Raw genomic sequence first — 55,978 nt, forward strand, 5'->3', positions numbered from 1 at the left:
CCGAATGGGGGCAGGCCACGCTGCGCTGGCGGTCCGGCCGCGCGCCCGAGGGCGTGCGCCACCGCGACGGCACGGGGCGGCTGCAGAGCGTCGGTGCGTGGTCGGACCCCTTCCTCCTGGCCATCATCCGGTCGTTCTACGCGGCCACGGGCGTGCCGATGGTGCTCAACACGAGCTTCAACGTCATGGGTAGGCCGATGGTGCACGACGTCGAGGACGCCGTCGGTGTGTTCCTGACCTCCGACATCGACGTCCTCGTTGTGGGGGGCGCGCTGTTCCGTAAGGAGGGCGGCGGACCCGGCGGCCCCGGAAAAGTCTTGCCTTGAGCGCGCGCCGGTCCGTCTTGGTCTGCGGGGCTGGAGGATTCGTCGGCACACATCTCGTCTCGCGCCTCGCGCGAGAGGGCTGCGAGGTCCGTGGGGTCGACCTCCGGCGCAGCGCCTTCTCGGAATCGGAGGCGCACGAGTTCGTCCTGGGCGACCTGCGCGACCGGGGCTTTTTTCGCTCCGTCGTGGACCGCCCCTTCGACGAGGTCTATCAACTCGCCGCCGACATGGGCGGGGCCGGCTACATTTTCTCCGACGAGAACGACGCCGACGTGATGCGCAACTCTGCGGCCGTCAACCTGAACGCCCTCGACGCCTGCCTGCGCGCGGGGGCCATGCGGGTGTTCTTTCCGTCCTCCGCGTGCGTCTACCCGCTGCGCAACCAGACGGACCCGTCCGAGTTCCATTGCGCGGAGGCGTCCGCTTACCCGGCGGATCCGGACAGCGAGTACGATTGAGAGAAGCTGTTCTCCGAACGCCTGTACCTCGCCCACAATCGCAACCACGGCATGCGCAACCGCGTCGCGCGCTACCACAACGTCTTCGGCCCGTTCGGGGCCTGGACCGGCGGTCGCGAAAAGGCACCGGCCGCCATCTGCCGGAAGGTCGCGGAGGCCGCCGACGGTGGGGAGGTCGAGATCTGGGGCGACGGCACCCAGACCCGCTCGTTCCTCTACGTGGATGAGTGCCTGGAGAGCACGCTCCGTCTAATGCGGTCCGACGTCGAGGGCCCGGTGAACCTGAGCAGCGACGAGATGGTCACCCTCGACCGTCTCGTGGACCTCGTCGCCGGCAAGCGCGTCCACACGCGCCACGTGCCGGGTCCGGCCGGCGTACCCGGCCGCAACTCGCACAACGAGATGGTGTCCCGCGATTTGGACTGGCGCCCGTCACGCCCCCTGCGTGAGGGCCTGAAGGCAACCTACTGATGGGTCGAGGCGCAGGTCCGGGCCGGCCGCCCGGCCGTGGACGCAGCCTGAAGCGCCGGCCCCCGGCAGCGGCAGGAGGCACGCGAGAAGGCAGCCTAAGGCGATACCCGCCTGCGACGTCGAGTAGGTGGTGCCGGTGGACCGGGAATACCCGTAAAATGGAAGGCACGCCTTCGTGCCCGGACGGCTGCTTTGGAGAAGCGCTGAAAGTGCTCCCAGCGGCTGGGCGGGGTGGTTTGCAGACGTTCAGCGCACTGCCACACTCGACCTGATGGACGACGCAATCACGACCGCCTTCGCACCCCTAATTGGTCTGCCCTGCTGGGGCGTCCAGAGAGGGCAAGGCAGCATGCTCACCTTCGAGTTCGGTCCGCCCTACCTCCGAATCACTGAGCCCCACGTCTCGAACTCGCCTGCGGCCTGGATACGTGAGCGAGCCGCGCAGCGGCGCGTCCGACCTTGCGGAGCATGGCACCTGTTCATCTTCTGCTGCCACTGGCGCATCGCCGTCTCCGGCGAGCTGTTGGCGGAGGATGAGAGCCCGGCTGATCAAATCGAGGCCGCGGTGCGGGCGGTAGATGGACAGAAGCTGACGGCGTTCGCACTCGACGCGGCTACAAGCACGTCAGCCTTCACGTTTGATCTCGGGGCGAGCCTGACGACGTGGCCTTACGCGGACGAGGTCGATGAGCCGTGGTCGCTTTATCTGCCAGGGGGACAGGTCCTGACCTACCGCAGCGACGGCTGCCGCAGCCTCGGTTCGGCCGACAAGGAGCCCGACGGCCACGTTTGGATACCCGTCGACCAAGACGTGCGAGTCCCTTAGCGCTGGTCGTCAACTCAGGGTAGGCAGCGAGCGCTCACGGGTCCATCCGCACGTTCGTGAAGGTCTTACGGACTCGATCCAGGACACCTGCGTCGTCCGTCTCGACTTCGCACCACGAACTGTCGATTGCTCGGATGATCACCCAAGGCGTGTCCCGACCCGCCTCATGAGCTATGAACTCGCCCCAGATGACCTGTGCCACCTGACTGAGGAGATCGGTTAGCAGCGCGCCCGGTATCCGATCCGAGGACCGTGCGAGGCATTCGAGCCGTTCGGCCGCGTCGTCCCCGGCGATCATGAGAGCCTCGTCATAGCGGGCGACGCCAGTGAGTTGCCACGTAGCGCGAACCGCCCGCTCACCAAGCAGCGGGATTACGGTGCAGGGATCGACCACAGCGCGGCTGTGCGGCACGAGGTCGTGGATCTGTAAGGTTGGCATCGTTTAGCCACCGCGTGGGGCCATCCTGGCATGATGGTGCTGAGCGTCTGCAACGGGTGGGGAGTAGACCCTGCCCCCCCGGCCCTGAAGCGGTCATTCCAAGGCAGCCAGCACTGACCGAGAAGGCGTCATGACCTTCTCGAATTGAAATGCATCAGTATCGCCGGGCAAATCATCCTGCCCGCCCGGATGGTTTGGGTCTGAGTAGTATTTGTTAAAAAATTGAATGATCTTGAAACCACACTTGTTCACATAAAAATGGATGTTGCGTTTCTCAAAATATGGGGTGTGCGTCTGCCAGCTAACCGTTTCGGGATGCCGTCTCTCGATCGCCTCCCAAGCCTTGATCCCTAGACCACGACCTTCCTCGCCGACCTTGAGGAAAAACAGGTCCAGTGAGTTGCGGTGCGTCTCAGCGTTGATCGTCAGCACGGCACCTCCCACTTTCCGACCGTCGCAGAGGATGTGCAGGACTTCGGCATTGCGAGCATTGAGTGCGCCATCAAGAACTTCATCGGATGGGATCGGACCATCTGGCAGGTCCCCGAACTCATCAATGACTGCGACAGCGAAGGCAGCCTGAAGCTCTTCCTTGAACGAGGCGTGGTCGCTGGGCCGAGCTTCGGCGAGGGTGATCTGGTTGGTCTGCATGGGGCGCTTTTACATCGTTTGGCCGTGAAGCAAGATCACCAGACGTCAGATAGGGGTCGGGAGCGGGAGAAGCGGCAACGTCCGCTTCATTGCGCGGCTGTCCCGAAGCAGAACGGCCACAATTCACCCGACCTGGGCGTAACTCATCCTCCACCAAACCGCCCCGAAGCAGACCTTCCGAGGGTTTGTGAAAGGGTGGGACCCAACCGTCCACTTCGGGGCGACAACCAACGACGGCTCCCAACCCACATCAGACGTAAGCTCTGTCGAGTTGATCGCGTTCTACCCCGAAACGGCTCAAGACAATTCGCATCTCAGGCCGCCCTCGTCTCGATCTGGACGGCGCGGCGGATGTTCGATGAAACGGCCGCGAATCGTCGGGTTGCCCTCCAGTCTGCCCACCTCCATGAGCCCCATCAGAACCGATAGGTGAGTGAGCCGAGGATCGTGCGCCGCGTGCCCACGAAGCAATCGCCGCGCGCGAGGCAGGTCGACAGATACTTGGTGTCCGCGATGTTGGAGACGTTGAGCTGCGCCCGCCAATGCGCGTCCTCCCAGCCGATCAGCGCATCGGCCAGCGTCACGGCGGGCGTGTTGTAGCTGTTGAGCGAGCCGTCGAACGATTCGCCGATGTAGCGGACGCCGCCGCCGACGAGGAAGGTGCCCGGCACGTCGGCGAGGGTGAAGCGGTGCGTCACCCAGAGCGAGGCGAGGTGGAGCGGCATGGTCTCGACCCGCGCCCCGGCATTGTCGCCGGCGGCGTAGCGGGCATCGGTGTAGGCGTAGCTCGCGATGATGTTGGTGTTGCCGTTGATCGTCGCGATGGCCTCGACGTCGCCGCCCTGGATCTTGACCTTGCCGGTCTGAATCGAAAGCGGCAGACCCGTCGGATCGGGGGCGAGGCGGTTGCGCTCCACCGTGTCGTAGACCGCCGCGTTGAGCGCGAACCACGGTACCGGATTGTACTTGAAGCCGCCCTCGATCTGCTCGCCTTCGATGGGCCGGCAGATGCCCGTGGCGCACACGTTCGCGCCGAAGATCGGGGTGAACGAGGTCGCGTAGGAGACGTAGGGCGTGAGCCAGTTCTGGAACGCGTACATCAGGCCGATCCGGCCCGTGGTGGCCTGGCTCGAGGAGCTGTCCGCGCCGCGCGTCGCGCTGTTCACCCAATCGTGCCGCACGGTGGCGAGCAGGATCCATTGGTCGAAGCGCGCCTGATCCTGGAGGTAGAGGCCGGTCTGGCTCTGCGAGACGGCCGTGGGCGCACCCAATGCCGGCGGCGTCACGGCGGCATAGACCGGGGCGTAGAGGTCGAATGGTCGCGAATCGACACCGAAGCCCGTGCGGGTGCTGTCCCATTGCTGGCGAAAATCGACGCCGCCGAGGACCGTATGCGCGATCGGCCCGGTGTCGAAACGCTCCTGCAGGTTCGTATCGGTGGTGATCCGGTCTTTGATGGAGGCGACGCGGTAGGTGTACCGGTCGACGGTTCGGCGGTTGGCATCGAGGAACGGCGCGTTCGGCAGGTCTGCACTCGGCGTCAGGGTGTACACATTGGGGTAGGCCGACTGATACGTGCCCTCGATGTGGCTGAACCGCAGATTCTGCCGCAGGATGAGGCTGTCGTCGAAGCGGTGCTCGAACAGGCTCGTGATCGAACTCGTCTCGGTCTCGTATCGGTTGAACGTCGGATCGCCCGTGAAGCGGCTGAGCGGGAGGAAGCCGTTCGGGCCGGCGTACAGCGACCCCTCGCGCGGCAGGAAGGCGTCGGAGGCGCCGAACGCGTCCTTCTGGTGCAGGCCGATCAGCGTCCAGGTCGTGTCGGCGGAGGGACGCCACGTCACCGAGGGATTGATGACGTAGCGGTCGTTGGCGACGAAATCGGTCTGCGCGTCGGCGAGGCGGCCGATGCCGACGAAGCGGTAGAGGAACTGGCCGTCCTCCGTGAGGCGCCCGGTGGAATCCGCGAAAGCTTCCTTCCAGCCGTAATTGCCGAACCGGACCCCGGCCTCGTTGTAGGGCACGTCGAGGGGTCGCTTCGAGACGAGGTTGATCAGGCCGCCGACGGGGCTCGACCCGTAGAGGGTCGAGGCCGGTCCGCGCAGGACCTCGAAGCGGGACAGCGTGTAGGGATCGGGCCGGGGTTCGTTGAAGACGTCCGGATCCTTCAGGCGCAGGCCATCGAGGAAGATGGCGGCATCCGATCCCCGAACGCGCGGGTAGTCGCCGCGGGTGCTCGGGCCGTAGGCTTCCGCGGCGACGCCGGCGGTGTAGCGCAGGGCTTCCTGCACGCTCGTCGCCGCCTGCTCGCGGACCTGCTGCTCGCCGACGACGGAGATCGACTGGGGCGTCTCGGCCAGCGGCGTGTCCGTCTTGGTGCCCGTGGCACTCCGCTTGGCGACGTACCCCGGAACGGGACCGTAAGCACTCTCCGCACCGGTCCCCACGCCCGAGCCGTCGCCCGCAACGCTCAGCGTCTCGAGGGTCACGCTGGTGGGCGCGCCCTGGGCGCGGCTTTGACCACAGACGAAGGCACTGGGCAGGGCCAACAGGGTCGCGGGCATGACGGCGGTGGAGAGGAAGCGGACGAGGCGACGCGACACGCAGGATCCTGCGAAGAAGGGGACGGACCCAACCTCTGCTAAAAGCAACATCCTCGTCACTCAACGGAATTTACACGCCCTGATTTGGAGCCACTCCAGATAAGGACGGCATTTCCAACGCTGTTGCTTCAGTGCAACCGCAGGATAAAGTTATAATACTTCCAAATCGGAAGGCCGGATGCTCCAGTGACCGGGATCGCACCCTCGGGACCGGCGGGCTTGTACTCACGCGCGCGTTCGCCACGCGGGCCGCGACGAGGCCGGTCCTCCGGCTCAACAGGCGGCCATTGTTCGGCGCGGCCAACCTGCTAGGGACGCCCATCCCGTGCCGTCCAGAGACGGCCCCCAGGAGCCTCGACGTGTCGTCCGCCATACCGCCCCTCTCTCCCAGCACCGTCATCGCCATTCCGGTTCGCAACGAAGCCGAGCGGATCGAGGCGTGCCTGCGGGCCATCGATGCGCAGACCGGGCTCGCCTCGGGCAGCCTCGGCCTCGTGCTGTTCCTCAACAACTGCACGGACGGCACGCAAGCTCTCGTCGAGGCCCTTCGCCCGAGCCTGTCGGTGCCACTGCGGGTGACCCACGTCGAGTTCGCGGGCGCCCATGCCGGGTGGGCGCGGCGCGAGGCCATGAACGCGGCGGCCGAATGGATCGGCCCGCAAGCCACCGGCGGCACCATCCTGTCCACGGATGCCGACAGCCGGGTGCCGCCGGACTGGGTCGCGCGCAATCTCGCGGCCCTGCGCGCCGGGGCCGACGCCGTGGCCGGACGGATCGAACTCGATGCCGACGAGGCGGCCCTGCTGCCGCCATCCCTGCACACGCGCGGCCGGCTCGAGGATGCCTACAGCGCCCTGCTGACGGAGGCCGAGGCGCGCATCGACCCGGATCCGTACGACCCCTGGCCGTGCCACCGCACCACCATCGGGGCCACCCTGGCGGTGACCCGCGACGCCTACGTGGCGGTGGGCGGCATGCCCGCCATCGCGCTGGGCGAGGACGGCGCCTTCGTGGCCGTCCTCCTCCGGCAGGGCTTCCATGTGCGCCACGCCCCAGACGTGGTGGTGACCGTGTCGGGCCGCCTCGTCGGCCGGGCGCCGGGCGGCGTCGCCGACACCATCCGCGCCCGGTGCGAGAAGCCCGACAGCCTGTGCGACGCCCGCCTGGAATCGGTGCCGCGCGCCGTGTTCCGCTACCTGTGCCGGCGGAGGTTGCGCCGGCTCCACGCCGATGGGCGCCTCGCCGAAACGCGGGCCTGGGCCCGCCTTCTGCGGATTCCCGAGGTGGACGCCGTCCGCATCGCCGCCCTGCCCCTCCCCGGCCTCGCCATCGCGGAGGCCGAGCGGGTGAGCCCGCGCCTCGTCTACCGGCCCCTCGGGCCGTTCGCGCTGCCGCGCCACATCCGCGTCGCCACCCTCGCCCTCGTGCCGATCCGGGCCCTGACCCACCTCGCCAACCGCCGGATCGCCGTACCGCCGCAACGTCCCGTCGCGACGGCGCTCGAAACGCCCTAGCGCGACCTCAGGAACGCCTCGGCGGTGCGCAGGCTCAGGGCCATGATGGTCAGGGCCGGGTTGGCGGAGAGCGAACTCGGGAAGGTCGACCCGTCGCTGATCCAGAGGTTGGGAACCTCGAAGCTGCGCCCGAACGGATCGACCACCGCCGTGTCGCCGTCACGCCCCATGCGGCAGGTGCCGAGGGTGTGGGCGACCCGCTGCGCCACCCAGATGTCGCTCGCGCCCGCCGCCTCCCAGATCGCCGTCATGGTCCGGGTCGCGTGGTCGTTGAGGCGATCCTCGTTCGGGCCGTAGCCGAAATCGATCCGGGCTTTCGGCACCCCGAAGGCATCGACCTCGTCGGACAGGGTCAGCACGTTGGCGTCGCACGGTAGGGTCTCGCCGTTGATGCCGATCCCGGCGAAATGGTTGTAGCGCGCGAGATAGTCGGTCAGCGCCGGTCCCCACAGGCCGCGGCTCCGCGCGACGGTGTTGCCGAAGGTCAGCGGCAACACCCCGAGGCTCTGCATGAGGTAGCCGCCAGCGAAGTCCGCATCCGCCGGCCGCACCATGTCCTCGCTGATGAGGGAGGACGGGTAGCCCCGGTTCATCCGGACCTCGCCCGCGAACGTCCCCCAGACCTGGGTCGCGACATGGCCCATGTAATTTCGGCCGACCTGACCGCTGCCGTTGGCGAGGCCGAGATGCAGCAGGAGACGCGGCGACTCCACCGCGCCGGCGCACAGGAACACGGCGGCGCATCGCTGCCGACGCTCCGTCCCATCCTGCCGGTATGTGACGGCCGTGATCCGTCCCATTCCGTCCCGCTCCGTCCCATGGACGCGGCACATGGGACGGATCTGCGCCCCGTGCGCGACGGCGAGCGGCAGGTAGGTCACATCCATGCTGGTTTTCGCACCATTGCGGCAGCCCTGGTGGCAAAATCCGCAATTGATGCAAGCCTTTCGCGTGCCCCCGCCCTCCTGCGCGAAGTCGCGCGAGACCACGGCCGCCGGGGCGTCGGCGACGCGGATCCCCAGGCCCTCGCAAGCCTGCGCCATGATCCGGGCCGGGGCGTTGCGCGGCACCGGCGAGAGGGGGTAGCGACGCTGCGAATCCCACGGATAGGCGGCGGGTCCGGACACACCGATAAATCCTTCCACCTGCTCATAAAACGGCTTCAGATCATCATAGTCGAGGGGCCAGTCGATCCCCTCCCCGGTCTCCGTGCGGAGCTTCAGATCCCGCTGGTCGGCCCGTGGGGTGAACGCCCCCCAGTGCAGGGTCGAGCCGCCGACCCCGGTACCGCTGTTGTTCGCCCCGAACGCCTCCGGTGTGGTGCCGCCGCTCAGGCGCTCTTCGGTCCAGTAAATCTCGTCGGCCAAGGTCTCGTCAAAGGCGAACCGGACCGGGTCGAAGTTGGGTCCGGCCTCGAGGGCGACCACCTTCAGGCCCGCGGCGGCCAACCGAGCGAGGAGCGGTGCCCCCCCGGCGCCTGTCCCGATTACGACGGCATCGACGACCTCGTCAGTCGCATAGCGGCGCATGGAATCGAGGTTCATCGGCCGGCCTCCGCCTCGGAAATCGGTTCCCAGGGCTCGCGAGAGTTAATCCTGAACTCGGAGAATCCGGGCATATCGGCGACATCGTCGCCCCCCGCGCCGATGCCGCTGAAACCGAGGCGGGCCAGGGCTGCCGGATGAGCGAGGTAGATCCGCACCGCGTCGCTCCGGAGATCCTCGAACCATTTCGTCATTTGCCGCCCATCGAGGTCACCCGCCACCGTCGGGAGTTCGCCCGCCGCGACGGCTGTGATCAGTGCCTCCTTCGTCTCATCGGGCAAAGCGGTGAAGCCAATGCCATGTGTTGCGCGCGCGGCGGCATCCAGGGTGCGCAGGGCCGCCGCATAGGCCTCGCCGTCCGAGGGCAGATCGGCAAATCGCCACCCGTCTCCGAATCCATCGCTCAAACGCGCTTCGATCCGTGCGCCGATGTCGATGCAGGTGTCGCTCGACTGAGGGAGTACCCGATCGATCAAGGCCCGCAGAATTGAAAATTCTACGGCATCGAGGACGCACGGACGATAGGGGGCACTTCCAGCACTGGCTCGCGCAGCGAGGGCGGCACGGAGGCGACTATTCACGCGATGAGACGCGATCAACGACGCGTAAGAATCTAGAACGCACGCTGGATCGGATGCAACGGCGATCGGCAGAGTTCGCATTTCGCAAATCAGATCCGCCACGGCTTTGGGACATTCGATCGGTAGGAGATGGCTGGCCCCCTCGATCACGACATGCCGGGCGTTCGCGAGATGGGGCAGCATCAGACAAATCTGTGCGGCGGGCCCGAGATCGGCATCCTTTGAGCCACTGAGGACGAGGGCAGGCGTTCGCAGAATACCAATACGGCGACGCCAGTCTTCGCGACTCCCTTCCTGCAACCATGCCGTCCAGGCCTTGGGATCGGCCCGTAGGACATCGTCGATAGCCGCTGTCCTTGCGGCTTCATTCAAGGGCGCGCCCGTGTTTTGATCAATGAATGCGCCAGCCCGTAAGGTGCGCGTTTTCTCGTCGGCAGAGATCCAGGCGATCATGTCGCGACGCTTGTCGTCCGACATGGGCTCTGGGCTGGGCGGAGAACCGGCGAGAAGCACAAGGCCGTCGAGCCCTGCGAGTTTGGGGTCACCGTCTTCGGCCCGTCGAGCGATGACGAGGGCGATCTTCGCACCCATACTGTGACCCGCGATCCACCAACGTGACTGGCCACGCTCCGCAATCCGATCGATGACATAATCAGCCATTTCGTCCACAGAGGTTCGCGCGATGTGTGCGGCGTCTCCGAAGCCCGGGAGATCGAGCGGAATGCAGATCAGGTGTGGATCGAGATAGCGTTTAGTGTCCTCCCATTCGCGTGCGGAGCCGCCCAGGAAGTGTAGGCAAAACAAGGTTGGTGGCGGGGAAGCGGATGCATTCGACATAGGGCCCAGATTGCGCGCCCGGACGGAGCTTCAAGGCTCACCGGCCGCGACGCCTCGCAGCACGCAATTTTTCGTGTGGACGATTCGATCGATGCGAAGCGACCATCGACCACGTCGAGATCGTCGGCGGCGAAAGTCTAGACGTGCCCAACGACTCAAATTCGCCTACGCTCTGCCCATGACCGAACCGACCACTTCGCCGACAGATCCGCGCCCGACCGGCGACCTGCCAGACGACGATCCTTATCTCTGGCTCGAGGACATCGATGGTGAAGAGGCGTTGGCCTGGGTCACAACGCAGAATGAGGAAACACTGGCGCGCTTCGCGGACCAGGATTTTGCCAGCGACCGGGATACGGCACGCACCCTCATGGATCGCCCCGACCGGATGGCCATCGTGCGGAGACGGGGCACTCGGTTTTATAATTTCTGGAAGGACGCGGACCATCCACGCGGAATCTGGCGCCGCACCGCGGAAGCCGAGTTTCGTGCCGGCTCACCGCATTGGGATGTTCTCCTCGACCTCGATGCTCTCTCCGCCAGCGAGGACGAGGATTGGGTCTGGGCCGGTGCCGATCTCCTCGCTGGGATCCCGGATCGGGCGCTTTTGAAGCTCAGCCGGGGCGGCGGCGATGCGACGGTCCTGCGTGAATTCGATCTTGTTTCACGGAGCTTCATCGCCGACGGATTCGTCCTGCCGGAGGCAAAGGGGGGAGCGACCTGGCTCGATCGGGACACCTTGCTCGTGTCCAGTGCACTCGGTGACGACATGGCCACGCGGGCCGGCTATCCGCGCACCGTTCGCGTGTGGTCACGTGGCAGCGACCTCGGTACAGCGCAAATCCTGTTCGAGACATCTCCCAACAATATGGGCGTCTGGGCCGGTGTCGAACGCCGGCCGGGAGACGAGCGGATTGTCATCTCCGAGCGGACAGGTTTCTTCGACGGACACGTCCATCTGACCGACCGCTCCGGCGTGCTCACACGTCTGGATATTCCGTCCGATGCCGAAATCCACCTGCATCGTGATGGCCTAGCTGTTCAGCCTCGGACCCCCTGGAGCATAGGAGGCCGCACGCACGCACCCGATACGGTTCTGGCCATTAAGCTATCGGACTTCGTGGCGGGACTTCGGGATTTCGCGACGGTCTGGGAGCCAAGCGCGCGACGCGCCCTCCAAGATGTCTTCTGGTCGAACGGCCGGCTTGTCATCAGTGCTCTTGATGATCTGAAGCCGAGTTTCGGCATTTGCGAGGCAGGTCCGGCGGGTTGGACATTCAGGCCACTCCCCGGCCTGCCCACCATCGGCACTGTATCGGTCTGGCCCCTTGATGCCGATCCTGACGAAGCCGACGGCGAACTCAGCGCCCTTGTGCAGGACCCGGTGACACCCCCGACTCTGCTGTCGATTCCCCCGTCGCTTTCGGCCCCGACGATCCTCCGAACGACACCGGCAACCTTCGACACCGCGGGGCTACGGGTGACGCGGCAAGAAGCGATCTCCGCCGACGGCACACGCATCCCTTATGTCCAGACCGGTCCGGCCATCCAAACCGGCGATGCGCCCGTACACCTGACGGCCTACGGCGGTTTCAAGGTGTCAATTCTCCCGACCTATCAGGCGGTAATGGGCAAGCTCTGGCTCGAGCCCGGCGGGACCAGCGTCATCGCCAATATTCGCGGCGGCGGCGAGTTCGGCACCGCTTGGCACGAAGCTGGACGACGCGAAGGCAAGGCGTCGGCCCATGACGATTTCGCGGCCGTGGCGGCCGACCTCGTGGCGCGCGGCGTGACCCGACCCGGCCGTATCGCCGCCGAGGGCGGATCGAATGGCGGCCTCCTGATCGCCAACATGCTCACGCGCTACCCGGAGCGCTTCGGTGCCCTGTTCTGCACGATCCCGCTTATCGACATGCGTCGCTACACCAAGCTCCTGGCCGGCGCGAGCTGGATCGCCGAGTACGGTGATCCGGACGACGCGGAGGATTGGGCATTCCTGTCCAAGATTTCGGCCTATCACGCCGTGAAGGCAGGCGAAGCCTATCCGCCGATCCTCATCGCCACGAGCCGCCGGGACGACCGTGTCCATCCGGGCCATGCCCGCAAGATGGCGGCTAAGCTCCAGGCCCTCGGCTACGGGGCGGCGTTCTATGAACCCGCGGCCGGCGGACACGGCTACGGCAACGACAGCACGCAGGCCGCCACGTTCATGGCGCTCGGCATCAGCTTCCTTCGCCGATCGATCGGGTGGACTCCCACCACGGCCTGACGATATCCCCCGGACTCCGTCGTCCCGGAGCCCGGGGGAGACGATTACTGGCTGTCGATGCGGCTCCCGAGCAGCGCAATTGCCTTCTGATAAACGCCGGCCGCGTTCCAGCCCTGAATGGCGGCAAAGTTTGGCTCGCCCGGCTGGTATCCGGCACCACGGACCCAGCCGTGGGCTTTTAGGAAGTTGGCGGTGGCATTGAGAGCATTGGGGATACTATCGAGGCTTCCGCCGGTGCCGTAATTCAGCACACTTTTAGGTAGGAACTGGGTGTGGCCAACCTCGCCATGAGCGGCGCCCCGCGTGGCGGAGGTCAGGATACCGCGATCGACCAACGTCAACGCGGCATTGAGCTGATCGGTGAAGAAGGCCGAGCGCCGGCAATCGTAAGCGAGGGTCGCCACGGCTGACAAAGTATTGACGTTGCCGCGCACGGCACCGAATCCAGTCTCCATGCCCCAAATTGCGAGGAGCGGCCCCGCCGGAACACCGTAGCGCTGTTCGATGGAGGCGAACAGAGCGGCGTTCTGTTGCTTGAGGGCGCGACCGCGCGAGACGATGGTGTTGCCCCCTCGCTTGGCGAGGAATTGATCGAGGTTGAGCTTGAAGCTCTTTTGGCCACGGTCAGCCGAGATGGTGGCGGTGGAGTAGGAGGTCGCCATCAGAGCCGCGAGGCTCTCGGCGCTCGCCCGACCGCGCGCTTCGTCAGCGAACTCCCGCTTCCACGTCTCGAAGCCCGATGCGGTGTTGCCGCAGGTCGCGGCCTCGGCGTGGGCTGCGAAGCCGAGCAAGGCCGCCGCAGCACAGGCCGCAACGGAAAACGTGTAGGAACCGCGTCTCGACATTCCGAACTCCTCGACGACCGTGGGCCATCAGGCCCGCAGCGTTCACGGGCCGCCAAGGCCCTGTCGGCAACGCTCGGCCACCGGACGGTGTCAACTCCAAGGCAACTGGACCGAGCGACACCGGCAAGGCGCGCTTTTCCCACGATTGTGGCGGGGAAACCCCCGTCGCACGCGGTGCGGCGTGGGACGGCGCATCCGCCGATGGGACGGAACGGACGGTCCAGCCGTGGACGGCGTGCGCCGGCGCGCGTGACATCGCGCCGGACAGGAAACGAACGCGCGCCGCGCAGCCGCGTTAACGGCCATGCTTGACTCATCCTCCGCCCCGAATCGAAACGGCGAAGTCTCCCGGTTGCCGGGCGAATCCCTCGACATCGCCCTCGGCGTCGGCCTCGCCCGATGCAAGGACACCCGGACCGTCCGGACGATCGGAACCCTCAGCGAGGTCGGCGCCTGGGAGATGTTGTTCGCCGCCTCCGCCGTGACCTTGGCGGTGGGCGTCGCGCGCCGCCAGCCCCGGACGATCGCCGTGGGCCGTCACATGCTCGGAGCCGGCATCCTGGCGAGCCTTGTCAAAACGACGGTGAAGCGCCTCGTCCACCGCTCGCGGCCCAACGTCGTCATGGAGACCGGGCGGTACGATCGCGGCTGGTTCGGCCCCAACGACGGACCACGACAATCCTTTCCCTCAGGGCATGCCGCCGTGAGCGTCGCCGTCGCCCGCGCCGTGGGGCGTGCCTGTCCGGAGGCACGGGGGGCGGCCGAGGTGGGGGCCGGCCTGATCGTGGTGGCGCAGGTGTTGCGAGGCGCGCATTATCCATCAGACGTCGTGGTCGGGTCCCTCATCGGGCTCGCTGCCGAGGCCGCCGTGAACCACCTGTCCGGACCCGGAACGGCCCATCGCGAAAGTGCCGCATGAGAGACTTTTCCAGGCCGGGCCGCTCGGCCGTGCACGCCGGCACCGCCGCCGTGGCGACCTCGCATCCCCTCGCCTCCCTCGTGGCCGTCGAGACCCTGCGGACCGGCGGCAATGCCGTCGACGCCGCCATCGCGGCGGTGGCGGTGCAGTGCGTGGTCGATCCGTTGATGACCGGCATCGGCGGCGACTGCTTCGCCCTCTATGCTCCAAAGGGGGCGACGACGCCCGTCGCCCTCAACGGCTCGGGCCGCAGCCCGGCGGCGGCGTACGACGCCTGGTATCTCGATAACGATATCACCATCACGCCGACGTCACCCCACGCTGTGACGGTGCCGGGCGCCGTCGCCGCCTGGGCGCGGCTTCTCGCCGACCACGGAACCCGCGATCTCGCCGATCTGCTGCGCCCGGCCATCGCCTATGCCGAGGACGGTTATCGCGTGCAGCCCCGCGTCGCCTTCGACTGGGCCCGCCATGCCGCGCGCGTGTCCGACGATCCCGCATCCGCGGCGACGTACCTGCCCGGCGGCACGGCCCCCGTGGCGGGAGCCGCCATGCGGAACCCGAGAGTCGCCGCGACCCTGCGGCGCATCGCGCAGGACGGCCCGCGCGGCTTCTACGAGGGGCCGGTGGCCCGCGACATGGTCGAGACCCTGCGGGCGCGGGGCGGCCTCCACACCCTCGAGGATTTCGCCGGCGCAGCCCCGGAATGGGTGACGCCGATCACGACGCGCTATCGCGGCTACGACGTCTACGAGTGCCCGCCGAGCGGCCAGGGGCTGGCCGTGCTGATGATGCTCAACATGCTGGGGCCGGACGATGTCGGCGCGCTGTCGGAACTCGACCGGGTCCACCTCTTCGCCGAGGCCTGCAAGCAGGCCTATCACCACCGTGACGCCCTGTTCGCCGATCCGGTGCTGCACGCGGTGCCCGTCGAGCACCTGCTCTCGGAAGCGTGGCACGCGCGGGCCCGGGGCGCCATCGACATGGCCCGGGCACAGGCGCCGGTGATCTGGCCCGAGATCGCGCATACCGACACAGTCTATCTCTGCGTGGTCGACCGCAATGGCAATGCCATCTCCCTCATCAACTCCATCTTCCAGCCCTTCGGCAGCGGCATCACCGCGCCCGAGAGCGGCGTCCTCCTGCACAATCGCGGCCTCTCGTTCCGCGTCGAACCGGGTCACCCCAACACCATCGGGCCGAACAAGCGCCCGATGCACACCATCATTCCCGGAATGTTGATGCGCGACGGCGTCGTGGTCGCCCCCTTTGGCGTCATGGGCGGGCACTACCAGGCCATGGGCCACGTCGAACTCCTCACCGGCCTCCTCGACCGGGGCCTCGACGTGCAGGAGGCCTTGGACGCACCGCGCAGTTTCGCCTATGGCGGCGGCGTCGAGTTAGAACCGGGCTTCTCACCGGGGCTCGCGGCGGGCCTCGCCGCGCGCGGACACACCGTCTTTCCCGCACCGGGCCCCATCGGCGGCGGCCAGATGATCTGGATCGACCACGCCACCGGCACCCTCACGGCGGGGTCGGACCCGCGCAAGGATGGATGCGCCCTGGGGTATTGATCGTTGGGCACCGCTCCTCAGGATGAAAATGGCCTCAAAGAAATTCAAAGGCCTCTCTTCTATTGTTTTAAGTCATCAACAAACCCAGCACCCAACCTCAAAACAATGGTTAATGCGATCGGATAAAGGCGCAGACACAGGAGAGATATCAATTGCACAATGCTTGTTCTCGCGTCCTAAATTCAATGGCAGAAAATCTATATAATCGACTTGGGATGGCCGAAATACTCCTTAGTCAATTGCATCGAATGATGATCCCATCGTAAGACATCCAATAGAAACGACATTAAACGTCATCGATCGGTGCCTCGACCTCGGATAGAAGCTCCCCTCTGCTACGGCTAGTGTTGCTCCGGCACCACACCCGGCTGTTCGTCGCCTAAACAGGTGCATTGGATCCATCGTCTCGGACGTCAACACCTGCGGGGGCTGGTTCGGACGCTGCGCAATCCGCGCAGCGGACGGCCCCCGAAAGGCGACGAATGATCGGACGAATCCTGACGACGGGCTGCCGGCTCGGAGCGGCTCTCCTCGTAAGCACCGTCGCCCTCGGCTCGAGTCGAGCCCAGGCTGCCTCGGCGGCGCAACCCGGCCAGACCATCGGCCTGCCCGTGGGGGCGCAGCTTCCCGTCGGCCTCTACTTCGTGAACACATCGAGCTTCGGCGTGCGCGACACCCGGCCCCTCGATTCCGAATCCAACATCAATCTGCCGACCTTCCTGTGGGCCACCCCCTGGACCCTGTTCGGGGCACGCCTGAACCTCGCTACCACCCAGCCCGTCGTGGCATCGAGCGTGCGCGGCGCGCCTTATCAGAGTGGCATCGGCGTGCCCCTCATCGCGGCGCAGCTCGCCTGGAAGCTCGGCGAGAATTTCGGCGTGAGCTACCTATTCGGCGGCTACCATCCCATCGAGACCCGATTCCTGATCCAGAACGCCTCACTCAGCCATCGCTTCGCGGCGACCTATTCGGGCGACGGCCTGAACCTCACGGCCAATCTCCTCTACGGCATCTACATCGACCCGATCTCGCCCCAGGGCACGGTCTATCCCGACTATCTCAACCTCGACCTCACGGCGACGAAGAAGTTCGGCAAGTGGGAGATCGGCCCCGTCGCCTTCGCGTCCACCGACCTCCCGACGCGGTTTCCGGGCTACCGCCAACAGGGGCAGATCGCCGTGGGCGGCCTCGTCGGCTACAATTTCGGGCCGGTGAACCTCCAGGCCTATGTCACCCAGGATGTGGTCGAGCGCAATTACGCGGGCCGCGAAACCCGCGGCTGGCTGCGCGTCATCGTGCCGATCTACAAGGAGAGCACGAACTCGGCCGCCCCCTCGCCGTCCGTTACCGGTCCCGCCCGCCTCGCCACGCGCTGAGCTGCATCGAAGCCGATTCGCCACTCCGATCGGACGAGGAAAGTTCGATCGAGGTCGCGGATCGGACTTCGCACGCCCCACAGCTTGCGCACGCAGCGCCCGCCCTGCCGAGAGAGGGCGCCATGCGACGCTCGTCGACGTTTCGCACCCGGTCCAATCGGGATCACCCGGCGATCCATTCGAGCGCGCCTGTCGCCTTCGCTTCATCGGAACGGCCGGACCGTGATCCGTCTGATCGTTGGCTGGGTCCGATCGCCGAGCCTCCCAGCGCCGCAAACCCGTCGCTGGGCACCGCCGAAGCGATCCGGGATAGACTCTTCCCGGTCTCTCGCCCAATGCTGCACGGCAATAAAGGGACGGAAAGGCCGGGCCGACGATGACGGGGGATGCGGCGGGCGACGCCTATCGGCTGATGCTGACCCAGGTGACCGTCGAGAAACTCGCCGACATGGTCATCTGGCTCGATGAGACGGGCCGTTATGTCTTCGTCAATCCCGCAGCGACGAAACTGCTCGGCTACACGGCCGAAGAACTCTCCCGCATGCACGTGTGGGAGGTCGATCCACTCTTCGACGAGGCACGCTGGCGCGCTCACTGGGACGATGTCGTCGAGCGGAAGTCCTTCATCTTCGAGACGGTGAACACCTCTAAATCTGGCCTCGACATTACCATCGAGGTCACGGTGAACTTCGTCGAGTACGAAGGGCGCCGCTTCAATTGCGCCATCATCCGGGACGTCACCGAACGACGACGCCTCGACCGGGAACTGCGCGATCTGAATGAGACGATTTACCGGATGAGCATCACCGATTCGCTTACGGGCGTAGCGAATCGCCGGCACTTCGATACGGTTCTCGGCCGGGAAATGGAGCGGCACGGGCGCTCGGGGGTACCCCTGTCCCTGATCCTCCTCGATGTCGATGCGTTCAAGGCCCTGAACGACACCTACGGCCACGTCGTCGGCGACGACGCCCTCCGCATCATTGCGACGACCCTGGAACGGTCGATGGGCAAAGCCTGCCTCACGGCCCGCTTCGGCGGTGAGGAGTTCGCCTGCATCCTGCCCGTCACGAACCATGCCGAAGCACTCGCCTCAGCCGAAGGTGCCCGTGTGGCCATCGCTGGCCTCTCGGTTCCGCACACCGGATCGCCGGTCGCCGATCATCTCACGGCGAGCTTCGGTGTCGCCACCACGGGAGCGGGAGGGATGCGGCCCATCGACCTCCTGCGGGCGGTGGACAAGGCCCTCTACCGGGCCAAGCACCTCGGCCGGAACCGAGTCGTCGGCACGACGGTCCTCGCCGACGTCCCGTAAGGCCCCTCAGTCGAGGTAGTCGCCGTACATCTCGACGTGGCGCGCGAGGCCGAGCCCGTGCTCGCGCACGAGACGTTCCGCGAGCTCGGCGTTGCGGGCCTCCAGAGCCTCGATGATCGCCACATGCTCCTTGATGGAATTGGCTGCGCGGTCGCCCTGTCGCATCGCCGCGTTGCGGATGCCGCGCACATGCATGAGCAGATTGCTCGTGATGTCGCGGATCACGTCGCACTGGCCGAGCGAAATGATCTTTTGGTGGAAGCGGATGTTGGCGTCCGAATACTCGTCGAGATGGTCGGAGGGGCGGCCCTCGTAGAATTCCGGGAAATGCTCGCGCAGGCAGGCGAGCTGCTCGTCCGTCGCCCGCGTACAGGCGAGGCGCGCGGCCATGCTCTCCAGGGCCGACCAGGCCTGGATCATGGCGACGATCTCGCTCTTCGTCTTCTTGATCACGAACACGCCACGCCGCGCCTCGAAGCGCACGAAGCCCTCCTGCTCCAACACCGTGAGGGCCTCGCGCACGGGCGTGCGGCTGACACCAAGATTTAAAGACAACTTCCGCTCGTCCAGACGGACCTCGTCCTTCCGGTCGTAGATGTTCATGTTGGTGATGGCCTCCTTCAACGCTTCGTAGGCCAGGGCCCGTAAGCTCGAAGTCGCCGCGATGGGTTTGACGTGGAACATGTCGGACTTGACCACTTGCGCACCGGACTACGTGGACGTGGCACTCACCGGCCAAGCCACCATGGCATGACCATGGCAAATTCGACTTTGTGAGACAAGAACTTGCACGGCTTGGGCGTCCTGTGTCCCGAGCAGGGCACAACGAATGGATCCCCTGCCGTGAAATTCATGTCTCGTCGCGGCGCGGTGACGACGCGTGCCGGGAAGACCACCGTCGCTTGACGACTGGTATTTGGTATGCCAACTTTCTCGAACTGGCAAACGAGAGCGAAGCAGTTCGCGCCAGACGCCGTCCCATTTCGACGCCGACGCCATCGGCGCTGTCATCCCGTCCCCCGCGGCTCACGTCGCGCGGCGTATGGGCCTGCGCAAACGCGACCGAACCGCAAGGGTTCGGCCCCCGAGAAAACAATCCCAGGAGGACACCCATGCACGCCGTGGCCCAGCGCATCGTCGAGGAGCTTCCCACCGCCGAGCCGGAGATGACGGACGGGTTCCACCTCGTCATCGACGCCCTCAAGCTCAACGGCATCGAGACGATCTACGGTGTCCCGGGCATCCCGATCACGGATCTCGGGCGCCTCGCCCAAGCCGCCGGCATGCGGGTGATCTCGTTCCGCCACGAGCAGCACGCCGGCAACGCCGCCGCCATCGCGGGCTTCCTCACCCAGAAGCCCGGCATTTGCCTCACGGTCTCGGCCCCCGGCTTCCTCAACGGCCTCACGGCGCTCGCCAACGCCACCACCAACTGCTTCCCGATGATCCTGATCTCGGGCTCGTCCGAGCGCGAGATCGTCGATCTGCAGCAGGGCGACTACGAGGAGATGGACCAGCTCGCCATCGCCAAGCCCCTGTGCAAGGCGGCGTTCCGGGTGCTCCACGCCGCCGATATCGGCATCGCCGTCGCCCGCGCGATCCGTGCCGCCGTGTCGGGCCGTCCCGGCGGCGTCTATCTCGACCTGCCGGCCAAGCTGTTCTCCCAGGTGATGGAGGCGGAGGCCGGCGCCAAGTCCCTGGTGAAGGTGATCGACGCGGCCCCGGCGCAGCTCCCCGCCCCCGATGCCATCAAGCGGGCCCTCGATGTCCTGAAGAGCGCCAAGCGTCCCCTCATCGTGCTGGGCAAGGGCGCGGCCTATGCCCAGGCCGACGACGCGATTCGCGAGCTCGTCGAGCGCAGCGGCATCCCCTATGTGCCCATGAGCATGGCCAAGGGCCTGCTGCCCGACACCCACCCCCAGTCGGCGGGCGCGGCCCGCTCCCTGGTGCTGAAGGACGCCGACGTCGTGCTGCTGGTGGGCGCGCGCCTGAACTGGCTCCTATCGCACGGCAAGGGCAAGACCTGGGGGGCGCCCGGCTCGAAGAAGTTCATCCAGATCGACATCGAGCCGCGCGAGATGGACTCCAACGTCGAGATCGTGGCGCCCGTGGTGGGCGACATCGCTTCCTGCGTCGGAGCCCTCCTGGAGGGCATGGGCAAGGACTGGGCCGCCCCGCCCGCCGCCTGGACCGACGCAATTCAAGCCAAGCGCGACGAGAACCTCGCCAAGATGGCGAACAAGCTGCGCAAGAACGCCGCCCCCATGGATTTCCACGGGGCACTCGGCGCCCTCAAGACCATCATGGCCGAGCGGCCCGACGCGATCCTGGTCAACGAGGGCGCCAACACCCTCGATCTGGCGCGGGGCATCATCGACATGCACAAGCCGCGCAAGCGCCTCGATGTCGGCACCTGGGGCATCATGGGTATCGGCATGGGATACGCCATCGCGGCCGCCGTCGAGACCGGCCACCCGGTGCTGGCCGTGGAGGGCGACTCGGCCTTCGGCTTCTCCGGCATGGAGGTGGAGACGATCTGCCGGTACGACCTGCCGATCTGCATCGTGGTGTTCAACAACAACGGCATCTATCGCGGCACCGACACCGATCCGACGGGCCGCGACCCGGCCACCACGGTGTTCGTGCGCGACGCGCGCTACGACCGGATGATGGAGGCGTTCGGCGGGGTCGGCGTCAACGTGACGACGCCCGACGAACTCTCGCAGGCCGTGAACGCTGCGATGGATTCCGGCCGCCCGACCCTCATCAACGCGGTCATCGATCCGCAGGCCGGCACGGAAAGCGGCAACATCGGCAGCCTCAACCCGCAGAGCACGGTGCGCAAGAAGCCGGCGTGATCGACTCGGAGCGCATGGACGCTTCCCCCTCTCCCCGCTTGCGGGGAGAGGGGGCCGACCCCCTCGCCGGGTTCGGCGTAAGCCCGAAGGGCGAGGGTGAGGTCCCGGAAGAGCCTCCTCCGTAGTCTCCCCTCACCCTCGGCTGCCGCTTCGCTTAGCCGACGACAGGGTCGGCAAAGCCCTCTCCCCGCAAGCGGTGAGAGGGGCTCTACGCTGACGAGCCTTGAGGTCGAGGCCGTAGCGCCCCGTAGAGCAGCCCGTCTTAACGCCGCGATCTGCCACGCAGGATCGCCCCCACTTTGCGGTGAGACCATGCAAGCGCTCCAAGGCATCAAGATCCTCGATTTCACCCACGTCCAGTCGGGCCCGAGCTGCACGCAGCTTCTCGCTTGGTTCGGGGCGGACGTGATCAAGGTCGAGCGCCCCGGCGCCGGGGACGCGACGCGGGATCAGCTTCAGGACGTTCCGGGCGCCGACAGCCTGTACTTCACCATGCTGAACCACAACAAGCGCTCCATCACCCTCGACACCAAGACGCCCGAGGGCATCAAGGTGCTGTGGCGGCTCATCGCCGAATGCGACGTGCTGGTGGAGAACTTCGCCCCCGGGGCGCTGGCCCGGATGGGACTGACCTGGGAGACGATCCACGCCGCCAACCCGCGCATGATCCTAGCCTCCGTGAAGGGGTTCGGACCGGGGGATTACTCGGAGTGCAAGGTCTACGAGAACGTCGCCCAGTGCGTCGGGGGGGCTGCGTCCACCACCGGGTTCCGCACGGGCACGCCCATGGTGACGGGGGCGCAGATCGGCGATTCCGGCACGGGCCTGCATCTGGCGCTGGGCATCGTCACCGCCCTCTACCAGCGCACCCATTCGGGCCTCGGCCAGCGGGTCGACTGCGCCATGCAGGACGCCGTGCTCAATCTCTGTCGGGTCAAGCTGCGAGACCAGCAGCGCCTGGAGCGCGGGCCGTTGCGGGAATACAGCCAGTTCGGCGAGGGCATTCCGTTCGGGGACGCGGTGCCCCGCGCGGGGAACGATTCCGGCGGCGGCCAGCCGGGGCGCATCCTGAAGTGCAAGGGCTGGGAAACCGACCCCAACGCCTACCTGTACTTCATCACCCAAGGTCCGGTCTGGGAGAAGATCTGCGACATCATCGGTGAGCCGGACTGGAAGACGCATCCGGACTACGCCACCGCCAAGGCCCGCCTGCCGCACCTCAACGAGATCTTCACCCGCATCGAGGCCTGGACCATGGCCCGGACCAAGTTCGAGGCGATGGCGGCCCTCAACGCCCTGCACATCCCGTGCGGGCCAATCCTCTCCATGAAGGAGATCGCCGAGGATCAGGGCCTGCGCGCGGCCGGGACGGTGGTGGAGGTGGATCACCCGACGCGGGGGCCCTACCTCACCGTCGGCAATCCGATCAAGCTCTCGGCGAGCCCGACCGAGGTGACGCGCTCGCCCCTGCTCGGCGAGCACACGGACGAGATTCTTCGCGATGTCCTCGGCTATTCACCGGCCGAATGCGAGGCGCTCGCTCGGTCCGGTGCCATCGGCGCCCCCGTGGGGATCGCCGCCGAGTAGCGTCGATACGGAGTTTTAGGCGATTCCGGCGAAGCGTCCGGCGGTCGTGGCCGAGGCGGCGCGATCGTCGGTGGCGCGAACGCCGGACTGCGGCGAAAGCCGGTCGGCGGCCTTGACGACGAGCAGAACCTGAAGGGCGATCAGGCTGACGGTCGAGACGATGACGGTGGTGAGCATCTTGGGTCCCCTCTGGCGATGTTGCATCGCCTCTTTGCCATGGTGCAGTGCGAATTGAAATACCACATTCCAAACACCAGTCCTGCTTCGTAAGCATGGCTCGCGCCGCGACGTGGCACGGATCGGCGCTCCGACCCGTGAGGCAGGAGGTCGTACGCGTCCGCGGCACGGTCGGGGACCTTGTTCCGAGGGCCGCACATTCGGCCATCCGGGCAGGCGCATCGAGCTTAGCCAGACAGGGCAAAGGCCCTCGACGGCTCGGGATCTCACTGAGAGCCGTCGCGTACCGGAATGATTCAGCGCCGACGCGGGCGGGACAGTCTCCGCATCACAGGACCGCTCATCCCCCGGCGATGCGCGAACTCCGGCCCTTCGCGGAGGCCGACCGGAGACGGCCTCACATCATGCGATGGTGCAGGTTGAACAGGATCACGAGGGTTCCAGACACCATCAGGGCGATGATCAGCGTCGAGAACAGGATGAGCTGAAGGTCGGCGCGTGACGACTTGCCCAGGGTGATGTGCAGGAAGAAGCGGAAGTGCACGACCATTTGCACCAGCCCGAGCCCGAGGACGATCCCGAACGTCGTCGTGGCCGAGGCGACCCGCCAGTACACCGCGCCGAAGGCGAAGCCGGTCAGGAGCAGGGCAAGGAGATAACCGATGGCGTAGCTGCGGACCTCGCGGGCCGCGTCGGCTTTCGAAGAGGTCATCGGATCAGCCCCTGGAGATAAACTACGGAAAACAGGGCGATCCAGATGATGTCGAGGAAATGCCAGAACAGGCCGAGACGCAGGGTGTTGATCCGGACCCGCCCGTCGAGGCCGAACACCACGACCTGCGCCATCATCACCACGAGCCATAGGCAGCCGGCGGCGACATGGAGGCCGTGCAGGGGTACCAGGGCGAAGAACGACGACAGGTAGCCGCTGCGCATCGGTATCGCGCCTTGCGCAAACATCGTCATGAAGTCCCGGACCTCGAGGGCGAGGAAGGCGAGGCCAAGGACGAGGGTCGCACCCATCCAGCCGAGTATCCGGCGGCGGGGGGCGTCATGCTTCATCGCGATCGACGCCAGCCCGAACGTGAAGCTGCTGGTGAGCAGGATCAGGGTCTCCAGGAAGGCCGGCCCGATCTCGTACACGGTCGCGGGCGTCGGCCCGCCGACGGTGGCGGGCAACATCACGCCGTAGGTCGCGAACAGGAGCGCGAAGATCACGGCGTCACTCATGAGGAAGACCCAGAACCCGAACAGGGCCGTTTCGGTCTCTTCCTGCGCCTGCGCGTGCGGATGCGCGATGTTGAGCCCCGGATGAGCTCCTTCCGTGGCGCTCATGCCTCCACCTCGGCGAGACCGCGGTTGGCGCGAGTTCCCTCGACGGCTCGGCCGACGGGCTTGGCCTTTCGGATGTCCCGGCGCCAGTGGCGGTCGATGCGCGCGACCTCCGCCGCCGGGATGGTGCGGTGCAGGTCCCGCACGAAGCTGCGGGCGACGATCGTGGCGATGCCGGCTGCGAGGCCGAAGCCGGCCAGCCACCACATGTGCCAGACGAGGCCGAAGGCCGTGACGGCGCCCAGCCCGCCGAGGGCCGGACCGGTCATGCTGTTGGCCGGCATCGCAATGGCCTCGTAGCGTTTTGGCGGCGCATAGGGATCGCCGTCGGCCTTGTCGCCGTGGAAGGGATCGCGGTCGTTCACGGTGGGGATCACGGCGAAGTTGTACTCGGGCGGCGGGGCGGCGATGGACCATTCCAGGCCGCCGGCATTCCAGGGATCGCCGACGGGCACGCGGTTGGCCTCGCGGTTCCGGATGCTGACCAAGAGCTGAACGAACAGGGACGCGAGGGCGGACAGCAGCACCAGGGCGCCGACACCGGCGACGTACAGCCAGGGCCGGAACGCCGGCTCGAACACCGCCTGCGAGCGGCGCGTCATGCCGCCGGCCCCCAGCACGTAGAGCGGCATGAAGGCGAGGTAGAACCCCACCACCCAGCAGCCGAACGAGATCCGCCCCCATTTCTCGTCGAGGCGGAAGCCGAACGCCTTCGGGAACCAGTAATGATAGCCCGCGAGCATGCCGTAGAGCAGGCCCGGAATCAGCATGTTGTGGAAGTGGGCGACGAGGAACAGGGTATTGTGCACGAGGTAGTCGAGGGGCGGGAACGCCAGAATGATGCCCGTGAGGCCGCCGAGCACGAAGGTCATCATGAAGGCGAGGGAATAGAGCATCGACACCGAGAACCGGACCCGACCGCGGAACATCGTCCAGATCCAGTCGTAGATCTTCACCCCCGTGGGCAGGCCGATGGTCATCGTGGCGATGCCGAACACGGCGTTGATGTTGGCGCTCTGCCCCATGGTGAAGAAGTGGTGCACCCACACCGTGAAGGACAAAACCGCGATGGCCATGGTGGCGATGACGAGCGAGGTGTAGCCGTAGAGCTCCTTCGAGGAGAAGGTTGCGATCACCTCGGAATAGACGCCGAAGGCCGGCAGGATGAGGATGTAGACCTCGGGATGACCGAACAGCCAGATCAGGTTGGCGTAGTTCATCATGTTGCCGCCGAGGTCGTTCGTGAAGAAGTGGAACCCGAGGTAGCGGTCCAGCGCCAGGAGGGCCGTCGCCACGGTGAGCGGCGGCATGGCGAAGATCATGAGGATCGACGTGCAGAGCGAGGTCCAGACGAACATCGGCATCCGCATCAGGGTCATGCCGGGGCAGCGCAGCTTGTAGATCGTCACCGCGAAGTTGAGGCCCGACAGGGTGGTGCCAATGGAGCCGAGCGTCACCGCCCAGATCCAGTAATCGGGCCCGACATCGGGGCTGAAGGCGAGTTCGGTGTAGGGCGGGTATCCGGTCCAGCCGCCGGTTGAGAAGCGGCCGATGACGAGGGACACCATCATCAGGCCGGCGGCGCCGGCCGTCAGCCACAGGCTCACGGCGTTGAGGAGGGGGAACGCCACGTCGCGGGCGCCGATCTGGAGCGGCATGACGTAGTTGATCGCGCCCGTGAGGAACGGCATCGCCATGAAGAAGATCATGATGCTGCCGTGCGTGGTGAACAGCTGCGCGAAATGGTCGGGCGCGATGAAGCCCGGCGCATTGATCGCCGCCGCCTGCTGCATCCGCATGAGGACCGCCTCGACGAGGGCACGCGACAGCATCGTGAACGCGATCACCACGTACAGGATGCCGATCCTCTTGTGGTCGAGGCTCGTGAACCATTCCCGCCACAGGTAGCCCCAGCGACCGAGCCAGGTGATGAGGACCACGACCGCGAGGCCGCCGACGACCACGAGGGCGCCGGCTCCCGCGCCGATGATCTCGCTGAGGCTCGGGTCGGCCCAGGCGCGAACGAAGGGCAGGTCCTGCCAGCCGAAGCGGCCGAGCAGGGCGGGCCACAGGGGCTCGGTCATCGGGACGGTTCCTGCGTGCGGGCGATGAAGGTCTGGAACAGGTCCGGCGGCACGGACGAGTACAGGATCGGCTCCGGCGGCACGGATTTCTGCATGAGCCCGTCGAGGGCGGCCGGGTCGAGGGGCCGGGCCGTGGCGCGCGCGCGCGCGACCCACGCCTCGAACGCATCGGGCGGCATGGCCAGAACCTCGAATTTCTGATTCTGGAACCCAAGGCCGTTGAACTGGGTGTTCTGACCCCGAAAGGTGCCGGGCCGATTCGCCGCGAAGTTGAGCTGGGTCGTCATCCCCGCCATGGCGTAGATCTGCCCGGCGAGTTGGGGGATCAGCAGTGATTGCATCACCGTGCCACTCGTCAGGCTGACATGGACCGGGCGCCCCACGGGAATCGCCATCTGGTTTACGGCCGCCGCCCCCTGGTCGGGGTAGATGAACAGCCACTTCCAATCGAGCGCCACGGCCTGCACCTCGAGGGCGGGCTGCGTCGAGGGAAGCGGACGGTAGGGATCGAGGGCGATGGTGTAGTGCCAGAGCACGAAGCCGAGGCCGACGACGATGCCGGTGGGCGGGATCCAGATCAGACCCTCGAGGGGCCAGGAGAAGGTCCAGGTCGGGCGGTAGACGTTGCCCTTCTTGCCGAGCCGGTAGTGCCAGGCGATGATCGGGGTCAGGATCAGCACCGGCGCCGCGACGAAGAACAGCACGGCGCCGACGATGAGCAGGAGGTGCCACTGGGCCTCCGCCACCGGCCCGGCGGGATTGGCGACCCCGAGCCTCAAGACGTCGCAGCCGCCGACGAATGCGAGCGGTGTCGCGGCGATCGCGGTCGCCAGGCAGCGGCGGGTCGAGGCCAGCGAAGGGCTGCGCTTCCGAAAACTCCGACGGCGGACCCGAGCAGACAGACGGTCGATCAGGCTACATTCGGGCACGCCGACTCCTCGCCATCCGGTTCAATCGGGCAGCGGGGAATCGCAATACACGCGTGGCCGCGCCGGGCAACCGTGGACGGAGTACCAGCGACAACGTCGCGCGCCGTCGGGGGATTAAAACGAAACGTTTCCGTCGAAGACCGCCCCCGGCTCGTCCGGGCGTCTGGGAGCCGGGAGGGGGCGACCGGTTCAGGCGACGCGGGCCTCTTCGATGGCGTCGAGGCGCAGCTGGTAGCTGTCGTCCCACAGGGTGCGAGCCTTCTCGGTCCAGGCCGCATCGAAGAACAACCGGGCGCAGAACTCGCTCTCCCAGATGCTGACGACGATGACCCGCGCATCCACCACCTTCACGTGACGGCTGATGAGGCCGCGCGCGATGCCGACGGAGGGACACATGTCCATGCTCGTCATGCCGTAGGCGTTCTCGCCGCTGAAAATCACGGGACATTCGAGGATCGCGAGATAGCGCATGGTGTTTCCCCTTCGCGAGCCGTGCGCCCGCCTTCGTATCCTGCCCTCGCGCGGGGCAGCGTCGTCCCGGCCGGTCGTCCCGCCCGTTGTGCGATCACCGATCCGTGATCTGCAACTCAGTTGTGAATTCGAATCGCGAACGGGTCAACACGGCATCCTTGGGTAAGTCATTCTGCGACAAGGACCCGAGCGTGAGCGATGAATTACATTCACCCCCGCGCTGAAACCTGAATTCGATCTTCCGGACGCACGATCGCCGCGCGAAACCTCGACCGTCGGAGTGGCCCGACCTCATCGTCAGGGCGCGGCGGCGGCTGTCTGCCCTGGCGGCAGGGCGAGGCAGTCCCAGATACTCTGGACCGAACGCAGGGCGAACCCGTCCATCACCGCGATCTGGTCGGTCCGGTGGGCGCAGAAGGCCGCCAAGCGCTCCGCCGGGCCGGATTCCACGGCGACGGTGGCGAAATCGTCCTTTGCGAGGGTCCAGACCAAGGCGTCGAGCGTGTCGAGGCCCCGCACCGTCAGGGCCCGAAAGACGTCACGCTCGGTCACGAGGCCAATGATGGCCCCCTCCCCCTCGCGTCGCCCGTCGATCACCACCAGGGCGTCGGTGCCGGGCTGTGCCAGGAGCCGCACGGCATCGCGTACGGAGCGGTCCATGCGGATGTATTGCAAAGTTGTCCGGTGCCGGGTCGTATCGTCGACTGCCATGGCCTCGAACCTCCCGCGGAACCGCTTTAATCCCCCTGGTATGCACAATACCTATGGAAAACGCCATGGGTGGCCGGCGATTTTTTCGGCAAGCTGCATCAATCTGCATCATGCTTCCGGTTCACCGGGTTTGGCACGAGCGGGGATGGGGTCTCACGCCGGCGATGCGGTCGAGCCTCAATTCAAGCCTCTACTAACTCCATCGGATCATACAGAGATTTCGCCAGTGGATCCGCCTTCTCAGCAAGACATGGTGCGGCGCAAAATCGAATTGTCTCAGGATTACTCTTGACGACGCCCACGTGCCGAGCAACCCTGGTATGCCAGATACCAGTTGGTACCGGCGACGGTGCCCACCAAGCGCGACGACGGAGATCCGTCGAACGCGCCTCTCTTTCGACACCAGAACAATGGGAGGACGGTCATGACCAGGGTCGAACCAAGTCAAGTCGGGCGCGTCGGCGATGGGTATCGCTGGGGTCAGCTCGTTATCGGCGTCATCTGCATGGTGATGATCGCCAACCTTCAGTACGGCTGGACGTTCTTCGTCCCCGACATCCAGAAGAAGTTCGGCTTCGACCGGGCTGCCATCCAGTGGGCCTTCACCCTGTTCGTCCTGTTCGAGACCTGGCTCGTCCCCGTCGAAGGCTGGTTCGTCGACAAGTACGGCCCGCGCGTCGTGGTGCTGTTCGGCGGCGTGCTCTGCGCCATCGGGTGGGTCATCAACTCCTACGCCACGACGCTCAACATGTTCTACCTCGGGCAGGTCGTCGCCGGCATCGGCGCGGGCGCGGTCTACGGCACCTGCGTCGGCTCGGCCCTCAAGTGGTTCCCGGACAAGCGCGGTCTTGCCGCCGGCATCATCGCCGCCGGCTTCGGCGCCGGCTCGGCCCTCACCGTCGCCCCGATCCAGTGGATGATCGCCGATCAGGGCTTCCAGGCCGCGTTCTTCAACTTCGGCCTCGGCCAGGGCCTCGTCGTCGTCATCCTGGCGTTCTTCTTCACCTCGCCGAAGAAGGGCCAGGTTCCGGACGCCATCGCCAACACCAACGTCATCCAGACCCGGCGCAACTACACCCCGGGTCAGGTCGCCCGTCAGCCGATCTTCTGGCTGATGTACTTCATGTTCGTCATCGTCGGCGCCGGCGGCCTCATGATCACCGCCAACCTCAAGCCCATCGCCTCCGATATCGGTGTCGATAAAGTACCGGTGACGATCATGGGCATCACCATGGTGGCGATCACCTTCGCGGCCACCATCGACCGGGTGCTCAACGGTCTCACCCGTCCGTTCTTCGGCTGGGTCTCGGACAAGATCGGCCGCGAGAACACCATGTTCATCGCCTTCGCCATGGAAGGCTTCGGCATCTACATGCTCTACCTCTGGGGTCACGATCCCCTGTGGTTCGTCCTGCTCTCCGGGTTCGTGTTCTTCGCCTGGGGTGAGATCTACTCCCTGTTCCCCTCGACCTGCACCGACACCTTCGGCACCAAGTTCGCCGCCACCAATGCCGGCCTGCTCTACACCGCCAAGGGCACCGCCGCCCTGCTGGTGCCGGTGGCGAACTACCTCCAGCAGGCCACGGGAAGCTGGGACGGCGTGTTCCTCGTCGCGGCCGGCGCCAACATGCTCGCCTCGATCCTCGCCATCGCGGTGCTCAAGCCCTGGCGCAAGCGGGTCGTGGCCGAGGCGCAGCTCGCCCCCGAGACCGTCCAGGCGCCCCGCATCGTCACCGCCTGACGCCCACACCACGGCATGATCCTCATGGGGCCGGACGCAAGTCCGGCCCCATTCGCGTTTGCGCCCCGCCCCGCCCTGTCGGCAGTTGACACGAGCCCGCGAAGCCGGTTGGCTAGAAATGTTATATCATGACAATTTGTGGGTAGATTACCGATGCAGAGCCCCGATGCCCGCCTTCCGGTGACCGTTCTCACCGGGTTCCTCGGCGCGGGAAAGACCACCCTTCTCAATCACGTCCTGAACAACCGCGAGGGCCGCCGCGTCGCCGTCATCGTCAACGACATGAGCGAGGTGAACATCGACGCCGACCTCGTGCGAACCGGGGGCGCCGACCTGTCGCGCACGGACGAGCGCCTCGTGGAGATGACCAATGGGTGCATCTGCTGCACCCTGCGGGACGACCTCCTGGCGGAAGTGCGCCGCCTCTGCGGCGAGGGCCGGTTCGACTACCTGCTCATCGAGGGCACGGGCATCGCCGAGCCCCTGCCGGTGGCCAGCACCTTCTCGTTCCGCGACGAGGACAGGCAATCGCTCGCGGATGTCGCCCGCCTCGACACCATGGTGACGGTGGTGGATGCCCTGAACCTCCTGCGCGATTACGGCTCCGAGGACTTTTTGCGCGAGCGCGGCGAGACTGCGGGGGAGGAGGACACCCGCACCCTCGTCGATCTCCTCGTGGAGCAGATCGAATTCGCCGATGTCGTGGTGATCAACAAGGCGGCCGACGTCTCGCCCGAGCACCTCGCCCTGGTGCGCTCCGTCGTGCGGGGCCTGAACGCCGATGCCCGCATCGTCGAGGCGACGCAGGGCCGCGTCGCCCCCGACCTGATCCTGAACACCGGCCTGTTCGACGAGGAGAAAGCGCAAGCGCATCCCCTGTGGTTCAAGGAACTCTACGGCGCCCACGAACACGTGCCGGAGACGGAGGAGTACGGCATCGCCTCCTTCGTCTACCGGGCGCGCCGCCCGTTCGACCCCGAACGATTCGACCGCTTCGTTCACGCCACCTGGCCGGGCCTCATCCGCGCTAAAGGCCATTTCTGGCTGGCGACGCGGCCGAACTGGGTCGGCGAGTTCTCCCTGGCCGGGGCCGTCGCCAAGGTCGGCGCAATGGGCTTCTGGTGGGCCGCCGTGCCGCGCGCCCGCTGGCCCGAGGCCGACGTGTTCGCCGAGCGGATGCAAGATGTGTGGAGCGAGGTCTGGGGCGACCGGCGCCAGGAACTCGTGTTCATCGGCTCGGGGCTGGACCGCGACGCCATCACGGCGGCCCTCGACGCCTGCCTCGTCGGCCCGGAGGCGCCCCGGCGGTTCGATCCGGAGGCGTTCCAGCATCTGCCCGATCCGTTCCCCGTCTGGCAGCGCGGCGCGGCCTGATGGGGTTCGTGAGCCGAGCGGACTTGCGAGTCCGGAACGCCGCCCGCTCGGCGCGGATCGCGGCCATCAAGGCCGACCTCGTCGCCCGCCTCGGCCTGACTGAGGCCGATGCCGTCTCGGTCAACGAAATCGCCTGTGCGGAGGCGTGCTGCCCCGACCGCGAGACCCTGGTGCTGGTGATGCGGGAGGGTGAACCGACGCGGGCCTACCGGATCGCCCGGCCCCTCGAGACCGTGATGGCCGACGACCTCGCTGGGGTGCAGGCGGAGGACGCGCGGTCCGGCTTCACCCTTGAGAATAGTTCGGGCTCTGCCCGACACCCGCCGAAGGCATGATTCCGTCGGAATCCCGGTCCAGGGCGAAGGCCACCGCCTGGGCCACCACCTCCGGCCGGTAGGCGTGCGGGCCGTCGTATTCTACGCTTTCGACCGCGTAGCCGGCGGCGCGCAATTGGGTGACGTGAATCCGGGCGCTGCGGTCGATGGGGATCTGCTCGTCGCGGGTCCCGTGGGACACGAAGAGGCGCGGCGCCCCGACTTGGGCATGCACCGACAGGAACCCGGCCGACGACGCGACGATGTGGGTGACCACGTCGCCGTTGGCGAGGCCGAGCGACAGGGCGTAGCTGCCACCGTCCGAATGCCCGGCAAAGACGAGGTGGGCCGGATCGAGGGGAAAGCGCGCCTGTACCGCCGCCAGGGCCAGGGACAGGCGCTCGCGATCGGGGCCGTGGCCACCGATGACTAGATCCCAGGTCGGGAACAGGGATTGCGGCGCCAGGAGCAGGAAGCGTTCGGCCAGGGCGTGCGCCTCCAGCATCGGGAGGATCCGCTCGGCGCTGCCGCCGCCGCCGTGGAACAGCACCACCAGGGGCACGGGGTGGCCGGGCACGAGGCCGTCCGGCACCACCAGCACGGCGTCGCGGGTCTCGAACAGGCCGAGCGCCTGACGCCCCGGCGGCAGGGGAGCGGCCATGGGCAGGCGATGGGCGAAGCCCAGGCGGCCGGTGAGTTCCGGCGGCAGAGGAACCGCCTCCGTCATGACGCCTTCGGGGGTGTCAGGGGTTTGATCTTGAGCTGGTCGATGGCCCACAACCAATGGCCATCGGGCTGGCGCCGCGCCGCCTCCACGGAGACGACTCCGTTCGGCAGACGCGCGAAGGTGAGGGCCAGCGCCCCGGCGCGCAGGGCCGGCAGGGTCTCGGCAGCGGGAAACTCGGACTTGCGGGCCAGGAGATCGGCATAGAACGCCCGGATCTCGGCGTGCCCCGTGGCGACGACGGCGCCGACAGCCAGGACCGCGTCCGGTTCGTAGAGGGCCACCAACCCCTCGACATCGCCCGCATTTGCGCGGGCATTGAACAGGGCTGCCAGATCTTCGGGCGCGTCGGCGGGGCTGCGGTCGGTCTCGGACATCGCGGACATCTCCTTGGGGGAACTCAACGCAGGCGCCGTCCTGTCGCGTCGGCGACGGAAACGGAAACGGGAATGCCGGACTCAACACTCTGCGACACGGTGCAGAAACGCTCGAACTGTTCGAGGACCCGGTCGAGGCGCGGCAGGTTTTCGGCGGGCTGGCCGAGGGCGATGGCGACCTCGATCCCGCCGATGCGCAGGCGCCCGGCCGCGTTGCGCACGATTTGGCAATGGGCGTCCGCCCGCACCCCCTGCGCATCCTGTCGGAATTTGCCGAGGGCGAAGACGAGGCTGGCGCACAGGCAGTTCGACACCGCCGCCACGAGGAGCTGTTCCGGGCATGGTCCGGCCCCCTCCCCCGCCGGCGGTGCCTCGTCGACGGCGAGCCCCGCAACGAGGTCGCCGAAATCCACCGTGAAGCGATAGGCCGCGTCCTGGGTGATGCGGATGCCCGGGCCCCGCCCGACGGCCGTGTCGAGGACGGCGGGGTTCGCCGGGGCGCCATCCCCGTCGTGAAGCGTCGAGGTCTGTTGACAGTCGGAAATGCTTGGCATACCAAATACCAACAACGGGTGGACAGAAAAAGCAAGTCCTCGTCACACCCGACAAGCTCTTCGTCGCGCACTCTAGGGGGTGAACGGCGACCGACTGCACGGAGGAAGCGACCTTGCACGAGGACATCCCCGAGTTCCAAGCCAAACTGTCTTCGCTGCACTTGCGAAGGACTTTACCGCTCTGCAGCAAATTCATCGGCCGAGCGCACTGAGCCATGGCGGACAGCGGTACCGCCACGTCCCCGCCCATCGACTTCGCCGCCCTGGTGGCGGGCCTCGGGGATGCCGTGGTGGTGTCGGATCCGTCCGGCGCCATCGTGGTCTGGAACGCGGCCGCGACGCGGATCTTCGGCCACGCCGCGGGAGAGGCCTTGGGCCAATCCCTCGACATCATCACCCCGGAGCGCCAGCGCCGGCGCCACTGGGACGGCTACTTCGAGACCATGCGGACGGGGGTCACCAAGTACGGTGCCGACGTGCTGCGGGTCCCGGCGGTCCACAAGGACGGCAGCGCGCTCTCCATCGCCTTCACGGTGGCGATGCTGCACGGCCCCGACGGCGCGGTGACGGGCATCGTCGCCGTCATCCGCGACGAGACCCGTCGCTGGACGGAGGAGCGCGACCTGCGCCGCCGCCTCGCCGAACTCGAATCCCGCGCCCCCTGAAGGCGCGGTCGACACGGCCCTCCGGGGCTGGACGCCTCACGGCCAACAGCAGAGCCCGCGCCAAGCGGACCGCACCGAGATTTCGCAACCGATCCAAACGGGAGAACGCCGTCATGACGAAGCCGCTCGAGGGCATCAAGATCATCGATTTCACCCACGTCCAGGCCGGCCCTGCCTGCACGCAGTTGCTTGCCTGGTTCGGCGCCGATGTGATCAAGGTCGAGCGGCCCGGCGCCGGTGACGTTACCCGCACACAGCTTCGCCATGTCGCCGATGCCGACGCGCTCTACTTCACCATGCTGAATTCCAACAAGCGTTCGCTCACCCTCGACACCAAGACCCCCGAGGGCAAGGAAGTGTTGGAGACGCTGATCAAGCAATCCGACGTCATGGTGGAGAATTTCGGCCCCGGGGCGCTGGACCGCATGGGCTTCTCCTGGGCCCGCATCCAAGAGCTCAACCCGGGCATGATCCTCGCCTCGGTGAAGGGCTTCTCCGACGGGCACCACTACGAGGACCTGAAGGTCTACGAGAACGTGGCGCAATGCGCCGGCGGTGCCGCCTCCACCACGGGCTTCTGGGACGGCCCGCCCACCGTCAGCGCCGCCGCGCTGGGTGATTCTAACACCGGTATGCATCTCGCCATCGGCATCCTCACGGCGCTGCACCAGAAGAACAAGACCGGCACCGGCCAGAAGGTCGCGGTTTCGATGCAGGATTCGGTGCTCAACCTCTGCCGGGTGAAGCTGCGTGACCAGCAGCGCCTCGATGCCATCGGCTACCTCGAGGAATATCCGCAGTACCCCCACGGCACGTTCTCCGACGTGGTGCCGCGCGGCGGCAACGCCGGCGGCGGCGGCCAGCCCGGCTGGGTGCTGAAGTGCAAGGGCTGGGAGACGGACCCCAACGCCTACATCTACTTCACCATCCAGGGTCACGCCTGGGCGCCGATCTGCAAGGTGCTCGGCCGCGAGGAGTGGATCGACGATCCCGCCTACAACACCGCGCTCGCCCGCCAGGACAAGATCTTCGACATCTTCGCCATCATCGAGACGTGGCTCTCCGACAAGACCAAGTTCGAGGCCGTCGACATCCTGCGCACCTACGACATCCCGTGCGCACCGGTCCTGTCGATGAAGGAGCTGTCCGTCGATCCGTCCCTGCGGGCGAGCGGCACCGTCGTGGAGGTGCCGCATCCGAAGCTCGGCTCGTACCTGACGGTGGGAAGCCCGATCAAGTTCTCGGACATGAGCGTCGAGATCAAGGCCTCGCCGCTGCTCGGCGAGCACACCGACGAGGTGCTCCTCGACCTCGGCTACACCCAGCAGCAGATCGAGCACCTGCACCAGGCCCGCGCGGTCTGAGGCCGGCCTCGGCCACATGCGAAGCGGCGCGCCCTCGGGGGCGCGCCGTCCCGCGTTGCAGGAATGCCGGCCCAGAGGCATCGAGCCTGTTCAGGCACAGCCCGCCTTCGCATAGAACGCCGCCCGGAGCGGTTCGGGCACCCGCGGCGAACAACCGAGGCCCGTTGCGCCATGCGCCTGTCCCTGCGCCACCTCCTGCCCGATGCCCCGCCACTGAGCGCCCGCGAGCGCCTGCGCTCGGCCGCCGGCGCCCTCGTGGGCATCCTGGCGACGGGGCTCATCGCCCGCCTGGCCCTCGGGCCGGATCCGGCGCTGCCGGCGCTCATCGCGCCTATGGGCGCGTCGGCGGTTCTGCTCTTCGCAGTGCCCGCGAGCCCGCTCGCCCAACCCTGGTCGATCCTCGGCGGCAACCTCGTCTCGGCCCTCGTCGGCATCACGGCGGCCGGCGCCATCGCGGATCCCGTTGTGGCGGCGGCCGTCGCCATCGGGATCGCCATCGGCCTGATGTCGAGTTTACGCTGCCTGCATCCGCCGAGCGGCGCCGTCGCCCTCACGGCGGTGCTGGGCGGCCCGGCGATCCACGGCCTCGGCTACGGCTTCGTCCTGTGGCCCGTGGGAGCGAACTCACTGGTTCTCCTCGGCATCGCGGTCCTGTTCAACAACCTCACGGGGCGGGCCTATCCCCATGTGCGGGCGGATGCCCACGGAACCGCCGATCCGGCCCCCTCCACCCGCGGCGGCGTCACGGCGGCCGACCTCGACACGGTGCTGGCGGCCTACGATCAGGTGCTCGATGTCGGGCGCGACGACCTCGCGGCGATCCTGGCGCAGGCCCAACTCGAAGCCTATCGCCGCCGGGCCGCCGGGCCGGTCACCTGCGCGGCGATCATGTCCCGCCACGTCGTGGCAGTGGCACCGCACGCCCCCCTGCACGAAGCCCTGGCGCAGCTCCGCCGCCACCGGGTCAAGGCCCTGCCGGTGACGGACGAGGGCGCGCGCATCCTCGGCATCGTCACGCAGACCGACCTTCTCGACAAGACCGTGTGGGAGCGGCCCGGCCCGCGCCTCGGCCTCGGCCGGCGCCTCGCCCTCACCCTGGCGCGGGGCCGCGCGCCCCACGGCAGCGTCGAGGACATCATGACGAGCCCTGTCCGCACCGTCCGCGTCGACACACCCATCGCCGATCTCGTGCCCTGGATGCAGGATGCCGGCCTGTCGCACCTGCCCGTGGTCGGCCCCGACGACCGCCTCGTCGGCCTCGTCTCCCAGGCCGACCTCGTGGCCGAACTGCTCACCGAGGCCGTGGGTGGACGGGACGCGGAGCCGCGCGGAGCGGCCGTCGCCGTGGCGTAGGATGGGCGCTTCGTTCGGCAAACGGATCGGACCGTCAACCCCCCGCTGCAGAGACGGCCGCTCTCGCCGGCCTCGATGAATGCACGTCCCGACGCCATTGGCTCGGCGTCACACCCGTCCATTCCAGGAACGCTCGCGTGAAATGCGCAGCGTCGGCATAGCCAAGCTCGAGGGCGATCCGTCCGACAGGCAACGTCTTTCCGGCGAGCAAAGCTTTGGCTCGGCGAGCCATCACGCGTTGCTGGATGTCGGCATAGCGCGTCCCGGCGTCGCCGAGACGACGCTGTAAGGTCCGCCGGGAGAGACCGAGGCGGCAGGCAATTCCATCGATCGTCGGTCGCGCTTCGTCGAGACCGAGTTCGACGAGATGCGCGACGCAAGCCGCCAGATCGTCGCCGATCGGTTCGGTTTCCAGCATGTCCGAGTCGGATGGATTATGCCGGTCCGGGTTCGGCGCACCGAGTCGGTCTGGGGAAAGAACCAAGCCGGCCTCCGAGCCCAAAGCGATCTCCACGCCGAGCAAGCGCTCGATATCTGTGCGACCGGCCAAGGTCGCGCCCGTCACGACGGCGTAGTTCGGCCGCCATGCCGATCCGAGAAAATGGCGCACCGTGCTGAGAAGATAGCCCAGCGCCAGGATCTCGTTCGCCTGACGCCCGGACTCGATCCGTTCGACGATGCCGTACCCGTAAAAGGCTTGAGCGCCTCGCCGACGCAAACCCGTCCACGTCGCCGTCTGCAGCAGGATCGGCGTGACGGCCTCGACGCGGGCCAGCGCTTCGCCGAGCGTTCCGGCGGTGCGGACCTGCACACCAATCGGTCCGAGACCGGCGATTCCGAATCCCGTCGAGAGCCGCGCCGGCAGCGACGGGTCACCGATTTCGCGCATGGCGGCCTCGACCAGCCTCACCTGATCACGCAGCAGGATCAAGCGATCGGGCGTATCGAGGAGTGTGAGCGGTATCCCGGCACGGCCGAACACCCGTGTCAGCGAACCGCCGGCGCCCGAGACCGCCTCGGCGATCGGTCCCATCGTCCGTGCTTTGGTCAGGCCGTATCGCAACATGGACCTCTCCCTCCGTCAGGATGAGGCAATGGCACCAAATGGCAAGAACCGGCGGTTGAACCCCAGTAGCTCTAGCGATGCCGACGGGCATGATGTCTCACGCGCGCGCAAAGCGCGAGGGACGCACGCGTTCGGGATCGGCCGTGATCGCGCGGGAGAGCGCCATGCAGACTTTTGCATTCGACGACCGGAACATCGCCTGGCAAACCGTCGAAGGCTTCGAACACGCCGCCTTTTCCATTCTCCATATCGATGAGACGGCGTGGATCGTCGATCTCCTCTTCAAGTTCGCCGCGAACGAACGGATCGCCCTGCATCGGCACGGCGCGGCTTATTGCACCCTCGTCCTGCAAGGCGAGCTGAGACTCTACCGGCCGGACGGCAGCTTGAAGGAGATCCGCCCCGTCGGCAGCTACGTCGCGGGACAGGCCGGAGGTGAGCCCCATACAGAGGGCGGCGGCGACCAGGATGTGATCGTCTACTTCACCAATCGAGGCATTGACGGACCGGTCTACGAACTCCTGGACGCTAACCATGAGATCGTGGCGACCTTCGGTATTCCCGAGTTCAAAGCGCTGTTCGCAGCGCAAGTCGCATGAGGAGGGGGCTCGATGGAAGTCTCTGACACGCGTCGCGTGAAAAGATCGGCCCGGATGATGGTGTGGATCGCGTCGAGACGCCGCCTCGCCGGGATCGTTACGACGGCGCTTCTCTTCGCCACGCACGGCGCTTTGCCCGCCCACGCGGCGGAGGCCCTCGTCATCCTGCCGATCAAACTCCTCGACACCTCGGGTGAACCGACCGATCAGGCCTCCCAGCATGCCGAGCGCCTCGTTCATCTGGCCGATAGCCTGGCGGCCGACCTGTCCCGGATGGGTCTGTATCGGGCAACGGTCCTTCCGCCCGATTCGCTTCGTCAGGCCTGTCCATCGGAGGACATCGCCTGCCTGCTCGAGGCCGCTCGGGCCCGTGGGGCCGAATTGATCTTCGTCGGCGTCGTGCACAAGAGCAGCACGTTGATCCTGCAGCTTTGGGCTCGTGTCGTGGACGCCCGTACCGGCCGCGACCTCTTCTCTCGTGACCTCAATTTTCGGGGGGACACGGACGAGGCCTGGCAACGCGCCCAAGGATTTCTCATCTCCCAAATCCGCGACGGGACGCTCGATCGTCGCTGAGGACGCGATCGGACGCCGTGCCGTCATCGATCCTCGCGTATGGTTCTTTGGAATTCAGGAGGTCTTTTCAAACCAAGCCTGTTCAAGTCGATGCCCGCCGCCGATTGGCAGCGGTCGGCCCGGCGAACGCTGCCAATCGAAATCACCGTCATCGCGCCGGGTCGATACTCGCCGCTCCAACGAGAATGAACGTTTATTGACATGACAATGAACGTTCATTATGACTGAGGGGCAAGCAGGAGCGTGTGATGGTCCTCCCCCATCGGAACCACTGGCCCGAATTCGATGCCTCCCCGGAGAAGCCTGGGCTGGCGCAGCGCACGGCGGCAAGCGTGCGGGCGATCTGCACGCCGACCAATCTCGCCGCGCTCGGCGTTCTCGCCTTCGGCTGGTTCGCCCTCGTCGGCTGGACCGGGGCCGGGCCGGACAGCTGGCAGGCACGAATCTGCGCCGACCTCGACCTGCAGCCGCGGGCCTGCGCGGTGATCCGGTCGGCCGGAGACGCCTCGTGAGCGCCGCCCTCGGCGCCGTTATCGATGCCCGTTCCGGTCAGGCGGCGCGGCGGGAGCACATCCTCGACGCGGCGGAGGCCTGCTTCGTGCGCAACGGCTTCCACCGCACGACCATGCAGGACCTCGCCCGTGAGGCGGCCATGAGCCCGGGCAATTTCTACCGCTACTTCGAATCGAAGGAGGCGCTCATCCTCGGCTGGGCCGAGCGCGAGCGCGTGCGCGGCGCTTTGCTGGTCGAGAGCCTGGAACGGGCGGGCGACCGGCGCGCGGCGTTCCTCGGCGTCATCACCCAGTACTTCGCCGCCATCACCCGCGACGCGGCGGTGCTGCGCCTCGACATCTGGTCGGAGACAACCCGCAACCCGGCCATCGCCGCCATGACCGAGCGCGCCGAGGCCGAGGCGCGGGGGTGGTTCATCGACACCATCGCGGCGCTCTCGACGGACCCGGATTGTGACCCGGCGGCGGTTTATGCCGTCCTCGATCCCCTGATGAAGGGCCTCGTGGTCGGCCGCGCCCTCGTGCCGGACTTCGACACACCGGCGGCCGTCGCCACCCTGCGCGCCTTCATTGAGGCCGGCCTCGCCGGCCGCCTCCCGAATCCGGAGCGACCCCGATGAATCCGCTCCGCGCCACCCTCCTGCTTCTGGCCCTGTGCGCCGCGACAACGGCCCGTGCCGAAACGCCGGCCGCTACGGCGCCCCGGCTGCCCGCCGTCTCGGTGGTCGAGGCGCAGCGCCGCGAGATCGTCGAGACCGTGACGGTCACCGGCACCCTCGTGCCCCGCGACGAGATTCTGGTGGCGCCCGAGCTCGACGGGCCCCGCATCACCGAGGTTCTGGTCGAGGAAGGCATGAGGGTCGCGCGCGGTCAGGTTCTGGCGCGCCTGTCGCGCGACCTCATCGACCGCCAGATCGCCCAGCAGACGGCCCTCGTCGACAAGGCGGCGGCGGTGGTGCCCCAGGCCGAGAGCAGCATCGAGCAGGCGGCTGCGGCCGAGACGGAGGCGCACCTCGCCTTCGACCGATCGCGCCAGCTGCTCCAGACCGGCAACGCCACGGCGGCGATCCTCGAAAACCGCACCTCCATGCTGCGTCAGGCCGAGGGCAAGCTCGCCTTCGCTCGCAACGGCCTCGTCATCGCGAAAGCCGAACTCGCGCAGGCGCGGGCCGTGCGCGACGAACTCGACCTGCGCCTCGCGCGGACGGAGATCCGCGCGCCCGAAGCCGGCATCGTCAGTCGCCGCATGGCACGCGTGGGCATGATGGCCTCGGGGAGCGCCGAGCCCCTGTTCCGCCTCATCGCGCGGGGCGAGATCGAACTCGAGGGCGAGGTCATCGAGACGAAGCTGCCGCGCCTGCGCGAGGGCAAGCCTGCCTGGATCGTTCTCGGCGACGGAGCGCGGGTGCAAGGCCAGGTCCGCGCCATCTACCCGGAGGTCGACAAAGTGAGCCGCCTCGGCAAGGTGCGGGTGCGCCTTGATCCCGATCCGCGCCTGCGCATCGGCACCTTCGCGCGGGGCGCCGTCGAGCTCGCCCGCACCCGCGACGTCACCGTGCCCCAGGCCTCCGTCCTCTACGGCGCCGATCGGCGCAGCACGGTCCTGGTGGTCTCGGGCGACCGGGTCGAGGCCCGCGTGGTTCGCACGGGGCTCTCAGACGACGACGACATCGAGATCCGTGAAGGACTGAGCGAAGGCGAGCAGGTGGTGGCCAGGGCCGGCTCGTTCCTGCGCGATGGCGACCGGGTTCGTCCCGTGCCGATGGCGCCTCCGGCCGCCATGGCGGGTGCAACGCCCCTCGCCACGGCCGAGGCGAGCGTTCCGTAGCGTCCGACGCAACCGTCGAACCGCCAGAGAGCACCGAACCATGCGCCTGAACGTTTCGGCCTACGCCATCCGCAGGCCCATGGGGCCGCTGGTCCTGTTCCTCGTCCTCGTGGTGCTGGGGCTCGTCAGCTTTCGGGGCCTCGCGGTCACGCGCATGCCCAACATCGACGTGCCCATCGTCTCCGTGGCGATCACCCAGGCCGGCGCCGCCCCCTCCGAATTGCAGACCCAGGTGACGAAGTGGGTGGAGGATTCCATCGCCGGGGTGCGCGGGGTCAAGCATGTCACGTCCGCCATCACCGAGGGCTCGTCCGTCACCACCGTCGAGTTTCGCCTCGAGGTGAATACCGACCGGGCCGTGAACGACGTCAAGGACGCGGTCTCGAAAATCCGCATCAACCTGCCCCGCACCATCGACGAGCCGGTGATCAGCCGCGTCGAGATCGCCGGCCTGCCCATCCTCGTCTACGGCGTGACCAGTCCGGCGATGACGCCGGCCGAACTGTCCTGGCTAGTGGAGGATAAGATCGCCCGCACCCTGCAAGGAGTGAAGGGCGTCGGCGGCGTCGAGCGTGTCGGCGGCGTCGCCCGCGAGCTGATGGTGGTGCTTCAGCCCGACCGGCTCCTGGCGCTCGGTATCACGGCGGCGGATGTGAACCGGCAGTTGCGCGTCACCTCCGCCGACATGGCGGGCGGGCGTGGCGAGGTCGGCGGCCGCGAGCAGTCGATCCGGACGCTGGCCGCCTCGCGCACGGTGCGCGACCTCAAGGCCACCTCCATCGTGCTCCCGGGTGGGCGCAAGGTGCGGCTCGACGACCTCGCGTCGGTCGAGGATTCCATCGAGGAGCCGCGCACCTTCGCGCGGTTCAACGGCAATCCGGTGGTGGCCTTCACGGTCTCGCGCGGCGCGGGCGCCAGCGACGCGGAGGTCGCGGCCGGCGTCGACCGGAAGATCGCGGAGTTCCAAGCGACCTATCCCGACCTCAACTTCGAGAAGATCGACTCGTCGGTCTCGGCCACCCTCGGCTCCTACGATTCGGCCATGCACACCCTCATCGAGGGCGCGGTGCTCGCCGTCATCGTGGTGCTGCTGTTCCTGCGCGACTGGCGGGCGACGGTCATCGCGGCGGTGGCCCTGCCGCTCTCGGTGTTCCCGACCTTCTGGGCCATGGACGCCATGGGGTTCACCCTCAACGGCATCTCGCTGCTGGCCATCACCCTGGTGACCGGCATCCTCGTCGACGACGCCATCGTGGAGATCGAGAACATCGTCCGGCACATGCGGATGGGCAAATCGCCCTACCGCGCGGCACTCGAAGGCGCCGACGAGATCGGCCTCGCGGTCATCGCCATCACCGCCACCCTCATCGCGGTGTTCGCCCCCGTCTCGTTCATGGGCGGCATCGCCGGGCGCTACTTCATGCAGTTCGGCCTCACCATCGCGGTGTCGGTGTTCATGTCGCTGCTGGTGGCCCGCCTCATCACCCCGATGCTCGCCGCCTACTTCCTGCGCGACCATGGCCACGCCGAGGCCCGCGACGGTTGGGTGATGCGCACCTATGGGCGCCTCGTCGGGTGGTCCGTGCGCCACCGGGTCATCACTCTCATGGCGGGTCTCGCCCTGTTCGCTGCGTCCCTCGCCTCGACGGGACTGCTGCCGTCGGGCTTCCTGCCGAAGCAGGACATGGCCCGGACCCTCTTCATGGTCGAACTCGCGCCGGGCGCGCGGCTCGCCGACACCATCGCCACCACCGACCGCGTGGCGGCGCGCATCCGCGCCCTGCCGGAAGTCACCTCGGTCTTCGTCGATGGCGGCCGGCAGGCGGGGGGCAAGAAGGAGACCCGGCTCGCCACCCTCACGGTCAACCTGACGCCGAAGAACCGGCGGGCGAAGAAGCAGGCCGCCCTGGAAACGGAGATCTCGGCCCTGCTCGCCGACGAGCCGGACATCCGCGCCTGGACCTTACGGGATTCAGGCCAGCGCGACCTCGCCCTCGTGGTCGGCGGCCCGGACACGGACGTGGTGACGGAGATCGCCGCCCGCCTCCAGCGCGACATGGCGACGATCCCCCACCTCGTCTCGGTGATGTCGACGGCGCCGCTGAACCGCACGGAGGTGCGCATCCGCCCCAAGGAGGGCGCAGCCGCCGATCTCGGTGTCTCCACCGACGCCATCGCCGAGACCGTGCGGGTCGGCACCATCGGCGACATCGGGCTGAATCTCGCCAAGTTCAATGCCGCCGACCGGCAGGTGCCGATCCGCGTGCAATTGCCGGAAAGCGCCCGCGGCACCGTTGCGCGCCTCGAAACCCTGAAGGTGCCGGCCAAGAACGGCACCGCCGTGCCGCTCGGTGCCGTCGCCGACATCGAACTCGGCCAGGGGCCGGGCGCCATCGACCGCTACGACCGGGTGGTCCGCGTCGCCGTCGAGGCCAATCTGGAGGGCTCGGACGCGCTGGGCACCCTCATCGCCCAGGCCCTCGACACCCCGACGGCGAAGAGCCTGCCGCCCGGCGTCACCATCCGGCAGACCGGCGACGCCGAGATCATGGGCGAGGTGTTTTCCGGCTTCCTCATGGCCATGGGCGCCGGGATCATGATGGTCTACGCCGTGCTGGCGCTGCTGTTCGGCTCGTTCCTGCAGCCGCTGACCATCCTGTTCTCCCTGCCGCTCTCCATCGGCGGGGCGATCCTCGGCCTGCTCATCCTCAACATGCCGATCTCGATGCCGGTGGTGATCGGCATCCTCATGCTCATGGGGCTGGTGACGAAGAACGCCATCATGCTCGTCGATTTCGCCGTGGAGGAGATGGCCAAGGGCGTCGACCGGGTCACCGCCATCGTCGAGGCCGGGCGAAAGCGCGCGCGGCCCATCGTGATGACGACGCTCGCCATGGCGGCCGGCATGGTGCCGTCGGCCCTGGCCCTCGGCGTCGGCGGCGAGTTCCGCGCCCCCATGGCGGTGGCGGTGATCGCGGGCCTCATCGTCTCGACCCTGCTGTCCCTCGTGTTCGTCCCGGCGGTGTTCCTCCTCGTCGACAGTCTGGAGCGCGTCCTCGGGCGACTCCTCGGCCGTCTCGTCGGCGCCCGCGACGAGGCACCGGACGCAGCCGTGTCCCATGGGGCCTGAGTGTCTCTCACGAAACTTCCGCTGCGCTGTCGTGCTCTGATCGAGAACCTGTGTCGATCGGGAGTTTCGTGAAGCAGTCTGAAACGGCGTCCCGTCGGTTCGGATCGCAGGGACGAAAGAAAATCACCGATCGCCGCGGGGCGTCCGGCTCGGGTCGTCGGCGGGGTCGATGTAGTTGAGCCCGAACGGGCCGGTGCCGTTGACCTGCAATTCCACCGGCTCGCCCGTGGTCCAGAGGGCGTGCGGCATGTCCGCCGGCAGATAGACGAAACCGCCGGCCCGCAGGGTCTGGCCGGCGGACCGGTCGAGGGTCTTGCCATGCTGATGGACGATCGCGCCGGACAGGATGGTGAGCGTCTCGGCCTGCGCGTGGGTGTGGGGGGCGATCACCGTATCGGCGGGGACCTTGATGCGCAGGACGAAGGGGCCGGGCTTCGACGGGTCGCCCGCCACCATGCTGAGCTGCGTCCCCTTCGGCAGGTTCGCCGGGCCCGGGCCGTAGACAACGCTGGCGCCGTCGGGAAACGCGATCATGCCGTGCGCGCCGTGGTCGGTCTCCCCCGCGAGACTCGGCCCCGCCAGGGATACGGCCAGAAGGCCGGCGACGGTTCGTGAAAGTGAGGTCATGGCGCGGTCCCAGGGTTGAGGCCCGAGGACATCCCGTCGTCCCCGGCCGAAATGGCCCGAGCAATGTCGAGTGCGAACGCGCGGGCGGCAAGGGGTCGTGATAAGGGGGCCGTCCGCCGGGCGATCCGCCGGCGAGGGGCGAGCCCCCATCGCCACCGCTCGCATCCACGGGAGCCGGAGTTGCGCATGACGTCCTGGGTGTTCTGGGCCCTCCTCTCGGCGGGGTTCGCCGCCCTGACGGCGATCTTCGGCAAGGTGGGGGTCGAGGCGATCGAATCCGACGTCGCCACCTTCCTGCGCACCGCCGTGGTCCTTTGTGTCCTCGGGGCGATCCTCCTCGGTACCGGCGAGTGGCAGCCCCTCGGGTCGATCTCGCGCCGGACCTACCTGTTCCTCGGGCTTTCCGGCCTCGCCACCGGGGCGTCGTGGCTCTGCTACTTCCGCGCCCTGAAGCTGGGCGACGCGGCGCGCGTCGCGCCCATCGACAAGCTCAGCGTCGTGCTGGTGGCGGTGTTCGGCGTGGCCTTCCTGGGCGAACGGTTGTCCACGCCGAACTGGCTCGGCGTCGGCCTCATCGCGGCCAGCGCCGTGCTGGTCGCCTACCGGGGGTGAGGCCGAGCGTTCCGATCCTCAGTTCTCCAGGGGCTTGCACCGGCCCGGCTCGGTCTTCGAGAAGGTCTCGCCTTCCTTGAACGGGTGATAGTTTTTCGCCTGCTCGGGCGAGAGCCAAGCCGCGTCCTTGACCGGACCGGTGTAGAGATGGCGCACCCAGGCGATAATCTGCAGGATCTCGTCCGGGTTCACGTCTTCGTTGTGCGGTCCCATCATGCCGTTGGCGCCACCCCAGATCGTCGAGAACAGGCCGACATCGCTCGTGTTGAGGGGATAGGTCCAGTAATTGTCGTTCAGACCCGGCCCGACCTTACCCTCGGCCAGATGACCGTGACAGCCAGAGCATGAGGTGAGAAAGAGGCTCTCGCCGTTGCGGAGACAGGACCGGTCGTCGATGTAGATGTTCTTCCCGGTCTTGAGGAATGTCTTCACCGCCTCCGTGTCGCGGCCGCCGGGCTTGCCGTCCGCAAGGGTCATGGCTTCGCCCGTGATGGTGTTGCGCAGCACGATATCCGTTGACGCGTCACCGGCTGGCTGCGCCAGGGCAGCCCCAAGTCCGAGGGCCACGCCCCCCAGAACGGCCACACACGTTCTCACGACTGTCTTCATTCGCTCGCAAGCCCTTCTTAGGTAAATTTTATGATTACCCTTCGAGCCAATCTATAGCCGCGCGATGGATTAAGATCATCGGGAAAACGTGTTGCGGGACTTGCTTAAATACCCCGACTTCCACTGTTGAACATTGCAATCCCCTCACGCTCGCCAATCCGGGAGCGCCCCCGGCGGTTCCTCGAACCAGGACGGCACCGGCAGGTTGCGCTCGCGCAGGAAGGCGGGATTGAACAGCTTCGAGGCGTAGCGGGCGGCGCCGTCGCACAGGATCGTCACGACCGTGTGGCCGGGGCCGAGGTCCCGCGCGAGGCGGACCGCACCTGCGACGTTGATCCCCGAAGAGCCGCCGAGACTGAGGCCCTCCTCACGCATCAGTCCGAACACGTGCCCGAGGGCCTCCGTGTCGGGGATACGGTAGGAGCGGTCGGGCCGGAACCCCTCGAGGTTGCGCGTCACCCGGCCCTGGCCGATGCCTTCCGTGATCGACGAGCCCTCGGCCTTCAGGGCACCGTCCGTGTAATAGGCGTGGAGCGCCGAGCCCTCGGGATCAGCCAGCGCAATTGTCACGCCGGGCTTCAGGGCGCGCAGGGACTGCGCCGTTCCGGCGAGCGTGCCCCCGGTGCCGGCGGCGCAGACGAAACCGTCGACGGCGCCACCCGTTGCCTCGAAGATCTCCGGGCCGGTAGTCTCCACATGCGCCTGCCGGTTGGCGACGTTGTCGAACTGGTCGGCGAAGAAAGCGCCCGCCGGCTCCGTGGCGGCCAAGGCCTCGGCGAGGCGGCGCGCGGCGTGGACATAGTTGTTCGGGTTGGAAAACGGCACCGCCGGAACCTCGACGAGGCGGGCGCCCGCCAGCCGCAGGGTCTGCTTCTTCTCGTCCGACTGGGTCTCGGGAATCACGATCACCGTGCGGTAGCCGCGCACGGCGGCCACGAGGGCGAGGCCGATGCCGGTGTTGCCGGCGGTGCCCTCGACGATGGTGCCGCCGGGCCGGATGAGCTCCCGCGCCTCGGCGTCGCGGACGATGGACAGGGCGGCGCGGTCCTTCACCGACAGGCCGGGATTAAGAAACTCGGCCTTGCCCAGGATCGTGCAGCCGGTCTCCTCGGACGCGCGGGCCAGCCGGATCAGCGGCGTGCCGCCGATGGCCGACAGGATGGTGTCATGCGGTTTCATGGCTGGCACGCTCATGCATCATCGAAGCTCCGGACGATCCCCTGCCGGGTCTCGGCCTTTCACGCACCGAATGCCAGCCCCGGATCCCAGTTTGGACGTCGGTCCCGCCGATCGACGGGGCGGGAGACGATCCTCCTCCCCCGCCCGGAGCGACACGAACGATCGTCTTGGGTGCCGGCGGACATCGCATCGCGGGCCCGCTTCGAGCCTTCGGCCCATCCCTCGATTCGACGAAACACCGTGGTCGGAGCGGTCCGTCTCGGCCGAGGATCGGCCTCTCTCGGGCGCAAGCCTCAGGCGGCCCTCGCCCCGGCCAGCTCGACCTTGCGCAGGGCCCCATCGAGGGCGATGTGGAGGGCGAAGGCCGCACCATCCTTCGTCGCGGGAATTTCGAAGTGCTTCGGTTTGCGCCGGACCTCGCCGCTCGGCGCGTAGCCCGCGTTCCGGGCCGCCGCGAGGGCGGCTTCGGGATCGGCCGGGGCCTGATCGGGCTTGGCGTGACCGGGCTTGGCGTGATTGGGCTTGGCCGGCCATTCGACGGCGCGGATGCTGCCGTCGCCGAGGGCGAGGCGGGTGACCTTGATCTCGGACGGCTTGCGTTCGCCGGTCACCGTCACGGTCTCCCCCGGCGTCAGGGTCAGCCCTTGGACGCCCTTGGGACCGAGATCGGCGAGGAACCGCCCGTGCGGCCCCTCGACGGCGAAGCGGTGGCCGAACACGGCCCATATGGTGCCCGTGGCGGTATGGAGGTCGGTCATGTGATGTCCTGTCGGGTTCGAAGAGCGCCCTTTCGGGTCGAGGCCGTTCTACGGGCCGGGTCCGGACCGGGACTGAACGGGCCGGTTCAGCCCCGGTTCAAGGGTTCGGGTCCGGCCCGCACCCGCCCTCCCCCCACCTCGCGGTTTGCGGACGACCGTGGCTGTGCCATGTCTCGGCAGGCACAGCAGGCGGGGGAACATCGATCGTGAGCGTGGGACTTCTGGCACTTCTCGACGATGTCGCGGCGCTCGCCCGCGTGGCAGCGGCCTCCCTCGACGACGTGGCGGCCCAGGCCGGCAAGGCCGGCACCAAGGCGCTGGGCATCGTCATCGACGACGCCGCCGTGACCCCGCGCTACGTGGTAGGTTTCGCCGCCGCGCGGGAACTGCCCATCGTCTGGCGCATCGCCGTGGGCTCCCTCAAGAACAAGCTCCTGTTTCTCCTGCCCGGCGCGCTGCTCCTGAGCTACGCCGTGCCGTGGGTAATCACGCCGCTCCTCATGCTCGGCGGCCTCTACCTCTGCTACGAGGGGGCGGAGAAGATCCTCCACGCCGTCATGCCGGCGCCCGCCCATGCCGAAGCCGAGACGGCCGCCCCTTCCCAGGATGCCAAGGTGCTGGAAGACCAGCGCGTGCGCGGCGCGATCCAGACAGATTTCATCCTCTCGGCCGAGGTGATGGCCCTGACGCTCGCTTCACTCACCACGGACTCGACGGTGACGCGGGCGGCGATCCTCGCCATCGTGGGTATCGGCGTGACGCTCCTCGTCTACGGCGTCGTCGCCCTCATCGTGAAGGCGGACGATGCCGGCGTGGCGCTCGCCGCCAACGATCGCCCGGCTTCCACCCTTCTCGGCCTGCGCGCCGGTTCCCCGGGAGCCGCCGCCACGGGCGCGGACCGCGCCCTGCGTCCGGCGACGCAGGGTCTCGGCCGCGCCCTCGTGGTCGGCATGCCGTACTTCCTCAGCGGCCTCGCGATCCTCGGTACCGCCGCGATGCTGTGGGTCGGCGGCGGCATTCTCCTGCACGGTCTCGAGCATTTCGGCGTCACCGCCCCGGCCCACCTCGTTCACGAGGCCGCGAAGGCGGCGGCCGCCGCCGTCCCGAGCCTGGCGGGCGCCGCCGAATGGCTCGCCACCGCAATCCTGTCGGGCCTCGGCGGTCTGGTGGTCGGCGGCCTGACGATTCCGGTCGTGCAGTTCGTCCTGGCGCCCGCCACACGGCGGATTCGCGCCCTGTTCGGCCCGAGCGAACCGGCAGCGGCCCGGCGCTGACGGCGGCCGGCGTCCGGCGTCCGGCGTCCGGCGTCCGGCACGAACGCCACCGATACGAGGTAGATCGCCTCGCCTGAGGTGAAGGTCCGGCTTTATGCTGTGCTGGCAAGGCTCGACCGCAATCACCGCAATCCAAGCCAATCGACGAAACGCCAATTACGGCGTGGGTACTCAGGAAACACAACGACGCGTTTCACAGCTTCTTAACATATGGCAGTTCACGGTATGCCATGCTCACCGTGCCTATGAAAAAGCAGTGCTTGTCCGATGATCGCGGCTCGGTTGCCGTCGAGTTCGCGATTATTTCACTCACTGCTGTCATAACGATCGTGTTCATCCTCACCGCGAGTATGGTCCTATATCTCAACCAGACGCTCGACAACGCGACGGCTCAAGTCTCACGACAGATCATGACCGGCTCGGCCCAGGCTGCCTCCATCAACAGTTCTGCGTTTCGCGTTGATTTGTGCAAGCTTCTACCCAGAACGATCGATTGTAGCCTCCTCGTCATCAACCTGTATGTCGTTCCGAAGTCGGCCGGCCCGTCCGGCTTCTACAACTTCGTGAATGCCGACCTCTCGGGCTTGAGCTTGCCGGATCTCTCCAATGGCGGCACGGGACAATTCACCCTCGGGGCGCGAGGCGAGTACCAGTATCTGCAGGTGATCTATCCGATCACATTCCCGCCCGCCCTGATCCTGAAATGGCTCAGCGGTGGCGCGACCTACAAAGGGGCGCCGGCCTTTCTCGCCATCTCCACGGCGGCGTTCCGGAACGAACTGTTCTGACGATGCGCCAAAAAGCTACCCTCGGGCAACGCTTCCTCGGCGACCGAAGCGCGGTTTCCGCGGTTGAATTCGCGGTGATTCTGCCCGTCCTCATGCTTCTCACGGCCGCCGGCCTGCAACTGGTCACGTATCTCAACGCGATCCGGAAGGTCGACCTCATCGCGAACTCGATCAGTCAGATCATCTCGCAGGCGAGCCCCCCGCAAGGCTCGACCGTCGCAACGGTCAACAGCCTCGATCTGCACTTCACCTACGACGCCTCGATGGTGCTGTTTCCCTATGTGTTGCAGGACGCCAAGCGACGGGGCATCTCTTGGTACCAGGCCATCTCCATCAATTTCGCCAGCATCGCCTTCATCGCGAAGGTTCCGGCTTGCGGGTCTAATGCCGACCCCAGCGAATGCTACGTCGCCACCGTCGCCTGGACGAGCATGGGGACCGCCGGAGACAATTACAGGCGCTGCGTGACTCCACAGCTTGCTGCCGCCGACAGTGCGACTCCGAACCGAGTGAGTCTACCGCGGTCCGTCTTCGGTCCCGGTTCCATCATCGCCGTCGATGTCGTGTTCATGTTCACGCCGACTTTCGGCGCCGGGTTCATCGATCCGATTCGCATCGCGCGGTCGGTCTACCTGCAACCGCGCTATGCCACCCTGATCAATTACGACACAACGAACGACGATGGGATTGCTGTGAAATGTCCCGGCTATTGACGACGCTTTCAGCCCATGGAGCCGCCCTTCACGCATCACGGCGGGGCAGCATTCCGATCCTGTTCGCCCTCAGCCTCGTTCCCCTCATCGGCCTGGTCGGCCTCGGGATCGATTACGGCGTCGCCGCAAGCGACAAGAGCAAGCTCGACACGGCCGCCGATGCCGCTGCTCTGGCGGGCATCGTCACGACGAAGGCTTTCATTGCCGACAATGCCGGTCAGGCCGACTTGAACGCCAAGGCGGTGGCGGCCGGGATCACCAAGGCGACGAATGTCTTCCGGGCCAATCTCGGAAACGTCGCCCTCGCGCAGATCGATTTTCCGACCCCACAAATCACACGAAGCGGCCAGACGCTGACTGCGGTGGTAAAATACTCAGCTACCGTACGCAACACCTTCGGCCGCCTCTTCGGGACCGCCGCCACCACCCTCACGAACTCGTCGACGGCGTCGGCCGATATCGCAAGCTATCTCGACTTCTACCTGCTCCTCGACGTGTCAGGCTCCATGGGATTGCCCGCTTCGGACGCCGGGATGACGCAGTTGGCCTCCGTCAACAAAGACATGTTCAGTGATTATCAACAAGGTTGTCAATTCGCGTGCCATTTCCCCAATAATACTGGCTGGGGTCTGGCGGCAGGAAAGATCCAACTCCGTTCGGATGCGGTCAATAACGCCGTTTGCTCCCTCATCCAGCGGGCATCGACACCCGTCGTCGCCAATCAGTACCGGGTCGGCCTATATCCTTTCGTCAATCAAATGGGCGTTCTCACGTCGATTACGACCAATATGTCCATGCTTTTGACCACCGCCCAGTGCGACACGCAATGGCCGCTCGCGCTGACCAACCTCCTCGATACGGGCTCCACGCAACTTGCTACGAACAATGACCCGAGTACGGGGACCGGCAGCGGCGGAACCCATTTCGATACGGTTCTGCCGCAGATGAAGTCGGCTATCGCAACATTCGGTGATGGCAGCTTGGCGACCCAGCCGAAGTCATTCGTTTTCTTGGTCACGGATGGCATGCAGAACGACCAGAACTTCTCGAGCTCCAAGAATGGCAAGCGTGTCTATCCCGGATCTCCCACCAAGTTCCCGGGTTATGACGACGCAAACTGGGACGGATCCAAGCCGAGACAAATCGATTCCGCAAACTGCGACGCCCTTAAAAAAGCGGGCGCAACAATCTCAATTCTCTACATTCCCTATAATATTATCACTTTCAAGGAACTCAATTCTAAAACGATCATCACCGAAAATAAGAAGGTCAACACCATCAGTCCAGGGCTCTCCACGCCTCTGAAGGCGTGCGCCTCTTCGGGCTTTTTCTTCACGGCCAACTCGGCCGACGACATCAAGGCGGCATTGAATTCGATGTTCGATAAGGCCCTGCAGGTCGCCCGTCTGACGCAGTGACACCGCCGCGCGGAAAACCAGATCCCCGCCGGCCTTTGCTTCGCTTCTCCCAATCCGTCGCCTCGAGGCGACCCGGCAACGATCCGGCCAATCGGGACGTTGGCGTGACGCCACGCATGAGAACGGGGCGTGTGAACGGGAGAAGCGGCTTGGACGCCAGGGCAACATCGGGCTCGGAACTCGTGAACGTCGTGCGGCGGGCGGCCGATCAGGCACGCCGCAAGGCTGCGGCCTTTCCCGGCTCGGTGAGCGGGGACGATCTGCCCTGGGCCGTGATCGAGGCCTTCGACGCCGACGTCCGGGGCCATGTCGAACGAGACAGGCGCATTGAGGAGGAACGCGACCGCGTGTTGATCACAGCGGTCGGGCTCGCCGAGACCCGTCCGGAGGAGGATGGGGCGGCGGCCGTCGAGGCTGCTCGGAACAGTCTCGTCGAGGCCATCGATTATCTCGAGCAGGCCGTGCTGCGGTTCGGTATTGTCAACGCCGCAGCGGCAAGAAGCGGCCTCGGCACGCCGGGCCGGCGCGTGTCGGCCGGCCCTTGAGGGCCGGCCGGGTTGTTCGATCAGCTGACGTTTCAAGCAGCTCTAATCCACCACCTTCAAGTCATTGAGGGACACTGTGCCGTTCTGACTGGAGAAGCGTGGCGCGGCGCCGTTCGCCTGCTGCACCCCGGAGATGCGGTGGTCGCCGCTGTCGTAGGTCTTGAGCTTTCCGTCGGTCTCCACCAGGAGGCGGTGGGCATTGGGGAAGAACGCATAGCGCAGGTCGTTCTGACCACCGCTGGAAGCGGGCTGGCCGAGCTCCTTCGGCCACCAGGGCTCGGCGCCCTTCATGGGTTCCATGGGCTTCATCGGCTCCATGGGTTTCATTGGCTTCATCGGTTCCATAGTGAAGCATCTCCGGATCGGGAATGGCAGGGCTACGCGCGAACTTCCTTAAGGTTTCACCCGGCCGGCATGCGCCATTGAATTCGTCCCCCCTCGCCCGCATATCGCGCGCATTCCTCGACAAACTTCGGAGACGGACCCTTGAGCGACACCGTGGAACGGCACGAATTCGGTGCCGAGGTCGGGCGCCTGTTGGACCTCGTGGTCCACGCCCTCTATTCCGATCGTGAGATCTTTCTGCGGGAACTCGTGGCCAATGCCGCCGATGCCATGGACCGGCGCCGCTTCGAGGCCCTGACGGACCAAGCCTCCGCCCTGCCGCCCGACGCCAAGGTCCGCATCACCCCCGACAAGGCCGCCCGCACCCTGACCCTGTCGGATGCCGGCATCGGCATGACCAAGGCGGAGCTCGCCCAGAATCTCGGCACCATCGCGCGCTCCGGCACCCGCGCCTTCAGCCAGTCCCTCGGAGAGGCCAAGGCGGAAGACCGCCCGAGCCTCATAGGCCAGTTCGGCGTGGGCTTCTATTCCGCCTTCATGGTCGCCGACCGGGTCACCGTCACGTCGCGCCGCGCCGGGTCCGACGAAGCCTGGACCTGGGCGTCGGACGGCCAGGGCGCCTACACCCTTGAGCCCGCGACCCGCGCGGAGCCGGGCACCGACATCGTCCTCCACCTTAAGGAGGATGCCGGAGAGTACCTCGAGGGCTACCGCCTCGACCACGTCGTGCGCAAATGGGCCGACCACATCACGGTGCCCATCGCCCTGGTGGAGGACGGCAAAGAGGAGACGGCCAACCAGGGCACCGCCCTGTGGCGCAAGCCCAAATCCGAGATCACGCCGGAGCAGTACACCGCGTTCTACCGCCATGTCGGGATGAACTTCGACGAGCCGTGGGCCACCTTGCACTGGCGGGCCGAGGGGGCGCTGGAATTCTCCGCCCTCCTGTTCGTGCCCGGCATGAAGCCGTTCCAGGCGGTGGAGAACGAGCGCGCCAGCAAGGTGCGCCTTCACGTGCGCCGGATGTTCATCACCGACGAGGCCGAGCTTCTGCCCTCGTGGCTGCGCTTCGTCCAGGGCGTCGTCGACACCGAGGATCTGCCGCTCAACGTCTCGCGCGAGATGTTGCAGGCGACCCCCGTGCTCACCAAGATTCGCCGGGCGGTGACCGGCCGCGTGCTTACCGAACTCACCAACAGGGCCAAGGACGCCGAGGGTTACACCCCGTTCTGGGAGAATTTCGGGCCCGTCCTCAAGGAGGGCATCTACGAGGACCACGAGCGCAGGGCCGAGATCGCGCCGCTCCTGCGCTTCCACTCCTCCGCCCAGGACGGTTGGACGTCCTTGCCCGACTATGTCGCCCGGATGAAGGACGGCCAGGACGCGATCTACTACCTCGTCGCCGACGATGCCGACGCCCTGAAAAACTCGCCCCAGCTCGAAGGGTTTCGCGCCCGCGGCGTCGAGGTTCTGCTGCTGTCCGACCACGTCGACGCGTTCTGGCCGGACGCCCTCGGCCGGTTCGACGACAAGCCCTTGCGCTCCATCACGCAAGGGTCCGTCGACCTCGCGAAATTCGCTGGCGAGGCCGATGCTGGGGAGGCGCCGGCCTCCGTCGAGGCCCTGGTCGCGGCCCTCAAGACGGCCCTGGCGGCGGACGTCTCCGAGGTTCGCGCCACGGATCGCCTCGTGGAGAGTGCCGTGGTTCTGTCGGCACCCAGCAATGGGCCGGACCTGCAGATGCAGCGCCTCCTGCGCCGGGCGGGACGCGGCGGCGCCAGCCTGCCGGTGCTGGAGATCAATCCACGCCATCCCCTGATTCGGTCGCTCGCCGACCGTGTCGCGGCAGAGGCCGACATCGCCGAAGCCGCCGGCACCCTCCTCGACCTCGCCCGGGTTCAGGACGGCGATACCCCGCGCGACCCCGTGGCCTTCGCCCGCAAGGTCGCCGCCGCCCTGGCCGGCACTCCGGCTCCCGCCCCAGCCGTCGACGCATAAACCGTGCCCTCACCCCGGCCTGCCTTCCCGTGCGGGCCGGGGCCGTATGCGGATTCTACGACATTCCCTAAACGACACCACGGCAGCTCGACGGCTGCTTCTTGCTACGACGCAGGCCCTGCGCCCGGTTCACGCCATGACGGTTTGCGCCCCCTGGCGGAGGCCGACGAGCGGATGTCGGACAGGTTTCCGTCGCGGCCTCTCATGTGTCCCTGGCGCAAGCTCACCGCGCTGCCGC

At 67.0% G+C, this 55,978-nt stretch carries 52 protein-coding genes and 1 pseudogene; 30 read left to right on the forward strand and 23 right to left on the reverse strand.

Annotation, left to right across the window (positions count from 1 at the left end):
- From MFF01_RS18905 to MFF01_RS18915, 3 genes and pseudogenes are all read left to right on the forward strand, one after another.
- Window positions 1–326 (forward strand): carbamoyltransferase C-terminal domain-containing protein (locus MFF01_RS18905; protein ID WP_283207212.1); only part of this gene is annotated, 326 nt, incomplete at its 5' end.
- Window positions 327–343: 17 nt separating this feature from the next.
- Window positions 344–1,255: pseudogene (locus MFF01_RS18910) on the forward strand (NAD-dependent epimerase/dehydratase family protein).
- 349 nt (window positions 1,256–1,604) lie between these two features.
- Window positions 1,605–2,081, forward strand: coding sequence for a hypothetical protein (locus MFF01_RS18915; RefSeq protein WP_238227735.1), 477 nt, complete (start codon window positions 1,605–1,607; stop codon window positions 2,079–2,081).
- 34 nt (window positions 2,082–2,115) lie between these two features.
- On the opposite strand, the gene MFF01_RS18920 is transcribed toward MFF01_RS18915, so the two are convergent.
- From MFF01_RS18920 to MFF01_RS18930, 3 genes are all read right to left on the reverse strand, one after another.
- Window positions 2,116–2,520 (reverse strand): hypothetical protein, encoded by a 405-nt coding sequence (locus tag MFF01_RS18920; protein WP_238227736.1) that lies wholly within the window; start codon window positions 2,518–2,520, stop codon window positions 2,116–2,118.
- Between the two features lie 93 nt (window positions 2,521–2,613).
- Window positions 2,614–3,171: an N-acetyltransferase gene (locus tag MFF01_RS18925; RefSeq protein ID WP_238227737.1), complete on the reverse strand. Its 558-nt coding sequence runs from the start codon at window positions 3,169–3,171 to the stop codon at window positions 2,614–2,616.
- A gap of 416 nt (window positions 3,172–3,587) precedes the next feature.
- Window positions 3,588–5,735, reverse strand: a complete 2,148-nt coding sequence (locus tag MFF01_RS18930; RefSeq protein ID WP_373319816.1) for a TonB-dependent siderophore receptor — start codon at window positions 5,733–5,735, stop codon at window positions 3,588–3,590.
- Between the two features lie 410 nt (window positions 5,736–6,145).
- Here MFF01_RS18930 and MFF01_RS18935 point away from each other — a divergent pair, with 410 nt between their 5' ends.
- Complete coding sequence (locus tag MFF01_RS18935; RefSeq protein WP_238227803.1) at window positions 6,146–7,288, forward strand: glycosyltransferase family 2 protein; 1,143 nt, start codon at window positions 6,146–6,148, stop codon at window positions 7,286–7,288.
- On the opposite strand, the gene MFF01_RS18940 is transcribed toward MFF01_RS18935, so the two are convergent.
- Together MFF01_RS18940 and MFF01_RS18945 are read right to left on the reverse strand one after the other, a co-directional pair.
- Window positions 7,285–8,832, reverse strand: coding sequence for a GMC family oxidoreductase (locus MFF01_RS18940; protein ID WP_238227739.1), 1,548 nt, complete (start codon window positions 8,830–8,832; stop codon window positions 7,285–7,287). The genes MFF01_RS18935 and MFF01_RS18940 overlap by 4 nt on opposite strands.
- A complete protein-coding gene (locus MFF01_RS18945) occupies window positions 8,829–10,250 on the reverse strand; it encodes an alpha/beta hydrolase (protein ID WP_238227740.1) in 1,422 nt (473 codons plus the stop codon). The genes MFF01_RS18940 and MFF01_RS18945 overlap by 4 nt, the downstream gene beginning before the upstream one ends.
- A 178-nt stretch (window positions 10,251–10,428) precedes the next feature.
- On the opposite strand from MFF01_RS18945, the gene MFF01_RS18950 reads away from it, so the two are divergent.
- The gene (locus MFF01_RS18950; RefSeq protein WP_238227741.1) at window positions 10,429–12,519 is read left to right on the forward strand and encodes a prolyl oligopeptidase family serine peptidase; all 2,091 of its coding nucleotides are present in this window, start codon (window positions 10,429–10,431) and stop codon (window positions 12,517–12,519) included.
- Window positions 12,520–12,563: 44 nt separating this feature from the next.
- Here MFF01_RS18950 and MFF01_RS18955 read toward each other — a convergent pair whose 3' ends face one another.
- Window positions 12,564–13,364, reverse strand: a complete 801-nt coding sequence (locus tag MFF01_RS18955) for a lytic murein transglycosylase (protein WP_238227742.1) — start codon at window positions 13,362–13,364, stop codon at window positions 12,564–12,566.
- A 352-nt stretch (window positions 13,365–13,716) separates the two neighbouring features.
- On the opposite strand from MFF01_RS18955, the gene MFF01_RS18960 reads away from it, so the two are divergent.
- The 4 genes from MFF01_RS18960 to MFF01_RS18975 all read left to right on the forward strand — a co-directional run bounded on the left by MFF01_RS18960 (window position 13,717) and on the right by MFF01_RS18975 (window position 18,548).
- The gene (locus MFF01_RS18960) at window positions 13,717–14,283 is read left to right on the forward strand and encodes a phosphatase PAP2 family protein (protein WP_238227743.1); all 567 of its coding nucleotides are present in this window, start codon (window positions 13,717–13,719) and stop codon (window positions 14,281–14,283) included.
- Window positions 14,280–15,857, forward strand: coding sequence for a gamma-glutamyltransferase family protein (locus MFF01_RS18965; RefSeq protein WP_238227744.1), 1,578 nt, complete (start codon window positions 14,280–14,282; stop codon window positions 15,855–15,857). Before MFF01_RS18960 ends, MFF01_RS18965 begins: the two co-directional genes overlap by 4 nt.
- A 482-nt stretch (window positions 15,858–16,339) precedes the next feature.
- Window positions 16,340–17,233: a transporter gene (locus tag MFF01_RS18970; protein ID WP_238227745.1), complete on the forward strand. Its 894-nt coding sequence runs from the start codon at window positions 16,340–16,342 to the stop codon at window positions 17,231–17,233.
- 376 nt (window positions 17,234–17,609) lie between these two features.
- Complete coding sequence (locus tag MFF01_RS18975; RefSeq protein WP_238227746.1) at window positions 17,610–18,548, forward strand: GGDEF domain-containing protein; 939 nt, start codon at window positions 17,610–17,612, stop codon at window positions 18,546–18,548.
- Between the two features lie 6 nt (window positions 18,549–18,554).
- On the opposite strand, the gene MFF01_RS18980 is transcribed toward MFF01_RS18975, so the two are convergent.
- Complete coding sequence (locus MFF01_RS18980; RefSeq protein ID WP_238227747.1) at window positions 18,555–19,232, reverse strand: GntR family transcriptional regulator; 678 nt, start codon at window positions 19,230–19,232, stop codon at window positions 18,555–18,557.
- Window positions 19,233–19,660: 428 nt separating this feature from the next.
- Between MFF01_RS18980 and oxc the strand changes: the two genes are divergently transcribed.
- Both oxc and frc (MFF01_RS18990) read left to right on the forward strand, forming a co-directional pair.
- Window positions 19,661–21,406 carry an oxalyl-CoA decarboxylase gene (oxc, locus tag MFF01_RS18985; protein WP_238227749.1) on the forward strand — a complete coding sequence of 582 codons (1,746 nt, stop codon included), beginning with the start codon at window positions 19,661–19,663 and terminating at the stop codon, window positions 21,404–21,406.
- A 312-nt stretch (window positions 21,407–21,718) separates the two neighbouring features.
- Complete coding sequence (gene frc / locus MFF01_RS18990; protein WP_238227751.1) at window positions 21,719–22,993, forward strand: formyl-CoA transferase; 1,275 nt, start codon at window positions 21,719–21,721, stop codon at window positions 22,991–22,993.
- Between the two features lie 15 nt (window positions 22,994–23,008).
- Here frc (MFF01_RS18990) and MFF01_RS18995 read toward each other — a convergent pair whose 3' ends face one another.
- The 7 genes from MFF01_RS18995 to MFF01_RS19025 all read right to left on the reverse strand — a co-directional run bounded on the left by MFF01_RS18995 (window position 23,009) and on the right by MFF01_RS19025 (window position 28,697).
- The gene (locus tag MFF01_RS18995) at window positions 23,009–23,170 is read right to left on the reverse strand and encodes a hypothetical protein (protein WP_238227753.1); all 162 of its coding nucleotides are present in this window, start codon (window positions 23,168–23,170) and stop codon (window positions 23,009–23,011) included.
- 397 nt (window positions 23,171–23,567) lie between these two features.
- Entirely contained in the window at window positions 23,568–23,882 is a 315-nt protein-coding gene (locus tag MFF01_RS19000) for a cytochrome o ubiquinol oxidase subunit IV (protein WP_238227755.1), read from the reverse strand.
- Entirely contained in the window at window positions 23,879–24,505 is a 627-nt protein-coding gene (locus tag MFF01_RS19005; RefSeq protein ID WP_238227756.1) for a cytochrome c oxidase subunit 3, read from the reverse strand. Before MFF01_RS19005 ends, MFF01_RS19000 begins: the two co-directional genes overlap by 4 nt.
- Window positions 24,502–26,586 (reverse strand): cbb3-type cytochrome c oxidase subunit I, encoded by a 2,085-nt coding sequence (locus MFF01_RS19010; RefSeq protein ID WP_238227757.1) that lies wholly within the window; start codon window positions 26,584–26,586, stop codon window positions 24,502–24,504. Before MFF01_RS19010 ends, MFF01_RS19005 begins: the two co-directional genes overlap by 4 nt.
- Entirely contained in the window at window positions 26,583–27,515 is a 933-nt protein-coding gene (locus MFF01_RS19015; protein WP_238227758.1) for a ubiquinol oxidase subunit II, read from the reverse strand. The genes MFF01_RS19010 and MFF01_RS19015 overlap by 4 nt, the downstream gene beginning before the upstream one ends.
- A 189-nt stretch (window positions 27,516–27,704) precedes the next feature.
- Window positions 27,705–27,986: a hypothetical protein gene (locus MFF01_RS19020; RefSeq protein ID WP_238227759.1), complete on the reverse strand. Its 282-nt coding sequence runs from the start codon at window positions 27,984–27,986 to the stop codon at window positions 27,705–27,707.
- Between the two features lie 297 nt (window positions 27,987–28,283).
- Window positions 28,284–28,697, reverse strand: a complete 414-nt coding sequence (locus MFF01_RS19025; RefSeq protein ID WP_238227760.1) for a CBS domain-containing protein — start codon at window positions 28,695–28,697, stop codon at window positions 28,284–28,286.
- Window positions 28,698–29,121: 424 nt separating this feature from the next.
- Here MFF01_RS19025 and oxlT point away from each other — a divergent pair, with 424 nt between their 5' ends.
- The 3 genes from oxlT (at window position 29,122) to MFF01_RS19040 (ending at window position 32,147) form a co-directional block, all read left to right on the forward strand.
- Window positions 29,122–30,438 carry an oxalate/formate MFS antiporter gene (gene oxlT / locus MFF01_RS19030; RefSeq protein WP_238227761.1) on the forward strand — a complete coding sequence of 439 codons (1,317 nt, stop codon included), beginning with the start codon at window positions 29,122–29,124 and terminating at the stop codon, window positions 30,436–30,438.
- A 153-nt stretch (window positions 30,439–30,591) separates the two neighbouring features.
- Window positions 30,592–31,812: a zinc metallochaperone GTPase ZigA gene (zigA, locus tag MFF01_RS19035; RefSeq protein WP_238227763.1), complete on the forward strand. Its 1,221-nt coding sequence runs from the start codon at window positions 30,592–30,594 to the stop codon at window positions 31,810–31,812.
- Between the two features lie 23 nt (window positions 31,813–31,835).
- Window positions 31,836–32,147: a hypothetical protein gene (locus tag MFF01_RS19040; protein WP_373319813.1), complete on the forward strand. Its 312-nt coding sequence runs from the start codon at window positions 31,836–31,838 to the stop codon at window positions 32,145–32,147.
- Here MFF01_RS19040 and MFF01_RS19045 read toward each other — a convergent pair.
- From MFF01_RS19045 to MFF01_RS19055, 3 genes are read right to left on the reverse strand one after another with little or no spacing between them, the layout of a single operon-like run.
- Window positions 32,098–32,853, reverse strand: coding sequence for an alpha/beta hydrolase (locus MFF01_RS19045; RefSeq protein ID WP_238227765.1), 756 nt, complete (start codon window positions 32,851–32,853; stop codon window positions 32,098–32,100). The genes MFF01_RS19040 and MFF01_RS19045 overlap by 50 nt on opposite strands.
- Complete coding sequence (locus MFF01_RS19050; RefSeq protein WP_238227766.1) at window positions 32,850–33,227, reverse strand: YybH family protein; 378 nt, start codon at window positions 33,225–33,227, stop codon at window positions 32,850–32,852. Before MFF01_RS19050 ends, MFF01_RS19045 begins: the two co-directional genes overlap by 4 nt.
- Before the next feature lie 23 nt (window positions 33,228–33,250).
- Window positions 33,251–33,781, reverse strand: a complete 531-nt coding sequence (locus MFF01_RS19055) for an OsmC family protein (RefSeq protein WP_238227767.1) — start codon at window positions 33,779–33,781, stop codon at window positions 33,251–33,253.
- 215 nt (window positions 33,782–33,996) lie between these two features.
- Here MFF01_RS19055 and MFF01_RS19060 point away from each other — a divergent pair, with 215 nt between their 5' ends.
- The 3 genes from MFF01_RS19060 to MFF01_RS19070 all read left to right on the forward strand — a co-directional run bounded on the left by MFF01_RS19060 (window position 33,997) and on the right by MFF01_RS19070 (window position 37,163).
- Window positions 33,997–34,446 (forward strand): PAS domain-containing protein, encoded by a 450-nt coding sequence (locus MFF01_RS19060; protein WP_238227768.1) that lies wholly within the window; start codon window positions 33,997–33,999, stop codon window positions 34,444–34,446.
- A 113-nt stretch (window positions 34,447–34,559) separates the two neighbouring features.
- Window positions 34,560–35,810 (forward strand): formyl-CoA transferase, encoded by a 1,251-nt coding sequence (gene frc, locus MFF01_RS19065; RefSeq protein WP_238227769.1) that lies wholly within the window; start codon window positions 34,560–34,562, stop codon window positions 35,808–35,810.
- A 171-nt stretch (window positions 35,811–35,981) separates the two neighbouring features.
- Window positions 35,982–37,163 carry an HPP family protein gene (locus MFF01_RS19070; RefSeq protein ID WP_238227770.1) on the forward strand — a complete coding sequence of 394 codons (1,182 nt, stop codon included), beginning with the start codon at window positions 35,982–35,984 and terminating at the stop codon, window positions 37,161–37,163.
- 34 nt (window positions 37,164–37,197) lie between these two features.
- Here MFF01_RS19070 and MFF01_RS19075 read toward each other — a convergent pair whose 3' ends face one another.
- Window positions 37,198–38,229 (reverse strand): AraC family transcriptional regulator, encoded by a 1,032-nt coding sequence (locus MFF01_RS19075; RefSeq protein WP_238227771.1) that lies wholly within the window; start codon window positions 38,227–38,229, stop codon window positions 37,198–37,200.
- A gap of 164 nt (window positions 38,230–38,393) precedes the next feature.
- Here MFF01_RS19075 and MFF01_RS19080 point away from each other — a divergent pair, with 164 nt between their 5' ends.
- From MFF01_RS19080 to MFF01_RS19105, 6 genes are all read left to right on the forward strand, one after another.
- On the forward strand, window positions 38,394–38,828 hold the full coding sequence (locus MFF01_RS19080; RefSeq protein ID WP_238227772.1) for a cupin domain-containing protein: 435 nt from the start codon (window positions 38,394–38,396) through the stop codon (window positions 38,826–38,828).
- Between the two features lie 54 nt (window positions 38,829–38,882).
- Window positions 38,883–39,404 carry a DUF2380 domain-containing protein gene (locus tag MFF01_RS19085; protein WP_238227774.1) on the forward strand — a complete coding sequence of 174 codons (522 nt, stop codon included), beginning with the start codon at window positions 38,883–38,885 and terminating at the stop codon, window positions 39,402–39,404.
- 248 nt (window positions 39,405–39,652) lie between these two features.
- Window positions 39,653–39,916, forward strand: coding sequence for a hypothetical protein (locus MFF01_RS19090; RefSeq protein WP_238227776.1), 264 nt, complete (start codon window positions 39,653–39,655; stop codon window positions 39,914–39,916).
- On the forward strand, window positions 39,913–40,536 hold the full coding sequence (locus tag MFF01_RS19095; protein ID WP_238227778.1) for a TetR/AcrR family transcriptional regulator: 624 nt from the start codon (window positions 39,913–39,915) through the stop codon (window positions 40,534–40,536). Before MFF01_RS19090 ends, MFF01_RS19095 begins: the two co-directional genes overlap by 4 nt.
- Window positions 40,533–41,744 carry an efflux RND transporter periplasmic adaptor subunit gene (locus tag MFF01_RS19100; protein WP_238227779.1) on the forward strand — a complete coding sequence of 404 codons (1,212 nt, stop codon included), beginning with the start codon at window positions 40,533–40,535 and terminating at the stop codon, window positions 41,742–41,744. The genes MFF01_RS19095 and MFF01_RS19100 overlap by 4 nt, the downstream gene beginning before the upstream one ends.
- A 40-nt stretch (window positions 41,745–41,784) precedes the next feature.
- Window positions 41,785–44,874, forward strand: a complete 3,090-nt coding sequence (locus MFF01_RS19105) for an efflux RND transporter permease subunit (RefSeq protein WP_238227780.1) — start codon at window positions 41,785–41,787, stop codon at window positions 44,872–44,874.
- A gap of 123 nt (window positions 44,875–44,997) precedes the next feature.
- Here MFF01_RS19105 and MFF01_RS19110 read toward each other — a convergent pair whose 3' ends face one another.
- Window positions 44,998–45,501: a cupin domain-containing protein gene (locus MFF01_RS19110; protein ID WP_238227781.1), complete on the reverse strand. Its 504-nt coding sequence runs from the start codon at window positions 45,499–45,501 to the stop codon at window positions 44,998–45,000.
- Between the two features lie 186 nt (window positions 45,502–45,687).
- On the opposite strand from MFF01_RS19110, the gene MFF01_RS19115 reads away from it, so the two are divergent.
- Window positions 45,688–46,113, forward strand: coding sequence for an EamA family transporter (locus MFF01_RS19115; RefSeq protein ID WP_238227782.1), 426 nt, complete (start codon window positions 45,688–45,690; stop codon window positions 46,111–46,113).
- Between the two features lie 18 nt (window positions 46,114–46,131).
- Here MFF01_RS19115 and moxG read toward each other — a convergent pair whose 3' ends face one another.
- The 3 genes from moxG to MFF01_RS19130 form a co-directional block, all read right to left on the reverse strand.
- The gene (moxG, locus tag MFF01_RS19120; RefSeq protein WP_238227783.1) at window positions 46,132–46,722 is read right to left on the reverse strand and encodes a cytochrome c(L), periplasmic; all 591 of its coding nucleotides are present in this window, start codon (window positions 46,720–46,722) and stop codon (window positions 46,132–46,134) included.
- Window positions 46,723–46,866: 144 nt separating this feature from the next.
- Window positions 46,867–47,901, reverse strand: a complete 1,035-nt coding sequence (locus MFF01_RS19125; protein ID WP_238227784.1) for a cysteine synthase A — start codon at window positions 47,899–47,901, stop codon at window positions 46,867–46,869.
- 293 nt (window positions 47,902–48,194) lie between these two features.
- Window positions 48,195–48,659, reverse strand: a complete 465-nt coding sequence (locus MFF01_RS19130) for a hypothetical protein (RefSeq protein WP_238227786.1) — start codon at window positions 48,657–48,659, stop codon at window positions 48,195–48,197.
- A gap of 206 nt (window positions 48,660–48,865) precedes the next feature.
- On the opposite strand from MFF01_RS19130, the gene MFF01_RS19135 reads away from it, so the two are divergent.
- From MFF01_RS19135 to MFF01_RS19155, 5 genes are all read left to right on the forward strand, one after another.
- Window positions 48,866–49,933 (forward strand): DUF808 domain-containing protein, encoded by a 1,068-nt coding sequence (locus tag MFF01_RS19135; protein WP_238227788.1) that lies wholly within the window; start codon window positions 48,866–48,868, stop codon window positions 49,931–49,933.
- Window positions 49,934–50,163: 230 nt separating this feature from the next.
- Window positions 50,164–50,721 carry a TadE/TadG family type IV pilus assembly protein gene (locus MFF01_RS19140; protein ID WP_238227789.1) on the forward strand — a complete coding sequence of 186 codons (558 nt, stop codon included), beginning with the start codon at window positions 50,164–50,166 and terminating at the stop codon, window positions 50,719–50,721.
- On the forward strand, window positions 50,637–51,434 hold the full coding sequence (locus MFF01_RS19145) for a TadE/TadG family type IV pilus assembly protein (protein ID WP_238227790.1): 798 nt from the start codon (window positions 50,637–50,639) through the stop codon (window positions 51,432–51,434). The genes MFF01_RS19140 and MFF01_RS19145 overlap by 85 nt, the downstream gene beginning before the upstream one ends.
- Window positions 51,419–52,852: a pilus assembly protein TadG-related protein gene (locus MFF01_RS19150; RefSeq protein ID WP_238227791.1), complete on the forward strand. Its 1,434-nt coding sequence runs from the start codon at window positions 51,419–51,421 to the stop codon at window positions 52,850–52,852. The genes MFF01_RS19145 and MFF01_RS19150 overlap by 16 nt, the downstream gene beginning before the upstream one ends.
- A 191-nt stretch (window positions 52,853–53,043) precedes the next feature.
- On the forward strand, window positions 53,044–53,397 hold the full coding sequence (locus MFF01_RS19155) for a hypothetical protein (RefSeq protein WP_373319815.1): 354 nt from the start codon (window positions 53,044–53,046) through the stop codon (window positions 53,395–53,397).
- 42 nt (window positions 53,398–53,439) lie between these two features.
- On the opposite strand, the gene MFF01_RS19160 is transcribed toward MFF01_RS19155, so the two are convergent.
- The gene (locus tag MFF01_RS19160; RefSeq protein WP_306421620.1) at window positions 53,440–53,733 is read right to left on the reverse strand and encodes a hypothetical protein; all 294 of its coding nucleotides are present in this window, start codon (window positions 53,731–53,733) and stop codon (window positions 53,440–53,442) included.
- A gap of 150 nt (window positions 53,734–53,883) precedes the next feature.
- Here MFF01_RS19160 and htpG point away from each other — a divergent pair, with 150 nt between their 5' ends.
- Window positions 53,884–55,740, forward strand: a complete 1,857-nt coding sequence (htpG, locus tag MFF01_RS19165; protein ID WP_238227794.1) for a molecular chaperone HtpG — start codon at window positions 53,884–53,886, stop codon at window positions 55,738–55,740.
- The last annotated feature ends 238 nt before the right edge of the window (window positions 55,741–55,978 follow it).

The sequence above is a fragment of the Methylobacterium adhaesivum genome (assembly GCF_022179065.1).
Lineage (GTDB): Bacteria > Pseudomonadota > Alphaproteobacteria > Rhizobiales > Beijerinckiaceae > Methylobacterium > Methylobacterium adhaesivum.

Bases quoted from the DNA above. Each gene is read 5' to 3' on its own strand.
- MFF01_RS18915 (WP_238227735.1), top strand. From the start codon at position 1,605: ATGCTCACCTTCGAGTTCGGTCCGCCCTACCTCCGAATCACTGAGCCC.
- MFF01_RS18920 (WP_238227736.1), bottom strand. From the start codon at position 2,520: ATGCCAACCTTACAGATCCACGACCTCGTGCCGCACAGCCGCGCTGTG.
- MFF01_RS18925 (WP_238227737.1), bottom strand. From the start codon at position 3,171: ATGCAGACCAACCAGATCACCCTCGCCGAAGCTCGGCCCAGCGACCAC.
- MFF01_RS18930 (WP_373319816.1), bottom strand. From the start codon at position 5,735: ATGCCCGCGACCCTGTTGGCCCTGCCCAGTGCCTTCGTCTGTGGTCAA.
- MFF01_RS18940 (WP_238227739.1), bottom strand. From the start codon at position 8,832: ATGAACCTCGATTCCATGCGCCGCTATGCGACTGACGAGGTCGTCGAT.
- MFF01_RS18945 (WP_238227740.1), bottom strand. From the start codon at position 10,250: ATGTCGAATGCATCCGCTTCCCCGCCACCAACCTTGTTTTGCCTACAC.
- MFF01_RS18950 (WP_238227741.1), top strand. From the start codon at position 10,429: ATGACCGAACCGACCACTTCGCCGACAGATCCGCGCCCGACCGGCGAC.
- MFF01_RS18955 (WP_238227742.1), bottom strand. From the start codon at position 13,364: ATGTCGAGACGCGGTTCCTACACGTTTTCCGTTGCGGCCTGTGCTGCG.
- MFF01_RS18965 (WP_238227744.1), top strand. From the start codon at position 14,280: ATGAGAGACTTTTCCAGGCCGGGCCGCTCGGCCGTGCACGCCGGCACC.
- MFF01_RS18970 (WP_238227745.1), top strand. From the start codon at position 16,340: ATGATCGGACGAATCCTGACGACGGGCTGCCGGCTCGGAGCGGCTCTC.
- MFF01_RS18975 (WP_238227746.1), top strand. From the start codon at position 17,610: ATGACGGGGGATGCGGCGGGCGACGCCTATCGGCTGATGCTGACCCAG.
- MFF01_RS18980 (WP_238227747.1), bottom strand. From the start codon at position 19,232: ATGTTCCACGTCAAACCCATCGCGGCGACTTCGAGCTTACGGGCCCTG.
- oxc (WP_238227749.1), top strand. From the start codon at position 19,661: ATGCACGCCGTGGCCCAGCGCATCGTCGAGGAGCTTCCCACCGCCGAG.
- frc (WP_238227751.1), top strand. From the start codon at position 21,719: ATGCAAGCGCTCCAAGGCATCAAGATCCTCGATTTCACCCACGTCCAG.
- MFF01_RS18995 (WP_238227753.1), bottom strand. From the start codon at position 23,170: ATGCTCACCACCGTCATCGTCTCGACCGTCAGCCTGATCGCCCTTCAG.
- MFF01_RS19000 (WP_238227755.1), bottom strand. From the start codon at position 23,882: ATGACCTCTTCGAAAGCCGACGCGGCCCGCGAGGTCCGCAGCTACGCC.
- MFF01_RS19005 (WP_238227756.1), bottom strand. From the start codon at position 24,505: ATGAGCGCCACGGAAGGAGCTCATCCGGGGCTCAACATCGCGCATCCG.
- MFF01_RS19010 (WP_238227757.1), bottom strand. From the start codon at position 26,586: ATGACCGAGCCCCTGTGGCCCGCCCTGCTCGGCCGCTTCGGCTGGCAG.
- MFF01_RS19020 (WP_238227759.1), bottom strand. From the start codon at position 27,986: ATGCGCTATCTCGCGATCCTCGAATGTCCCGTGATTTTCAGCGGCGAG.
- MFF01_RS19025 (WP_238227760.1), bottom strand. From the start codon at position 28,697: ATGGCAGTCGACGATACGACCCGGCACCGGACAACTTTGCAATACATC.
- oxlT (WP_238227761.1), top strand. From the start codon at position 29,122: ATGACCAGGGTCGAACCAAGTCAAGTCGGGCGCGTCGGCGATGGGTAT.
- zigA (WP_238227763.1), top strand. From the start codon at position 30,592: ATGCAGAGCCCCGATGCCCGCCTTCCGGTGACCGTTCTCACCGGGTTC.
- MFF01_RS19045 (WP_238227765.1), bottom strand. From the start codon at position 32,853: ATGACGGAGGCGGTTCCTCTGCCGCCGGAACTCACCGGCCGCCTGGGC.
- MFF01_RS19050 (WP_238227766.1), bottom strand. From the start codon at position 33,227: ATGTCCGAGACCGACCGCAGCCCCGCCGACGCGCCCGAAGATCTGGCA.
- MFF01_RS19055 (WP_238227767.1), bottom strand. From the start codon at position 33,781: ATGCCAAGCATTTCCGACTGTCAACAGACCTCGACGCTTCACGACGGG.
- MFF01_RS19060 (WP_238227768.1), top strand. From the start codon at position 33,997: ATGGCGGACAGCGGTACCGCCACGTCCCCGCCCATCGACTTCGCCGCC.
- frc (WP_238227769.1), top strand. From the start codon at position 34,560: ATGACGAAGCCGCTCGAGGGCATCAAGATCATCGATTTCACCCACGTC.
- MFF01_RS19070 (WP_238227770.1), top strand. From the start codon at position 35,982: ATGCGCCTGTCCCTGCGCCACCTCCTGCCCGATGCCCCGCCACTGAGC.
- MFF01_RS19075 (WP_238227771.1), bottom strand. From the start codon at position 38,229: ATGTTGCGATACGGCCTGACCAAAGCACGGACGATGGGACCGATCGCC.
- MFF01_RS19080 (WP_238227772.1), top strand. From the start codon at position 38,394: ATGCAGACTTTTGCATTCGACGACCGGAACATCGCCTGGCAAACCGTC.
- MFF01_RS19085 (WP_238227774.1), top strand. From the start codon at position 38,883: ATGATGGTGTGGATCGCGTCGAGACGCCGCCTCGCCGGGATCGTTACG.
- MFF01_RS19090 (WP_238227776.1), top strand. From the start codon at position 39,653: ATGGTCCTCCCCCATCGGAACCACTGGCCCGAATTCGATGCCTCCCCG.
- MFF01_RS19100 (WP_238227779.1), top strand. From the start codon at position 40,533: ATGAATCCGCTCCGCGCCACCCTCCTGCTTCTGGCCCTGTGCGCCGCG.
- MFF01_RS19105 (WP_238227780.1), top strand. From the start codon at position 41,785: ATGCGCCTGAACGTTTCGGCCTACGCCATCCGCAGGCCCATGGGGCCG.
- MFF01_RS19110 (WP_238227781.1), bottom strand. From the start codon at position 45,501: ATGACCTCACTTTCACGAACCGTCGCCGGCCTTCTGGCCGTATCCCTG.
- MFF01_RS19115 (WP_238227782.1), top strand. From the start codon at position 45,688: ATGACGTCCTGGGTGTTCTGGGCCCTCCTCTCGGCGGGGTTCGCCGCC.
- moxG (WP_238227783.1), bottom strand. From the start codon at position 46,722: ATGAAGACAGTCGTGAGAACGTGTGTGGCCGTTCTGGGGGGCGTGGCC.
- MFF01_RS19125 (WP_238227784.1), bottom strand. From the start codon at position 47,901: ATGAAACCGCATGACACCATCCTGTCGGCCATCGGCGGCACGCCGCTG.
- MFF01_RS19130 (WP_238227786.1), bottom strand. From the start codon at position 48,659: ATGACCGACCTCCATACCGCCACGGGCACCATATGGGCCGTGTTCGGC.
- MFF01_RS19140 (WP_238227789.1), top strand. From the start codon at position 50,164: ATGCTCACCGTGCCTATGAAAAAGCAGTGCTTGTCCGATGATCGCGGC.
- MFF01_RS19145 (WP_238227790.1), top strand. From the start codon at position 50,637: ATGGCTCAGCGGTGGCGCGACCTACAAAGGGGCGCCGGCCTTTCTCGC.
- MFF01_RS19150 (WP_238227791.1), top strand. From the start codon at position 51,419: ATGTCCCGGCTATTGACGACGCTTTCAGCCCATGGAGCCGCCCTTCAC.
- MFF01_RS19160 (WP_306421620.1), bottom strand. From the start codon at position 53,733: ATGAAGCCAATGAAACCCATGGAGCCGATGAAGCCCATGGAACCCATG.